Below are 56,509 nucleotides of genomic sequence, written 5' to 3'. Positions count from 1 at the left end.
CAGCTGCAAGGCGGAGGAGGGCGTCGACGCGATGGGGGTCCCCCCTGCTCGAGCGAAGCCGAGAGCTTGGGGGAGTCGGCAACCGACGACAACGCGGCAGATGCGCGTGCCAGGCCCCGCGTCTGCGACCTGATCGAAACGACAGGCCCCAGGGGCCGGGCTCAGCCGAGAACGTGGGCGAGTTCCGTTGTCAGGGGCTCGCGCAGGTCCGGTGTGTCGACCCGTTCCACGCGAACGTCCGTGCAGTCCACCCAGGTCGCCGCCTCCGCCAGGGCCTGGGCGACGGCCGGGACCGCCTTCGGGCCGTCGAGCGTGACCTGCTTGGCCACCAGGGTGCGGCCCTCGCGGGCCGGGTCCACACGGCCGACGAGCTGCCCGCCGGCCAGCACCGGCATCGCGAAGTAGCCGTACACGCGCTTCTGTTTGGGGACGTAGGCCTCCAGGCGGTGCGTGAAGCCGAAGATCCGCTCCGCGCGCGCCCGTTCCCAGATCAGGGAGTCGAAGGGCGACAGGAGCGTGGTGCGGTGGCGGCCGCGCGGGGGCGTCTCCAGGGCCGTGGGGTCGGCCCAGGCCGGCTTGCCCCAGCCCTCGACCGAGACCGGGACCAGGCCCGAGTCGGCGATCACCGCGTCGACCTGCTCGCCCTTGAGACGGTGGTAGTCGGCGATGTCCGCGCGGGTACCGACGCCGAGGGAGCGGCCCGCCAGGCGGACCAGGCGGCGCAGGCACTCGGTGTCGTCCAGCTCGTCGTGCAGCAGCTCCTCGGGGACGGCGCGCTCGGCGAGGTCGTAGACGCGCTTCCAGCCGCGGCGCTCCACGCAGACCACCTCGCCGTACATCAGGGCGCGTTCGACGGCGACCTTGGAGCCGGACCAGTCCCACCAGTCGTTCGTCTTCTTCGCACCGCCCAACTCCGTGGCGGTGAGGGGGCCTTCGGAGCGGAGCTGCTTGATGACCCGGTTGTAGGCGTCGTCGGGGAGTTCGTGGTTCCAGTGCGGCCGGTTGCGGTAGGCGCGGCGGCGGAAGGCGAAGTGGGGCCACTCCTCGATGGGGAGGATGCAGGCGGCGTGGGACCAGTACTCGAAGGAGTGCGTGTCCTGCCAGTAGGCGTCCTCGACTGTCTTTCGACCCACCGCGCCCAGGCGGGCGTACGGGACCAGTTCATGGGAGCGGGCCAGGACCGAGATGGTGTCGAGCTGTATCGCGCCCAGGTGGCGGAGGACGCCACGGACGCCGGAGCGGCGGTCGGGCGCGCCGAGGAAGCCTTGGGCACGGAGCGCGATTCTGCGGGCCTCGTCTGCGGAGAGGTCTGCGGTGGGGCGCGGGGTGGTCATGGGCGCAGAGTAGGGGGTGGGACTGACAACGGGGTGTGACCTGCGAGTTTGCGAGGGCGGCCGAGCCGGTCAGCGTGCCGGCAGATACGGGGCCGTGGACGGCAGGCCCATGTCCGAGGGGAGCAGGGAGCCCACCCAGGTGTCCTGGCGTACTCCCTTGTTGTTCGTCGCGGAGCGCAGCGTGCCCTCGATCGTGAAGCCCGCTCGTTCCGCCACCGCGCGGGAAGCCCGATTGCCCACCTCCGCGCGCCATTCGACGCGGTCGAGCGCGGCGTGGGTGAAGGACCAGCGGCATGCGGTGAGGGTGGCCTCGGTGATGTAGCCGTTGGCGCGGTGCTGCTTCGCGGCCCAGAAGCCGATCTCGCCCATGCCCAGCGCGCGCATCGTGATGCCGAGCATGCCCGCCAGTTCTCCGGAGTGCAGGAAGACGCCGAAGGTGAACATGGAGCCGTCCGCCCAGCCGTCCGGGACCAGTTGTTCCGTGAAGCTCCGGGCGTGCTCGCGCAGGTAGGGCGAGGGGATCGTGGACCATCGCTGGATGTCGGGGTCCTGGCAGGTGTCGTACACCGCGTCGGTGTCCTGGGGGCCCACCGCGCGCAGCAGGAGGCGGTCCGTGGTGAGGGTGACGGGGTCCATCGGCCGATTCTGCTCGGAGGCCGACCGCGACACCATCGGTTTGCCATCAGTGAGGGGGCGATCACGCTTTGTGCATTTCGGTGGAGAGACGCGGCACTATCCGAGAGGGCCGCACGTTGTCCTCTGTGGAGCAGACGTGAATCAGAATTGAAGCAGCGGACGGTCGCCGTCACGGCAGGCCCTCCCGGCGCGGTGGTGTCCTCGCATACGATGGCCGTTGCTCAGTAAGTCAAGTGGTAACCGACCGTCCCAGGCCCGACCGGCAAGGAGACCAACCCCCGTGTCCGTCCTCTCGAAGATCATGCGTGCCGGCGAAGGCAAGATCCTGCGCAGGCTGCACCGCATCGCGGACCAGGTCAAGTCCATCGAGGAGGACTTCGTCGACCTCTCCGACGCCGAGCTGCGGGCCCTCACCGATGAGTACAAGCAGCGCTACGCCGACGGCGAGACCCTGGACGACCTGCTGCCCGAGGCGTTCGCCACCGTCCGCGAGGCCGCCAAGCGCGTCCTCGGCCAGCGTCACTACGACGTGCAGATGATGGGCGGCGCCGCCCTGCACATGGGCTATGTGGCGGAGATGAAGACCGGTGAGGGCAAGACCCTCGTCGGCACGCTGCCGGCGTACCTGAACGCCCTGTCCGGCAAGGGCGTCCACATCATCACGGTCAACGACTACCTGGCCGAGCGCGACTCCGAGATGATGGGCCGCGTCCACCGGTTCCTGGGCCTGGAGGTCGGCTGCATCCTCGCCAACATGACGCCGGCTCAGCGCCGCGAGCAGTACGCCTGTGACATCACGTACGGCACGAACAACGAGTTCGGCTTCGACTACCTGCGCGACAACATGGCGTGGTCCCAGGACGAGCTCGTCCAGCGCGGCCACAACTTCGCCATCGTCGACGAGGTCGACTCCATCCTCATCGACGAGGCCCGTACGCCGCTGATCATCTCCGGCCCGGCCGACCAGGCCACCAAGTGGTACGGCGACTTCGCCAAGCTGGTCAGGCGCCTCAAGCGCGGCGAGGCCGGCCAACCCCTCAAGGGCATCGAGGAGACCGGCGACTACGACGTCGACGAGAAGAAGCGCACGGTCGCCATCCACGAGTCCGGCGTCAGCAAGGTCGAGGACTGGCTGGGCATCGACAACCTCTACGAGTCGGTGAACACCCCGCTTGTGGGCTACCTGAACAACGCCATCAAGGCCAAGGAGCTCTTCAAGAAGGACAAGGACTACGTCATCATCGACGACGAGGTCATGATCGTCGACGAGCACACCGGACGTATCCTCGCCGGCCGTCGCTACAACGAGGGCATGCACCAGGCGATCGAGGCGAAGGAAGGGGTGCCGATCAAGGACGAGAACCAGACCCTTGCCACGATCACCCTCCAGAACTTCTTCCGCCTCTACAAGCGCCACGACCACAACGGCAAGGAACAGCCCGGCCTGTGCGGCATGACCGGTACGGCGATGACCGAGGCCGCCGAGTTCCACCAGATCTACAAGCTCGGCGTGGTGCCGATCCCGACCAACCGGCCGATGGTCCGCGCCGACCAGTCGGACCTGATCTACCGGACCGAGGTCGCCAAGTTCGAGGCGGTCGTCGACGACATCGAGGAGAAGCACCGCAAGGGCCAGCCGATCCTCGTGGGCACCACCTCGGTCGAGAAGTCCGAGTACCTCTCGCAGCAGCTCAGCAAGCGCGGCATCCAGCACGAGGTGCTGAACGCCAAGCAGCACGACCGGGAGGCGACGATCGTCGCCCAGGCCGGCCGCAAGGGCGCCGTCACGGTGGCCACCAACATGGCCGGCCGTGGCACGGACATCAAGCTCGGCGGCAACCCCGAGGACCTCGCCGAGGCGGAGTTGCGCCAGCGCGGCCTCGACCCCGAGGAGCACATCGAGGAGTGGGCGCACGCCCTGCCCGAGGCGCTCAAGCGGGCCGAGAAGGCCGTCCAGGCCGAGAAGGACGAGGTCGAGAAGCTCGGCGGGCTCTACGTGCTGGGCACCGAGCGTCACGAGTCGCGGCGCATCGACAACCAGCTGCGCGGTCGTTCCGGCCGTCAGGGCGACCCGGGCGAGTCCCGCTTCTACCTCTCCCTCGGTGACGACCTGATGCGGCTGTTCAAGGCCCAGATGGTCGAGCGCGTGATGTCGATGGCGAACGTCCCGGACGACGTGCCGATCGAGAACAAGATGGTCACGCGCGCGATCGCCTCCGCCCAGTCGCAGGTCGAGCAGCAGAACTTCGAGACGCGTAAGAACGTCCTGAAGTACGACGAGGTTCTCAACCGCCAGCGCGAGGTCATCTACGGCGAGCGGCGCCGCGTCCTGGAGGGCGAGGACCTGCACGAGCAGGTGCAGCACTTCATGGACGACACCATCGACGCCTATGTCCAGGCCGAGACCGCCGAGGGCTTCCCGGAGGACTGGGACCTCGACCGGCTGTGGGGTGCCTTCAAGCAGCTCTACCCGTGCAACGTCACGATCGAGGAGCTGGAGGAGGCGGCCGGCGACCGGGCCGGGCTGACCGCCGAGTTCATCGGCGACTCCATCAAGGACGACATCCACGATCAGTACCAGGCGCGCGAGAACCAGCTCGGCTCCGAGATCATGCGTGAGCTGGAGCGCCGCGTCGTGCTGTCGGTCCTCGACCGCAAGTGGCGCGAGCACCTCTACGAGATGGACTACCTCCAGGAGGGCATCGGCCTGCGCGCCATGGCGCAGAAGGACCCGCTGGTCGAGTACCAGCGCGAGGGCTTCGACATGTTCACCGCCATGATGGAGGGCATCAAGGAGGAGTCCGTCGGCTACCTGTTCAACCTGGAGGTCCAGGTCGAGCAGCAGGTCGAGGAGGTCCCGGTCGAGGACACCAAGCCGGTGGCCGACCTCGAGAAGCAGGACGCGGTGCCGGCGCAGGCGGGCTCCCGGCCGGAGATCCGCGCCAAGGGGCTCGACGTCCCGCAGCGGCGCAACCTGCACTTCTCCGCGCCGACGGTCGACGGCGAGGGCGGCACCATCGAGGGCGACTTCAACGAGGACGGCGAGCCGGTGCGCTCCGAGTCCGACGGTCTGACGCGCGCGGAGCGGCGCAAGCAGGCGCGGGGCCGGGGGCGCCGCAAGAAGTGACGGTTGCCGAGGCGCCGTAGCGGCTGGAGGGGCCGGACACCTGAGGGTGCCCGGCCCCTCCTCCTGTTGGGCCGTGGTCGACGTCAGTCGGCCTCCGGGCGGGGCGGGCGGGGGCCGCCGAGTTCCACCGCTGTGCAGCGCCAGCGGCGGTCCTGGCCGAGTTCCAGGCGGAAGGCCATGGCGCGCAGCCGCTCACCGGCGCCGATGCGGGCGAAGGCCTCGATGGCGCCCGGGCGGGGTTCGAAGTAGCCGATGTCGCGGACGACGGGACGGACGCCGCGGGTGCGCAGAGGGCCACGTTCGGCCAGCCAGGCCAGTTCGTCGTAGGCGCGGCCGCGGGTGTGACGGAGCATCGAGTGGACGGGCCGGTGGCCGCTCAGGACGGCGACGAGGAGGTCGGCGAAGACGTCGGTGGGGAGGGGCTGAGGGATCGCCGCGTGGCGGGAGCCCTGGGCCGGGACGCGTGGGGTGGCTTCGGTGGAGGCCGGGGCGGCGGCGTCCGTGCGCGCCGGGGCGGTGGTCGCTTCCGTGGCCCTGCGGGGGGCTGTACGGGTCGCGGAGAGGGTCGGTGGGCGTGTGTCCGCCGGGCGGGTGCGAGAGGTCCTGGTGCGCGCGGAGGCCGGTGGGCGGCCGCCCGTAGCCGGGGGCCGGGCCCGACCGTTGCCGGGCGAACGTGGGGGCGCGGCGCCGGCGGGGGCGGGGGGTGTGGCTCCGGAGCCGGTGGGGGTGCGGGGTGTGGTGCCGGGGGTGCCGGGTGCGGTGCTTACGGGAGGGCGGGGTGTGGTGCTGCCGGGGGCGCGTGGAGGAGTGCTCGTCGGGGTGTGTGGTGCGGTGCTCGCGGGGATGCCGGATGCGGTGCCGGCGGGGGTGCCGGGCGGGGTGCTCATGAGAGAGCGGGGTGCTGTGCTGTCGGGGGCGCGGCGCGCGGTGGCGGCGGGAGTGCGGGGCGTGGTGCCCGCGGGTGCGCTGGGTGCTGTGCCTGGCTCGGGGCCGGCGGGAGTACCCGGCGCGGTGCTGCCAGGGCCGCGCGGCGTGCTGCTCACAGCAGGGCGGGGTGCCGTCGGTGGCGCGGGGCGGTGTGCGTCCCGGCGGGTCGGTGGGTGGGTGGTCGGGCGGTGCTGGGTCCTGGTCATGACCTTGCGCATGGGGGTCCCCGTTTCGTGGGCCCGGTGGATACCGGGGAGTAACTTCGGGTTGGTGATCTTGTACGGGGTCGGCGGGGGCGGCGGCAAGGAAGCGGGATTCGGGTCGCGGGCGCCGGAATGTTCACCTATCCGGGTGACGTCGGGGGCGTGGAGCCCGAGGGCACGGGGATGCGCCGGGTGAATTCCGGGCCCCGGGTGGACGCGTCCGGCGTCACGGGGCGGGACTCGAAAGGGGACGCCCCGCACGTATCCTGAAGGCCCTCCGGAGCCCTCCGACCACGACCACGAAAGCGGCCAGCCATGCGTGTCTACGTGCCCCTGACCCTCCCCGGTCTCGCCGAGGCGTACCGGACGTGTGAGCTGGGAGATGGGCCGTTCGTCGCCTACGCCGTGACGCCCGGGCTGCGCGAGTGGTACGTCTCCGACGACATCGAGGAACTGGAGTACGCGGCGCTCGGCCGGGCGGCGCTGGCCTCGCTGCGCCTGCTGGCGGCCGAGCCCGGGGCGCCGCGGCGCCGGGTCGTGATCGCCGTCGACGTGGCCGACCGGGCCGCGAGTGCCGATCCGGGCCGGGGGCTCGATCCGGCGGCGCCGGGGGAGGTGCGGGTCGCGGGCCCGGTGCCGCTGGGCAAGGCCGCGTCGGTGCACGTCGACGCGGCGGAGGCGGAGGCCGGTGTGACGGCGGCCGCCGCGGCGCTGCCGGCGGCGGACGGCGGCGACGAGGACGCGCAGCACGTCGTGGACGGGGCGGAGGATCACGAGCTGCTGTGGTTCGCCACGCAGGAGATCGCCAACCTGGTGGGACGCGGGGACTGAACCGGCCGCAGGGGGCGCGTCGAGGTGCCGTTCTCTTGATTGTCAGTGGGGGCGGGTACGTTTTTGGGCATGGGGACGAAGACGGGCGCGCACATTGTCTGGGACTGGAACGGGACGCTGTTCCACGACATCGACGCGATCATCGGGGCGACGAACGCGGCCTTCGCCGAGCTGGGGCTGGAGGCGCTGACGCTGGAGAAGTACCGGGAGCTGTACTGCGTACCGGTGCCGAAGTTCTATGAGCGGCTGATGGGGCGGCTGCCGACCGAGGCCGAGTGGGAGGCCATGGACGACATCTTCCACCGGTACTACGCCGAGCACCGGACGGCGTGCGGGCTGACGGTGGGGGCCGCGGAGCTGCTGGCCGGGTGGCGGTCGGCCGGGCGCAGCCAGTCGATGCTGAGCATGTACGTGCACGAGGAGCTCGTTCCGCTGGTGCGTGGGTTCGGTATCGAGCCGCACTTCATACGGGTGGACGGGCGGACCGGGCCGTCGGGTGGCAGCAAGGCCGAGCACATGGTGCGGCACCTGGCGTCGCTGAGCGGGGTGGCGCCGGAGCGGACCGTGGTGATCGGGGATGCGGCGGATGACGCGGTGGCCGCTCTGCATGTGGGGGCCCGGGCCGTGCTGTACACCGGCGGGTCGCACAGCCGGGTGAGTCTGGAAGCCGTCGGGGTTCCTGTCGTGGACACGCTGGAGGAAGCGGTTGCGGAGGCGGAGCGGCTCGCGGCCTGACCGAATCGCGTAGCGGCACTGTGCAGAACGTCAAACTTCCAGGGCTGGTTTTGTACACATACGGCTCATGACGGAGCCCCTGTGAGGAGCGATAGCCTTGGTGGCGTGATCAGCGCGATAGTTCGCGGGGACGTCGTCGTCCCTGCCTTGCGCCCGGAGAGCACGGACGACATCCGTGACCGGGCGGCGGTCGCTGGTCTTCGCGGGCGGGATGTGCCATCGAGGACTCCCGGGACGCCGAACATCACCACGACACGGGCGTCGCGGAGAGCAGCATCACACCGGTGCAGCAGCTCAAGAATGGCTCAGACACCCCCGCTCATCTCACCTTGCGGCATAGCGTCGGATCAGACCGGATACCCCGTGTCACGACGTGAGGTCGTAAGCGCAGAGGCCGTACTTCCTTCTACGTCACGCAACGGCGCGCGACAGGAGCCAGAGGACAATGCAGACCAAGCTGGACGAAGCCAAGGCCGAGTTGCTCGAGAGGGCCGCCCGGGTTGCTGAGAACAGTCCGGTCGGGGGGCACCTACCGACCGGGTCGACGGGCGAGGAGACCCCACACGCCCAGGAAGCCCCGGACCGCGAGACCCTCCTCACGTTCCTCCAGCGTTACTACCTGCACACGGCCCCGGAGGACCTCACCGACCGCGACCCGGTCGACGCCTTCGGAGCTGCCGTATCGCACTACCGGCTGGCCGAGAACCGCCCCCAGGGCACGGCCAACGTGCGGGTGCACACCCCCACGGTGGAAGAGAACGGGTGGACCTGCAGCCACTCCGTGGTCGAGGTCGTCACCGACGACATGCCCTTCCTCGTCGACTCCGTCACCAATGAGCTGACGCGTCAGGGGCGTGGGATCCACGTCGTCATCCACCCCCAGTTCGTGGTGCGGCGCGATGTCACCGGCAAGCTGATCGAGGTCCTGTCGACCCCGGCGACCGGAGACCTTCCGCACGACGCGCACGTCGAGTCCTGGATCCACGTGGAGATCGACCGGGAGACCGACCGGGCCGATCTGAAGCAGATCACCGCCGACCTGCTGCGCGTGCTGTCCGACGCCCGTGAGGCCGTCGAGGACTGGGGCAAGATGCGGGATGCGGCGATCCGGCTGGCGGAGGGGCTGCCGGACGAGCCCATCCCCGGTGACCTGCCCGGACCCCAGGTCGAGGAGGCTCGCGAGCTGCTGCGCTGGCTCGCCGACGACCACTTCACCTTCCTCGGCTACCGCGAGTACCAACTGCGCGACGACGACTCGCTGGCCGCCGTGCCCGGCACCGGGCTCGGCATACTGCGCGCGGACCCGCACCACGCCGCCGAGGAGAGCCACCCGGTCAGCCCGTCGTTCGAGCGGCTGCCCGCCGACGCCCGGGCCAAGGCACGCGAGCACAAGCTGCTCGTGCTGACCAAGGCGAACAGCCGGGCGACCGTGCACCGGCCGTCGTACCTGGACTACATCGGCGTCAAGAAGTTCGACGCCGACGGCAACGTCATCGGTGAGCGGCGCTTCCTCGGGCTGTTCTCCTCCGCCGCCTACACCGAGTCCGTGCGCCGGGTGCCGGTCATCCGGCGCAAGGTCGAGGAGGTCCTGGAGCGCGCCGGGTTCTCGCCCAACAGCCACGACGGCCGCGACCTGACGCAGATCCTGGAGACGTACCCGCGCGACGAGCTCTTCCAGACCCCGGTCGACGAGCTGCGGTCCATCGTCACCTCCGTCCTCTACCTCCAGGAGCGCAGGCGCCTCAGGCTCTACCTGCGCCAGGACGAGTACGGGCGCTACTACAGCGCCCTCGTCTACCTCCCGCGCGACCGCTACACCACGGCCGTACGCCTGAGGATCATCGAGATCCTGAAGGAGGAACTGGGCGGCATCAGCGTCGACTTCACGGCCTGGAACACCGAGTCGATCCTGTCCCGGCTGCACTTCGTGGTCCGGGTCCCGCAGGGCACCGAGCTGCCGGAGCTGTCCGAATCCGACAAGGAGCGCATCGAGGCCCGGCTGGTGGAGGCCGCCCGCTCCTGGGAGGACGCCTTCGCCGAGGCGCTCAACGCCGAGCTCGGCGAGGAGCACGCGGCCGCAGCGCTGCGCCGCTACGCGCACGCCTTCCCCGAGGGCTACAAGGCCGACCACAACCCGCGCGCCGCGGTCGCCGACCTCGTCCACCTGGAGCAGCTGAACGCCGAGGCGGACAAGGACTTCTCGCTCAGCCTGTACGAGCCGGTGGGCGCCGCCCCCGAGGAGCGCCGCTTCAAGATCTACCGCACGGGCGACGCGATCTCCCTCTCGGCCGTCCTGCCGGTCCTCAACCGGCTCGGTGTCGAGGTCGTCGACGAGCGGCCGTACGAGCTGCGCTGCTCGGACCGCAGCGTGGCCTGGATCTACGACTTCGGCCTGCGCATGCCCCGCGCGAACGGCGGGGACTACTTCGGCGACGACGCCCGTGAGCGCTTCCAGGACGCCTTCTCCGCCACCTGGACCGGCAAGGCGGAGAACGACGGCTTCAACGCCCTCGTGCTGAGCGCCGGGCTGACCTGGCGCCAGGCGGTGGTGCTGCGGGCGTACGCCAAGTACCTGCGCCAGGCGGCGTCGACGTTCAGCCAGGACTACATGGAGGACACCCTCCGCAACAACGTCCACACCACCCGCCTGCTCGTCTCCCTGTTCGAGGCGCGGATGTCGCCCGACCGACAGCGCGCTGGGCACGAGATCGTGGACGCGCTGCTGGAGGAGGTCGACGCGGCCCTCGACCAGGTGGCCTCGCTCGACGAGGACCGGATCCTCAGGTCCTTCCTGACGGTCATCAAGGCGACGCTGCGGACCAACTTCTTCCAGGAGGCGGCGGGCGGCAAGCCGCACGACTACGTCTCCATGAAGTTCGACCCGCAGGCCATCCCGGACCTGCCGGCGCCGCGCCCGGCGTTCGAGATCTGGGTGTACTCGCCGCGCGTCGAGGGCGTGCACCTGCGCTTCGGCAAGGTCGCACGCGGTGGCCTGCGCTGGTCCGACCGGCGTGAGGACTTCCGGACCGAGATCCTCGGCCTGGTCAAGGCGCAGATGGTGAAGAACACCGTCATCGTGCCGGTCGGCGCCAAGGGCGGCTTCGTCGCCAAGCAGCTGCCCGACCCGTCCGTGGACCGGGACGCGTGGCTCGCCGAGGGTGTCGCCAGCTACAAGACGTTCATCTCGGCGCTGCTCGACATCACCGACAACATGGTCGCGGGCGAGGTCGTGCCCCCTGCGGACGTCGTCCGGCACGACGAGGACGACACCTACCTCGTCGTCGCCGCCGACAAGGGCACCGCGACCTTCTCCGACATCGCCAACGGGGTCGCCGAGAACTACAACTTCTGGCTCGGTGACGCCTTCGCCTCCGGCGGCTCCGCCGGCTACGACCACAAGGGCATGGGCATCACCGCCCGCGGCGCCTGGGAGTCCGTCAAGCGGCACTTCCGCGACATGGGTGTGGACTCCCAGACCGAGGACTTCACGGTCGTCGGCATCGGCGACATGTCCGGTGACGTGTTCGGCAACGGCATGCTGCTCTCCGAGCACATCCGCCTGGTCGCGGCCTTCGACCACCGGCACATCTTCATCGACCCGAACCCGGACGCCGCCACCTCCTACGCCGAGCGCCGCCGCCTGTTCGAGCTGCCCCGCTCCAGCTGGGAGGACTACGACAAGGAGCTGCTGTCGGCCGGCGGCGGCATCTTCCCGCGCACGGCCAAGGCGATCCCGGTCAACGCGCACATCCGCGAGGCCCTCGGCATCGAGGCCAAGGTCACCAAGCTGACCCCGGCCGACCTGATGAAGGCGATCCTCCACGCGCCGGTGGACCTGCTGTGGAACGGCGGCATCGGCACGTACGTCAAGTCCTCGGTCGAGTCCAACGCGGACGTCGGCGACAAGGCCAACGACGCCATCCGCGTCGACGGCAGCGACCTGCGCGTCAAGGTCGTCGGCGAGGGCGGCAACCTCGGCCTCACCCAGCTCGGCCGGATCGAGTTCGCGCTGCACGGCGGCCGGATCAACACCGACGCCATCGACAACAGCGCGGGCGTGGACACCTCCGACCACGAGGTGAACATCAAGATCCTGCTCAACGGCCTGGTCCGGGACGGCGACATGACCGTCAAGCAGCGCAACAAGCTGCTCGCCGAGATGACCGACGAGGTCGGCCGCCTGGTACTGCGCAACAACTACGCGCAGAACACGGCGATCGGCAACGCCCTCGCCCAGTCCAGCGCCATGCTCCACGCCCAGCAGCGCTTCATGAAGCACCTGGTCAGGGAGGGGCACCTCGACCGGGCGCTGGAGTTCCTGCCCACCGACCGGCAGATCCGCGAGCGGCTCGCCCAGGGCCAGGGCCTGACCGGCCCGGAGACGGCCGTACTGCTGGCGTACACGAAGATCACGGTCGCCGAGGAGCTGCTGCACACCTCGCTGCCGGACGACCCGTACCTGAAGGGTCTGCTGCACGCGTACTTCCCGACCGAGCTGCGCGAGCAGTTCCCCGACCGGCTCGACGGCCACCCTCTGCGCCGCGAGATCACCACGACCGTCCTGGTCAACGACACGGTCAACACCGGCGGTACGACGTATCTGCACCGTCTGCGCGAGGAGACCGGCGCGTCGCTGGAGGAGATCGTGCGGGCGCAGACCGCGGCCCGGGCGATCTTCCGCCAGTCCCCGGTGTGGGACGGGGTCGAGGCGCTCGACAACAAGGTCGAGGCCGAGGTCCAGACCCGCATCCGGCTGCATGCGCGCCGCCTGGTGGAGCGCGGCACGCGCTGGCTGCTCAACAACCGGCCGCAGCCGCTGGAGCTCGCCGGGACCGTCGACTTCTTCGCCGAACGGGTCGAGCAGGTCTGGGGGCAGCTGCCGAAGCTGCTGCGCGGCGCTGACCTGGAGTGGTACCAGAAGATCTACGACGAGCTGACGGGCGTCGGCGTCCCGGACGAACTCGCCACCCGGGTGGCGGGCTTCTCCTCGGCCTTCCCGACGCTCGACATCGTCTCGGTCGCCGATCGCATGGGCCGGGAGCCGCTGGACGTCGCCGAGGTCTACTACGACCTCGCCGACCGGCTGCGCATCACCCAGCTCATGGACCGCATCATCGAGCTGCCCCGCGCCGACCGCTGGCAGTCCATGGCCCGCGCGGCGATCCGCGAGGACCTGTACGCGGCGCACGCGGCGCTGACCGCCGACGTCCTGGCGGTGGGCAACGGCACCTCGACGCCCGAGCAGCGCTACAAGGCCTGGGAGCAGAAGAACGCGGCGATCCTCGGCCGGGCCCGCAGCACCCTGGAGGAGATCCAGAGCTCCGACGCGTTCGACCTCGCCAACCTGTCGGTGGCGATGCGCACGATGAGGACGCTGCTGCGGACGCATTCGTAGGGCGTACGGCGTGACAGGCGCCCCGGGCCGATTCCGGCCCGGGGCACCTTTTCGCAGCCGGGTGGCTACTTCAATGCGCTTGCCACCAAGCGCACCGCCCTCTTCACCCTCGGGCGGGCCACCCTGTGCACCGCCGGGCGGATCACCTTCGCCGTCACTCCCACCGGTTCCCAGCGGACCTGCAGGCGGCCCGGGCCGTGGCCCTCCGGTTCCACCGTCAGGTGGTGGGACAGGACGCGGGTCGTCAGCGTCGGGAAGGCCAGGGGGGCCAGCAGCAGGCCCGTGTGGGACAGGCCCTGGTGCTGGAGGCGGAGCAACGGGTGGCGGATGCCCGCGAAGCCCTGGAGGGGGAGCGGCGCCGCCGCGAGGTCCAGGTGGGCGTGGCCCTCGAAGAGGCCGGGGCGGACGGGGGAGAGGCGGAAGTGGACGCGGAGGCGGCGGCCGCCCGGGGCGATGAGGAGCGCCGCGCGCTGGGGGCCGACGGGGAGGCGCAGTGCCGGGTCGTAGGTGCGGATCGTGAGGTCGATCGAAGCCCCCGGGCCTCGGGTGATCTCCTTGATCTCGTGGCGGAACTGGGCGCTAGGGAAGGGGCGCGTCTCCAACTCCAGGTCGGAGATGTCCAGTTCGCGGCGGGACCACTCCGACTCGGGCACTCGGTCCCCCCAGTAGGTGCGGCCTTCCGCGTCGGCGGCCACGCGCCTCGGTGCCACCCCGTGCCCCAGGCCCCGGGCCGCCAGGCGGGCCTCCGGCAGGCGGCGGTCGCGGATCAGCTGGATGACGACGCGCTCGGCGCGCGGGAGGCGGGCGAACGCGCCCGGGGTGAGCGTGTCGAGGTAGGGGGTGACGATGTCCGCGAAGGACGTCAGCCAGGCGTCGTTCCGGTAGGGCAGGTCACCGGCGTACATCCGGAGGTCGTGCTTGAGGAACTTGTGGTCCTTGTCCTCGCGCAGCGACTCGTGCCCGCTCTCGGCCAGGAACCCGTCGATCAGGTGCTGGACATGGACCCGGTCCCGGACGTTGGCGAGCCTGTGCCGCTGGTTCGATATCGAGGCCGCCTCCGACGCCGCGAAGGGCGCCACGTACCAGCGGTAGACCGGCTCCGGGATGATCGTGAAGCTCTTGGCCAGGCAGTACGCCTGCGCCGAGAACAACTGGTCCTCGTAGTGGATGCCCTCGGGGAAGCGCAGGTCGTGCCGGTCGAGGAAGGCGCGGGCGTACATCTTGCTCGTCGACAGGTGCTCGAAGAGCAGGCGCGGGTCGGCCTCGATGCCGTCGAGGGTGCGGCGCTCGGCGACCAGGTGCGGCATCCACGTCGAGCGGCGGCCGTTGTCCACCCGGACCCGCTGCACCGCGCCCATCGCGAAGTCGATCTCGCGTTCGCGGTGCGCGGCCAGCAGCAGTTCGACGGCGTTGCCGGGGAGTTCGTCGTCGCTGTCGAGGAACATCAGGAACGGCGCCCGCGCGAGCTCCAGGGCGCGGTTGCGCGGGGCGCTGCAACCGCCGCTGTTCCGCTCCAGGCGGAGGTGGCGGATCCGGGGGTCCTGGGCCGCCAGCCGCTGTGCCACCGCCGGGGTCGCGTCCGTGGAGTGGTCGTCGCTGATGACGATCTCGAGGTTCGCGTGGGTCTGGCGGCGGACCGAGTCGACCGCGCGGGTGAGACGTTCGGCGTCGTTGTAGACGATGACCGTCACGGTGACGTCGGGCCTGCTCATGCGGTCGCCTCCTGCGGGGTCGGGGCCGGGGTGCGTTCCTCGATCGGCAGCACGGGCGGCAGGGAGCTTTCGTCCTGGCCGAGGAAGACCCGGCGGACCACGCGTTCGGCGGCGCGTCCGTCGTCGTACTCGCAGAACCGGCGGCGGAAGACGGCCCGGGTCTTCGCCGCGCCCTCGTCGCGCCAGGCCTCGGTGGTGAGGATCTCCGTCAGCTCCTGCTGGGTGCGCGCGACCGGGCCCGGTGCCTCCGCCGGCAGGTCGAAGTACACACCGCGGGTCGTGCGGTACGTCTCCCAGTCGTCGGCGTAGATCACGATCGGCCGGTCGAGGTTGGCGTAGTCGAACATGATCGAGGAGTAGTCCGTGACCAGGGCGTCCGCCGCCAGGCACAGGTCCTCGACCGGCTCGTAGGAGGAGACGTCGATGATCCGGCCCGTGCGGCGCAGGTTCGTGAGCGGGGAGGCGGCGCCGCCGTAGAAGTAGTGGCCGCGCACGAGCAGGACCGTGTCCTCGCCCAGACGGTCGGCGAGGGCGGCGAGGTCCAGGCGCGGGGTCCAGCCGGCCTCGTAGTCGCGGTGGGTGGGCGCGTAGAGGACGGCGCGGCGGCCCGGGGCGATGCCGAGGCGGTCGCGGACCGCGCGGATGTCGCCGGCCGTGGCCGTGTAGTAGACGTCGTTGCGCGGATAGCCGTGGTCGAGGGAGACGTAGTGCGAGGGGTACGCGCGCTCCCACATGCGGGTGGTGTGGCTGTTGGCGGAGACGCTGAAGTCCCACTTGTCGATGCGCTCCAGCAGGGCCTTGAAGTCCAGGCCCTGCGCGGCGGCCGGGAACGCCATCTGGTCGATGCCCATGCGCTTGAGGGGGGTGCCGTGGTGGGTCTGGACGTGGATCGCGTCCGGGCGTTTGACCACCGCGTTCGGGAAGTTGACGTTGTTGACGAGGTACTTGGCGGTGGCCAGCATCTCCCAGTAGCGGCGGCTGCCGGGCACGACGTGGTCGGTGCCGGGCGGCAGGAGGGCCGCGTTCTCCTCGGTGACCACCCACACCGCGTGGATCTGCGGGGCCAGTGCGGCGAGCTCGGCGGCGATCGCGGCGGGGTTGCAGGCGACGCCGCGGTTCCAGTACGCCGCGAACACCGCGAGATGCGGGTTGACGGGACGGCCGAGCGCCCTGCGGTACTGGTGGTCGCGGAGCTTGGCGCCGGCCTGGCGCTTACGGGCCCGTACGACCGACTTGGCGGTACGCCGGGTGCGGTTGACGGACTGGAAGGCGCGGTACTTCGCGTAGGCGCCCTCCTCCAGCAGGGAGTGGCGGACGCCTTCGAGCCCGGCCGGGCGGCGGTGGCCCTCGGGGCGGCGGCGCAGGGCGGCGAGGGACGCCCGGCGGAAGAACTCCCGCGCGACCTCCTCCGGCATGCCGCCGCGCGCGAAGGTGCGCAGGCAGTCGCGGACCATGAGGTCGTAGAGCACGGTGTGGGCGGCGCGGCGGTCGCGGGTGAGGTCGAGGAGGGACTCGTAGCGCTCGACGAGGCCGTAGCGCTGCTCGGGTGTGACCGGGGGCAGGCTCGCGGGGCGCAGCCGGCGGTCCTCGTAGGCGACGTGCGGCAGGCAGGCGACGCGGTCGGCGAGCAGCAGGGCGGCCAGGGCGGCGTACGGCTCGTCGTCGGTGGTGAGCCGGGGCTCGTGCGCTCGCCAGAAGTCCGCGCGCAGGACGCGGGGGCCGAGCAGCGGGGTCAGTCGCAGCAGGGGAGCGCAGTCGTCGAGGGCGACGTCGGCGCGGCCCGCCCGGGCGAGGAGCGAGCCGTCCGGGGAGGGCATGCCGGAGGTGTGCCAGGTGCTGCGGACGTGGTCCAGAAGCAGGACGTCGACCTCGCCGGGGAGCTCGGCCACCCGCTCGGCGACCGTGCGCGGGGTGCCGGCGGGCAGGCCGTCCTTGGCGTGGACGAAGTGCAGCCAGCGGCCGGAGGCCCGGGCCGCGCCCGCCGCCCGGGCCGCCGCGTCGCCCGTGCCGTCCGGCAGCGGCACGATCTGGAGGTCCGGGGTGTGCCGCTCGGCGGTCTCCCGGGCCCAGTCGCCGACCGCTGCCACGATCACCTCGGCGTCCGGCAGGGGGTGGGCGGCGAGGGAGTCGAGGAGTTCCGTCAGATGGTCCTGAACGTTCGGCCCGTGGACGACGACACTGAGCTCGGCCATCACGGGGACCCCCTCTCGCAGCTGCACCGTATGCGGTCATGCTGCCATCAATGAGACAAAAGGGCCGACCGTATGGGCCTCACGAGGGAACGGCGGCCTTCGGCTTGGGCTTCGGCTTCGGCGCCTTGTCACCGGTGAACGCCTCGTACTCCTTGAGGACGTCCTCCGTCGGCCCGTCCATGCGCAGCTCCCCGCGCTCCAGCCACAGCACCCGGTCGCAGGTGTCGCGGATCGACTTGTTGTTGTGGCTGACCAGGAACACCGTGCCCGCGTGCTTGCGCAGCTCGCGGATGCGCGCCTCGGAGCGCTTCTGGAAGGAGCGGTCGCCGGTGGCCAGCGCCTCGTCGATCAGCAGGACGTCGTGGTCCTTGGCGGCGGCGATGGAGAACCGCAGCCGCGCGGCCATGCCGGAGGAGTACGTCCGCATCGGCAGCGTGATGAAGTCGCCCTTCTCGTTGATGCCGGAGAAGTCGACGATCTCCTGGTAGCGGTCCTTGACCTGCTCGCGGGACATGCCCATGGCCAGGCCGCCGAGATGCACGTTGCGCTCGCCGGTCAGGTCGTTCATCAGGGCGGCGTTGACGCCGAGCAGGGAGGGCTGGCCGTCGGTGTAGATATGGCCGTTCTCCACGGGCAGGAGCCCGGCGACGGCCTTCAGCAGGGTCGACTTGCCGGAGCCGTTGGTGCCGATCAGGCCGATCGCCTCGCCGCGGTAGGCGACGAAGGACACGTTCCGCACGGCGTGCACCCGACGCACGCCCGACGCCTTCTCGGTCTGCTTGCGGCGCACGATGCGGTTGAGGGCGGCGGTCGCGGAGCCGCGTCCGGCGCCGGTGCCGTTGACGCGGTAGACGATGTCGACGCCGTCGGCGACGACGGTGGGGATCTTCTCGTTCGGGTGCTCAGCCACGGCCGTACGTCTCCTCAGCCTTCCAGAAGTAGATGAAGCCGCCGACACCGGCGACCAGCGCCCAGCCGACGGCGAGCGGCCACACGTGGTGCGGCAGCTGCTCGGCGTGGAAGCTGTCGATCAGGGCGAAGCGCATCAGGTCGATGTAGATCGCGGCCGGGTTGGCCTCCAGTGCCACCTTGACGACATGTGGCAGATGGTCGTTCTGGGCCAGCTTGTCGAGGCTCCACATCACGCCCGAGACGTACATCCAGGTGCGCAGCACGAACGGCATCAGCTGCGCGATGTCCGGGGTCTTGGCGCCCCATCTGGCCATGATCATCGAGACGCCGGCGTTGAAGGTGAACTGCAGCGCGAGGGCCGGGAGGGCCAGCAGCCAGGAGGCGGAGACCGGCACGCCGAAGCAGAGCAGGATGACGACCAGCGCGGCCATCGAGAACAGCAGCTGCTGGAGCTGCTGGAGGCAGAAGGAGATCGGCAGCGCGGCGCGCGGGAAGTGCAGGGCGCGCACCAGGCCGAGGTTGCCGGAGATGGCGCGGGTGCCCGCCATGATCGAGCTCTGCGTGAACGTCCAGATGAACACGCCCGTGACCAGGAACGGGACGTAGTCCGGCACACCGTGCTTGGTGCCGAGCAGCACGCCGAAGATGAAGTAGTAGACCGCCGCGTTCAGCAGCGGGGTCATCACCTGCCAGACCTGGCCGAGCTTCGCCTGGCTGTACTGGGCGGTGAGCTTGGCGGTGGCGAACGCGGTGATGAAGTGGCGGCGGGCCCACAGCCGGCGGACGTACTCGGGCAGGGAGGGCCGGGCGCCGCTGACCGAGAGGCCGTGGCTGACGGCGAGGGCCGCGAGGTCGTCGCCGGCCGGGGCCGGGGCCGGGGTCTGGGGCGGTGTGTGGAGGACCGTACTCACATCCGCTGCTTTCGCTCGGGGGTTGGGGGAGGCCCGGAAGGAGGCGATTTTTACCGGACTCTTCCCGAATTCTTACGTCGGGACGGGACCGTATCGTCGTAACGGGAGCGTACGTCGGTCGAACGTCGGAACGCAACCGTTTCGTCGTGACGCCCTATGCTGTCGGCATGACGACGAAGCCCGACGAGCCCCAGCAGCCCCCGCGCCGCCGGGCCCCCGCGGGGGCGGCCGTACTGCGCCAGGACGTGACGGAAGCGATCCGGGCCGCCGTCTTCGAGGAACTCGCTGCCGTCGGCTACGCGCGGATGTCCATCGAGGGGATCGCCCGCCGGGCGGGGGTCGGGAAGACGGCGGTGTACCGCCGCTGGCGCTCGAAGCTGCACCTGGTCCTCGACATCGTCTCGGCGCTCGCCGTGCAGGGGCTGCCCGCGCCGGACACCGGCTCCCTGGAGGGCGACCTGCGGCTCCTCTACGAGGTGACGTCCCGCGCGCTGCGCCACCCGGTCGCCTCGCAGGTCATCCCGGACCTCCAGGCCGAGGCGGCTCGCAACCCCGACATCGCCGAGGCCCTGCAGAAGGCCCTGCGCGAGGGGCAGGACGGCGTCGCCACCGGCATCGTGACGGCGGCGGAACGCCGTGGCGAGCTCCGGCCGGGCATCGACCACGACCTCGCCCTCGACCTGATCTCCGGCCCGCTGTACTGGCGCTCGGTGGTGATCCGCAACCCGAAGCTGCCGAAGGGGTATCTCGGCTCCCTGGCCAGGGCCACGGCGGAGGGGTTGCGGGCGCTGTAGGGGTCGGGGCGAGTCCTCCGGGCCGACCCGTACCGCCTCAGCCCCTCCGGGCCTCCGGGTGCAGCCGCACCCACCCCTCCCAGGCGGACGTGATCATGTCCTGCACGTCGAGCCGGGCCTTCCAGCCCAGTTCCGTGGCCGCGCGGTCGGCGGAGGCGACGACGCGGGCCGGGTCGCCCGCGCGACGGGGGGCGACCGCGGGCGGCCGGTCGTGACCGGTGACCGCGTTGATGCGGTCGATCATCTCCCGGACGGAGACGCCCTCGCCCCGGCCGATGTTGAGCGTGAGGTCGCGTCCTGGGGAGGAGCGCAGGACCCGGGCCGCCGCGACATGGGCCTCGGCCAGGTCGACGACGTGGATGTAGTCGCGCACGCAGGTGCCGTCCGGGGTCGGGTAGTCGTCGCCGAAGATGCGCGGCGGCGCGTCCTGCGTGAGCTTCTCGAAGACCATGGGCACGAGGTTGAAGACGCCGGCGTCCGCGACCTCCGGGTCCGCCGCGCCCGCCACGTTGAAGTAGCGCAGGGACGCCGTCGACAGCCCGGTGGCCCGGCCCGTCGCGCGGACCAGCCACTCACCGGCCAGCTTGGTCTCGCCGTACGGCGACATGGGCACGCACGGCGTCTCCTCCGTGACCAGGTCCACGTCCGGCATGCCGTACACCGCCGCCGAGGAGGAGAAGACGAAGGACGGCACCTTCGCCGCCGTCACGGTGTCCAGCAGGATCCGCAGGCCTTCGACGTTCTCCCGGTAGTAGTGCAGCGGCCGTTCGACGGACTCGCCCACCTGCTTCTTCGCCGCCAGGTGGACGACGCCGGTGACCGAGTGGTCCCCGAGGGTGCGGGCCAGCCGCTCGGCGTCCAGGGTCGAGCCCACCACCAGCGGCACCCCGTCGGGCACGCGCTCGGCGACGCCGGTGGACAGGTCGTCGTACACCACCGCCTGTTCGCCGGCCGCGGTCATCGCCCGTACGACGTGCGCGCCGATGTAGCCGGCGCCGCCGGTGATCAACCAGGTCATGTGCGGCCGTCCCCTCGTCAGTTGACCCGTCGTGGTGGTGCTGTGCGCTGATCCGTCGTCTCGTCGTGCCTTCAGTGAAGCAGGCGGCGCAGTCGTGCGCGTACGACCGACAGCACACCGCGCACGCCGGGGGCCACCCGCAGCGCCAGCGAGCCGGAGTGGGTGGTGTACGGCTGTACGAGTACCACGCCGTGCCGGGCGCTCGGGACGGCGCTGCGGCGCAGCAGACCGGCGCCCGTGAGCGCGTGCGCCGTGACGTCGCGGCCGGTGCCGTCGCGGAAGCGGATACGAAGGCGCAGGTCCCAGGTGCCCGCACCGGGCGCGGCCAGTGCGGAGAGGTCGACGACCGTCTCCGCCGACCAGGCGCAGACGGAACCGGCGGAACCGGCGGTCCCGGTGGTTCCGGCGGTCCCGGTGGTTCCGGCGGTCCCGGTGGTTCCGGCAGTCCTGGCGGCCCCGGTGGTTCCGGCGGCCCCGATGGTTCCGGCAGCCTCGGCGGCCCCGATGGTCCCGACAGCCCCGACAGCCCCGACAGCCCCGACAGCCCCGGCAGCCCCCGCGCACGGCACGAGTGCCACGCTCGCGCCCCGGACCACCACGTCCCCGTCGTCCCGGTGCCGCCACTCCACGTCCACCGCCTCCGGACCCGCCTGCGCCACCCGCCCGTACAGCTCGTGCAGGCGCAGCCGCAGCCGCGTGCCGCGCGCGCCCGGCCGCAGTTCCGCGTCGACGGCGAGGGGCAGCGCGCGCACCGGCCGGGCCTGGAGCGGCTCCAGGGAGACCTGCGCCAGGTGGTCCGACCAGATGGGCGTGCCGTCCGCGGCGCGGGCGTACGGCGGGTACAGGCGGGCCGGGCGAGCCGCGAGCTCCCGCAGCCGGGGCAGGTCGCGCGGCTCCGGGGAGGCCAGGACGACCCGCCCGGCCAGCCGGCCGGGAGCGGCCGGGTTGCGCGCCCAGTCGTCGGCGTCGTACTCCGCGAGGTGCGCCCGCGTGAGCTCCCACCACGCGCGCCGGTAGGCGGCGTCGCGCAACCCCAGTTCGCGCAGGTACATCCGCAGGTCGTGGTCGAGGAACTTGGCGCGCGTGGCCCGCGCGAGGCCCTTCTGCCCGGCGCCCAGCAGCACCTCGTACGCCTGGCGGCACGCCTCCGTGCGGGCCCGCCAGTTCTCGACGCCACACCGGTCCAGGGAGATCGACAGCCGCTCGGCCGACCGGCGCACGTGCCAGACGTACACCCGGTCCGGGATCAGGGCGATGCGCGGAGCGGCGGCCAGCACGCGCGCGGTGAAGACGACGTCCTCGTACGGGAAGCGGCCCTCGGGGAAGCGGATGCCGTGCGCGCGCAGGAAGCCGGTGCGGTAGAGCTTGTTGACGCAGAGCGTGTCGTGGACCAGACGCGGTCGCCGGGCGGGGTGCGGCACCGCGGCGTGCAGCGCGTAGAGGCGCGGCTGCCAGGGGACTTCGCGCCCCGACGGCAGCTCCCGGCGTACGCACAGGCCACTCGCGACCTCAGCGTGCGCCCCCTCGGCCGCTGCGAGCAGCGCGTCGACCGCGCCCGGCGGCAGGACGTCGTCGCTGTCCAGGAACATCACATACGGCGAGGTCACGGCGTTGAGCCCGGTGTTGCGCGGGGTGCCGCAGCCGCCGCTGTTGACCCGCCGGCGGATCACCTTCAGGCGTGGCTCCGAGGCGGCGAGCCGGTCCAGCAGGCCGGCGCTGCCGTCCGTGGAGCAGTCGTCGACGGCCACCACCTCGCGCACGGCCGGTCCCTGGGCGAGCGCCGAGCGCACGGCGTCCGTCACGTGCGCGGCGTCGTCGTAACCGATCACCACGACGGCGACCGAGGCAGGCGGCCTGCCGGTGTCCCTCTCGGTCTCACTCTCGGCATTCATCACGGCGGATCGTAAGCCGGGCGAATGACATGAAAGTGATAACACACCATCAAAAACCCACGAAGCCTCTGAATCGGCACAGAATCGGGCCGTGAAGAGCGGACAGTCGAGGGGGAGCGGCCGGTTCGGGGTGGCGCCGGTGGCCGCCGGGGTGGCGCCCGTGGCGGTGCCCATGGCGGTGATGCTCGCGATCGGGCTGTGGGGCCTGGACCGCGGCGGCATGTGGGGCGACGAGAGCGTCACGTTCCAGGTCGCGCAGCGCACGGTCCCGCAGATCTGGCGGCTGCTGCACGACGTGGACGCGGTGCACGGCCTGTACTACCTGTTCATGCACGCCGTCCTCACCGTCCACCCCGGCGAGGTCGTGCTGCGCCTGCCGTCGGTCTGCGCGGCGACGGCGACCGCCGGCCTGGTCGCGGCCCTGGGCGTCCGGCTGGCCGGGCCCCGGGCCGGCCTGTGGGCCGGTGTCCTCTACGCGATCACGCCGATGACCGGCCACTATGCCCAGGAGGGACGGTCGTACGCGCTCGTCGCGGCGGGCGTGGCGGGGGCGACGCTGCTGCTCCTGAGGGCCGTGGACGGGGTGGGTGCCCGGGCTTGGTGGCCGTACGGGACGGTCGTGGCGCTGACCTGTGTGCTGCACGAACTGGCGGTGCCGGTGCTGGCCGCGCACGTGGTGACGCTGGCCCTGCTGCGGGTGCCGAGGAGGGTGTGGTCCGGCTGGGGGCGTGCGGCGGGGGTGGTGGCGCTGCTTCTGCTGCCGCTGGTGTGGGTGTCGCAGGGGCAGTCCGGGCAGGTGGCGTGGCTGGTGTCGCCGGGGTGGGACCGGGTCGGGAAGCTGGCCCGGAACTTCTCGCCCGGCCCGGCGGGGCCGGTGTTCTGGGGGGCGCTGCTGCTGATGGCCGCAGGACTCCGGGAGCGGCGGACGGCCGCGGTCGCGCTTCCGCTGCTGCTGGTGCCGCCGGGGATCCTGATGACCGTGTCGCAGGTCCGGCCGCTCTACCACGACCGGTACGTGCTCTACGCGCTGGCGGGCGCGTCCCTGCTGGTCGCGGCCGGGGCCGGGCGGGTGGCCCACGTGCTGGGGCGGGTGCGGTTCGACGGGCGGCGGCTGCGGGTGGGCGGCCGGCGGGTACGGGCCGTCGTGGGCGTCACCGGCGTCCTCGCCCTCACCGGCACCTTCCTGCATCAGCTCCCGGTGCATCGCCAGGACCGTTCCGCCGCCCACCGCCCGGACAACCTCGCCGTGGTCTCCGCGCTCGCCGTCCGTCAGATGCGCCCCGGCGACCCGGTGCTGTTCGTGCCGTCCGTCGGCAGGCTCGCCGCGCTGGCCTATCCGAAGGGGTTCCGGCGGGTGCGGGACATCGCGCTGCGGGAGTCCGCGCCCCGCTCCGGGACGCTGTGGGGGCTGGAGGCGACCCCAGGGGAGCTGCGGCAGCGGCTCGCCCCGGTGGAGCGCGTCTGGGTGATCGCCGAGCGGTATGCGCTGGACCCGCGCTGGTCTCCGCCCGACCCGGTCGAACGCACCAAGCTCGCCGTCCTGGACAAGGAGTTCACCGTCCGTGAGGAACACGTCAGGGACGACGTGGTGCTCCGCCTCCACGTCCGACGGGAGCCGGCCGAGGTGCCGCCGGGCGTGTCCGAGGTGCCGCCCGGCGCCGCTACGACCGCTCGTCTGCCGCCGGGCCGCCCTGCGGCTCCGCGAGCGCGGCCGCGTCCAGCGCGGTGGTGAGCTCGTCCAGGCGGGCGCGCAGGGCGCGGACCTCCTCGGGGCCGAACCCGGTCGAGGAGGCGATCCGGCGCGGCACCTGAAGCGCCCGCCCGCGCAGCGCGACGCCCTCCCCGGTCAGCCGCACCTCCACCGACCGCTCGTCGCGCGCACTGCGCTCCCGGCGCACCAGACCGGCCGCTTCCAGCCGCTTGAGCAGGGGAGACAGCGTGCCGGAGTCGAGCCGCAGGTGCTCGCCGAGCTTCTTCACGGGCAGCTCGTCGTGCTCCCACAGCACCAGCATCACCAGGTACTGCGGGTAGGTGAGCCCGAGGTCCTTGAGGATCCCGCGGTAGACGCCGTTGAAGGCGCGGGAGGCCGCGTGCAGGGAGAAGCAGATCTGCTGGTCCAGGCGGAGCCAGTCGTCGTCCGGCGTGTTCATGCGTCCAGGATAGCTCGCACCCGCCATTCAATTGCACACAACTAAATTGTGTGCTCTAATTCTGGGTGTCAGGCGGCCCGGAAGCGGGCCGCCGAACGTTGACGTGAGAGGGAAGGTTTTCCATGGACGCGCTCTACACCGCTGTCGCCACCGCCACCCACGGCCGCGAGGGCCGCGCCGTCAGCTCCGACGGTGTGCTGGACCTCCCGCTGGGCGTGCCCCAGGCGATGGGCGGCAACGGCCAGGGCACCAACCCCGAGCAGCTCTTCGCCGCCGGTTACGCCGCCTGCTTCGGCAGCGCCCTCGGCCTCGTCGGCCGCCAGGCCAAGGTCGACGTCAGCGACGCCGCCGTGACCGCCGAGGTCTCCATAGGCAAGCAGGGCGAGGGCTTCGGGCTCGCCGTCACCCTCCGTGTGGAGCTGCCCGACAGCGTGGACGAGGCGACCGGCCGCAAGCTGGTCGAGCAGGCCCACCAGGTCTGCCCGTACTCCAACGCCACCCGCGGCAACATCGAGGTGGACCTCGTCATCGAGTAGCCCTTCGAGGTCACCCCCCGACCCGCGCCAGCACCTCCCCCGTCCGGCTGCTCCACGCCACCACCACGGCCTCCTCGGGCACCGGGTGCCAGCGCGTCAGCAGCAGCCAGCGCACGTGGTAGCGGCGGACGACGGCGGACCGCTCGGCGCGGGTCGAGCCGGGGGCGAGATAGGCGCGGACGTCGGCCGCCCGGCGCTCGCGCCGCCGCTCGTCCAGGGCGGGGTCGGGCCAGATGGGCGCGGCGAGGTTCGGCCCGTACCCGGCGATGGCGTGACTGGCGAAGTACCCGTCGGTGATCACCACCTCCCCGGGCCCGATGTGCCGCGCCGCCCAGTCGTACGACGGCCAGCGCGTCGGCTGCGGGAACCCCACCGGGTCGGCCGAGCGCGGCACGACCGCCCCGGCGTGCACGGTGACGAACCCGACGCACACCCCGACCGCCGCCGCCCCGCCCAGCAGTCGCCGGGCCCACTGCCAGGGCCGGGGCGCCGCCAGCTCCACCGCCAGGGCGAACTGCAACGGCACCAGCGCGGCCCACAGGGCCCGGGCGTACGTGTAGTGCCCGCTGACCCAGCCGTACACCACCAGCAGGCACGTCAGCAGGAACATCAGCACCAGCGGATCACGCGCCGACCTGCGGGCCCGCGCCCAGAGCGCGGGCAGGCCGAGCAGCGCCAGCCAGGAGTTGGCGAGCATCCGCTCGTACAGCTGCCGGTGCATCGCGTCCATGCCGGTGTCGCCCACCAGCGTCAGGACGTCGTAGTACGGCCAGGTCAGGGCCACCGTCGCCAAGGCCGCCCCGGTGAGCGCCCAGCGCGCCACGACCGGCCGGCGCCAGCCGCGCTGCCGGGATGCCACGATCGCCACCGCCCCGGTGAGCGCCGAGGCCGCCGTGACGGGATGGGTGAGCAGGATCAGCCCGTACAGGGCGCCGATCCCGGCGTACCCCCACCAGCCGCCGAGCCCGCTCGGGCCGACGAACCGCACGGCGGGGGCGTCGTCCCGGGCACGCGTGCCCGTCCAGGCCCACGCCCAGAACGTCAAGCCGATCGCGAGCGCGGACGGGTAGCCCAGGTTCGTCGTCATCGGCATCAGCCCGAGGTAGCCGCTCCACAGGATCCGCGCGGTGCCCCACAGCAGCGTCATGAACAGCAGGGCCCACACCGGCGCCCAAGGCCGGGCGGTGAGGGTCCTGACGAAACGGCCGAGCCCCGTCAGCAGCACCAGCAGATGCACCGGCCCGGCGAGCTTCACGACCTCCCAGCCGGACAGCCCCGTCAGCCGCGCCAGCACACCCTGGGCGACGGCGTACGGGCCGTAGTACGGGCTGCCCTCGCCCGGCAGGTCCGCCATGGTGTGGGCCGGGTGCAGCAGATCGGCCTTGAGGCGCTCGACGACCGCCGCGTGCTGTCCGGCGTCGCAGCACAGCGGGATCCGCCAGTACGCCAGCGTCATCACCAGCCAGAACAGGGCGCCGTAGAACTGGTACGGGGTGAGCCGCCCGGCACGGCCGCCGCGCAGTGCCGTCGCGCCGCGCACGGCCCGCCGGACGAGGACCGGGGCGCTCACAGGAGGGTGGAGGGGATCTGGGGCATGCGCCGAATGTTCCCGCGCCTACGCATGCCCTGACCCCGGATCACTTCATCGGGTGAGCCACCTGCGCCCACCTGCCGAGCTAGCGCTTGGGCACCTCGCACAGCGCCTGCTGTGCCGCCGCCGGCCAGCGCGCGAAGCGGAACCGGGTCCGCTCGACCGCCCCGGTGAGGTTCTGCCAGAACCGCTCGGCGGTGAGCGGTGCGCGCACCGACTCCCGCAGCTCGGCGAGTTCACCGCAACCCAGCGCGGCCCGGGCCGTCTCGACCGCCTCCCGCGAGGCCCCGGCGCGCAGCAGGTCGCGCTGCGGCGGGTGCTCGACGGCCCACTCCGCGAAGACCCAGTGGTTGCGCAGGAACTTCTCGTGCCCGGGCCAGCTCCACCGCTCCAGTGCCAGATGCGCGCCGACGGGACTGGCCAGCCCCCAGGCGTCGTTGACGTAGGCGCTCAGCGGCGCCGCCGCTCCCGTCACGCCGAGATGACGTCCCACGATCACCACCTGGTACGGGGAGTCCGCCCGCATCGGCGTGGCGTGCAGCCGCCGCTCGGCGTCGAAGTAGAGCAGCGTCGGCCCGGGCGCGCGCTCGGCCCGGGCCAGCATGGCGCGCCCCTCCGGCAGGGCGGGCCAGTTGTCCACCCAGGTGGCGGTGCGCACCGGGTTGTGGTCGCCGAGGCCCTCCACGTCGGAGCTGCGCACGTTGAACGACCCGGGTGTGCTGCGCACGTCGAAGGGTGCCCGCAGCGGACTGACCGTCGCGCACAGCCACACCGCCAGCAGCGCGCTCGCGACGCCCGTGAACCTGGTCGCGGGCACGACCAGCACCGGCAGGAGCAGCAGCAGGAGTGCGGGAAGGATCATGCGGGCGTGCATGTAGTCGCCGCCGACACGCACGACGTACCCGGCCAGCAGCAGGCCGGCCGCGAGCGGCGCCAGCAGCACCGCGAGCGAGGCCCGCCCCGGGACGCGGTCCTGCCGCTGTGTGTGCGTGCGCCGCACCAGCAGGACGGCCAGCGCGCCGAGCACCGGGACGGCGGGCCACAGCCAGTAGGGCCCGAGCGTCTCCTGCACGTACCCGGCGCCCCGGCTCCAGTCGCTGGCGCTCGCCTCCTTGGCGATGGCGGGCAGCGGCACCAGGATCCCGTAGTACCCGGCCCGGAAGACCTCGTACGCCAGCGGCACCGCGCCCGCCGAGGCCAGCATCGCCGCCGTACCCCTCCGGGAGGGACGCAGCACCCACCACTGGGCCGCCAGGAAGCACGCCGTGACCACCGCGAGATCGGGCCGGACCAGCGGACCCAGCCCGAACACGAAAGCGGCCGTGCACGTCTGACGGGCCTCCTGACCGTGCCGGGTCCGCGTCAGCAGCCACCACGACAGGCCGGTCCAGAAGGCGCCGAGGCCGCTCTCCAGACCCGAGGTCATGTACGACCAGAACGGCGGCACGGCCAGCAGCACGAACACGCCCGCCGGGAGCAGCAGCCCGGCACCCCGGTGCAGCCGGCACGTCGCGAGCAGGGCGAACGCGAACCCGGCGGTGCTCAAGCCCAGACCGAGCCCGACCGCGAGGAACGCCGGGTCCTCGCCGGTGACCCAGGTGGTGAGCGCGAGCAGCCACTGCCACAGGGTGCCGGTCGAACTCTCCGCCCGCTCCCCGACGTTGAAGACGGGTCCGTTGCCCGCCAGGATCTGCCGGACCGGGCGCAGGTAGATGAGCCCGTCGTCGCAGATCCAGCGGCGACGGTAGCCCAGCACGAACAGGGCGGCGGTGGGCACGGCGACCAGGGCGGCGTGCCACCGGTGCACCGGCCGCAGCGGCTCGGCGGCGGCCGGCGGCCGGGCCGAGGAGGCCCGCTGGCCGGGCAGGGAGGGGGCGGCCTCTGGGGTCGCGGGAGTTCTCATCTCTCGATCAGCGCCTCGGGTCGGGTGCGGGCGCCCTCGGTCCGGCGGGCCGCGGGCAGCAGCGCACCGCCCCGCTCGCCCAGCATCAGCAGGCGGACGACCCGCTCGGCGGCCCGCCCGTCCTCGAACTCGCAGTACCGCTCCCGGAAGCCCGCCCGCAGCCGCGCCGCCTCCGCGTCCTGCCAGGTGCCGGACGCGAACAGCCAGGCCAGCTCGCGGTACGAGCGCGACACATGGCCCGGCGCGTCGGCCGTGATGTCGAAGTAGGCGCCCCGGCTCGCCGCGAACGCGCCCCAGTCGTCGGCGTGGACCACGATCGGCCGGTCCAGGAGCGCGTAGTCGAACATCAGGGCGGAGTAGTCGGTGACCAGCACGTCGGAGGCGAGCATCACGTCCTCGACGTGCGGCTCGTCGGTGGCGTCCACCAGCACGCCCCGCCGGTGCAGGTCGGCCAGGCCGAGACCCCGCGCGACACCCGCCGCCAGTGACGGGTGCAGCCGGACGACCAGCGTGTGCCCGGGGCCCAGGTCCGCGGCGAACCGTGCCAGGTCGAACCGGTCGACATGGCCGCCGCGCCGGTAGTCGCGACGGGTCGGCGCGTACAGCACGACCGTGTCACCGGCCGGGATCCCGAGCCGTTCGCGCACCTCCCGGCCCCGCTCCGGACCGGCGCCGAGCAGCACGTCGTTGCGCGGGCTGCCGGTGCGCAGCGAGGTGAAGTGGCACGGGTACGCCCGCTCCCAGGCCCGCTCCGCGTGCCGCCCCGCGACCAGGCTGTAGTCCCAGCGGTCGGCGCGGCGCAGCATCTGCGGCACGTCGAAGCCGTGCCGGGCGCCCGGCTTGGTCAGCAGGTCGGCGCCCATGTACTTGAGCGGGGTGCCCTGATGGGTGTGGATGTGGACGCTGCCGGGCCGCTTGGCCAGGGTGCCGGGCCAGTTGACGTTGTTCACCCAGTACGTGGCCCGCGCCATGACCTCGTGGTAGCGCCGCGAGCCGGGCGTCACGTGGTCGATGCCGGGCGGCAGCGCGTCCACGGCGTCCTCCCGGACCACCCACACGCCCCGGATGTGCGGTGCGATCTCCAGGGCCTTGGCGTGGATCGCGGCCGGGTCGCCCGTCACGCCCCGGTGGTGGGTCGCCGAGTAGACGGCGAGGTGCGGATCGAGGGGGCGCTGCGAGTGGGCCGCGTACCAGCCGCGCAGGGCCGTCTCCGACGCCCTCTTCGCCACCCGCCGCCGTCCGCCCAGGGCGGCCGCGCGCAGATCCCGCAGCCCGCGTGCCGCCGCGTACGACGCGTAGGGCGCCGAGGCCAGCAGCCGCATCTCGGCCCCGCGCCAGCCGTCCGGCAGCGGGAAACCGCCCTCGGGGAGGTGACGGCGGTGGAAGGAGCGGATCTCGCGGTAGAAGTCGCCCCGGTCCGCGGGCCGCACCCGGTCCTCGCGGGCCAGCACGAACAGCATGTGGTCCAGCGCCCGCTCCAGCAGCAGCGGCCGCGCCCAGTCGAGGCCGGTGTGCTGCTCCAGGAACGTGAACAGGCCCTCGTACTGCGCGAAGATCTCGAAGTGCCGGCGCCCGGGCGTCTTGGTGATCGCGCCCTGCCGGCGCTGCCGGTACTCCACGCCGATCCGGTCCAGGCAGGCGATGCGGTCGGCCAGCACCATCGACCGGTAGGTGACCGGCGCGTCCTCGTACAGCCCCGGCGCGTACCGAAGGCCGTGCTCCTCGAAGAACGACCGGCGGTAGGCCTTGTTCCAGGCGACCAGGAACAGGTTCAGATACCGCGGGCTCTCCCGGATGCGGAACGTCTCCAGGCCCGCCGCGGCCAGCAGGTCCGCCGCCTCGCTGCGCCCGCCCCGGCCCCACCAGTGGGTGCGCACATGGTCGAAGACCAGGATGTCCGGGTCGTCGGTCGCCGCCAGGCGGGCGGCGACGGCGGCCAGCAGGCCGGGCGTGTAGTGGTCGTCGCTGTCCAGGAACAGGACGTAGTCGCCGGCCGCCTGCGCGAGACCGGCGTTGCGGGCCCGGCCGAGGCCCACGTTCTCGGGCAGGTGCAGCACCCGCACCCGGGCGTCACGGGCGGCGTACTCGTCGAGGATCGCGCCGCTGCCGTCGGGCGAGCGGTCGTCCACGGCGATCACCTCGAAGTCGCCGTAGGACTGGCCGAGCACCGAGTCGAGACACTCGCGCAGGAAGCCCTGCACCTTGTAGACGGGGACGATGATGCTGAAGCGGGGCACTTCTTCGGTCAGCTCCTCACGAGGGTGGCGGCGGGGGCCGGGACGCGCTCCGCGAGCGGGATCACGGGCGGGATCGACTCGGGCGGCTCCCCCAGCAGCACCCGGCGCACGACGCGTTCGGCGGCACGCCCGTCGTCGAACTGGCAGAAGCGCTCCCGGAACGCGCCCCGCAGGGACGTGGCGGACTCGTCCGCCCAGGAGCCGTCGCGGAAGACGGCCGCCAGTTCCTCGGGTGTGCGGGCGACCCGGCCGGGCGGGAGTTCCATCAGGTCGAAGTAGACGCCCCGGGTCTCCCGGTAGACGTCCCAGTCGTCGGCGTACACGACGATCGGCCGGTCCAGGTTGGCGTAGTCGAACATGATCGACGAGTAGTCGGTGATCAGCGCGTCCGCGGCCAGGCACACGTCCTCCGACGAGCGGTGCCCGGTGACGTCGATGATCCGGCCGCCGCTCCTGCTCGCCCCCTGGTCGTAGAAGTAGTGGGCGCGCAGCAGCACCACGTAGTCGTCGCCGATCGCCTCGCAGAACTCCGCCAGGTCCAGGCCGGACTCGAAGCCGGTGGCGTAGTCGCGGTGTGTGGGCGCGTAGAGCAGGGCCTTCTTGCCGTCGGGGACGCCCAGTTCCTTGCGGACGCGGGCGACGTCCTCGGCGGACGCCGTGCAGTAGACGTCGTTGCGCGGATAGCCGTACTCGAGGGTCTCGTGCGTGCTGGGGAAGGCCCGCTCCCACATCTCGGTGGAGTGCCGGTTTGAGGTGAGGTTGTAGTCCCAGCGGTCCACGCGGGCCAGCAGCTTGGCGAAGCTGCCCGTCGCCGCGGCCACCACGGGGTACGTCGCCTGGTCGGCGCCCATCGTCTTCAGCGGGGTGCCGTGCTGGGTCTGGAGGTGCACGCTGCCGGGGCGCTTGACCACGGCGTCCGCGAAGTTGGCGTTGTTGACCAGGTACGCGGCGCGGGCCAGCACGTCCCAGTACTTCCGGCTGCCGATCACGGCGTACTCCACGTCCGGTGGCACACTGCCCACCGCGTCCGGCTCGACCAGGAACACCGCGCGCAGGTGCGGCGCGAGTTCGCGGGCCTTGGCGTGGATCGCGGCCGGGTTGCAGGCGTAGCCGCGGCCCCAGTACGCGCAGTACACGACGAGGTTCCTGTCGAGCGGGAGGCGCAGACCCGCCGCGTAGCGCAGCCGGGTGCGCAGCCCCCGGGGGCGGGGGAGCAGCGCGGCGGTCCGCAGCGCCGTCCGGTTGGCGGCGCGCAGGGCGCGGAACGCCGCGTACGACCCGGAGGCGAGCAGCCGGTGCTGGACGCGGAGGCTGCCGCCGGGCGCCCGGTAGCCGGCGGGGCGGTGCCGCCGGTACAGCGCGCTCGCCCGCCGGAAGAACGCCCGGCGTCCGGACGTCAGCCGCCCGGGATGGGCGGCCGTCTTCAGTACGGCCGCGAAGAGCTGCTCGAACAGCGGCTTCAGCCGCTCCGGCGCCAGCCCCTGCTCCGCGGCACGGGTCAGCACCAGCTCGGTCTGGTCGAGCAGTTCGGCGTGGTGTGCGCCGGGGAGGCCAAGCCGGTTGCCCTGCCGGCGCAGCAGATGCCGGACGACGACCGCGCGCAGGGCCGCCACCCGCTCCGCCCGCAGGGCGACCAGCCCGCCGAAGCCGACGTCCGTGAAGTGGTCCCCGGGGAAGGCGAGGTCCTGTTCGGTGAGGAAGGCCCGGCGGTAGACCGCACTCCAGGCCGGCAGCGCCACGCCCGTCAGCTGCGGGGCCCGGCCGGGGGAGAAGGCCCCGTCCGGCGTCCGGGCCAGCAGCGGCGCGGCCGGGTTGGTCGGCTCGCCCTCCCACCAGGGGGTGCGCTCGTGCTCGAAGTACAGGACATCCACCGGTGCGTCCGCGTCACCGGCCCCGGCCAGCCGGGCGTCCAGCGCCGCCAGCGCCCCCGGGACCAGGACGTCGTCGCCGTCGAGGAACAGCACATGGCCGCCGACGGCCGCCCGCAGCCCGGTGTTGCGCGCCCCGGCCAGACCGGCCGACGGCGGGGAGTGCACCGGCGTCACCCGGGAGTCCCGCTCGGCGTACCCGGCGACGACGTCCGCCGCCGGTGCGTCGGGCGCGTCGCACACCGGGATCAGCTCGAAGTCGCCGAACGACTGGGCGAGGACCGAGTCCAGCGCCTGGGACAGCCGGCCCGCGACCCCATGGGACGGGACGACGATGCTGAAGCGGGGCATTCTGCTCTTTCTGTCGGGAGGCGGGTCTGCTGGGGGCGGGTCTGCCGGGGTCGGGCCGGCTCAGGCGGCGCGCGGGCGTCCCGGCCGCCCGGACGGGCGCCAGGAGGGCGGCCGGCTGGGTGTCGGCCGCGACGGACTGGAGGGCATGCGGACTCCCCGGAGTGAGAACCGTGGTCAGAGGCTGTCGGTGACGGCGTGGGGGCCGGCCGGCAGCGGCACCGTGGTGAGCGGCTCACGCGTCAGCGCGGCCGCCGCCGAGGGCACCGGGCGGCGCTCGCCGAGCGGCACCACCGGCGGCAGCTCCGACTCCCCGAGGACGACCCGGCGCACGACCCGCTCGGCGGCCCGGCCGTCGTCGTAGGTGCAGAACCGCTCGCGGAACGCCGCCCGCAGCTGGGCCGAGCGGGAGCCCCGCCAGTGGCCGGTGGCGAAGATGTCGATCAGCTCGTCCTCGCCGCGGGCGACCGCGCCCGGCGGGATGTCGCGCAGGTCGAAGTAGGTGCCGCGGGCCGCGTCGTACGCCTCCCAGTCGTCGGCGTGGACCACGATCGGCCGGTCCAGGTTGGCGTAGTCGAACATCAGTGACGAGTAGTCCGTGACCAGGGCGTCCGAGGCCAGGCAGAGCGACTCCACGCTCGGGTGCTCGGAGACGTCGACCACCCGGCCGCAGGTGCGGGTCAGCGGGGCGTCGTAGGCGTGGTGGGCGCGGGCCAGGACGACGAAGCGCGGGCCGAGGCGGCGCACGATCCGCTGGAGGTCGAGGGGGTGGCGCTGGGAGCGGCGGTAGTCGCGGTGGGTCGGCGCGTACAGGATCGCCACCGCGCCCCGCGGGATGCCGAGCGAGGCGCGCAGCCGGGCCACGTCCGCCGGGGTCGCCGTCCGGAACACGTCGTTGCGGGGGTAGCCGTACTCCAGCGTGGTGTAGCGGCCGGGGTGGACGCGCTCGTGGGTCAGTGTGGTGTGGCGGTTGGCGGACAGCACGTAGTCCCACTGGTCGACGTCCTTCAGCAGCCGCGCGAAGTCCCGGCCGCGGGCCGCCGCGGGGCGCTCCTGGAGGTCGAGGCCGATGTGACCCAGCGGGGTGCCGTGCCCGGTCTGGATCAGGACCTGGCCCCGGCGCTTGGCCAGGCGGTCGTCGAAGCCGGTGTTGCTGACCAGGTAGCGGGAGCGGGCGAGCGCCGTCCAGTAGGCGGCCGTCCCGGGGACGAGGCGGCGCGGGCCGGGCGGGACGGTGTGGTGGTGCTCGCGGCGGGCGATCCACGCGGTGCGGATGTGCGGCGCGAGGTCGCGGAACGCGGTCTCCAGCGCGCCCGGGTTGCAGCCGTGGCCGCGGCCGTCATAGGCGGCGAAGACGGCGCGGTCGGCGCGCAGCCGCAGGCAGCGCTGGACGCGGTAGTGGCCGATGAGGGCGGCCGACCGCAGGCCCCGCAGCAGCTTGCCGGTGGCCCGGGCGGCGGCGCGGTGCAGGGCCGAGGCCAGCTGGAGGGTGCGATAGGTGCGGTGCAGGCCGAAGCGGATCAGGACGTGGTGGATCCGGCAGCGCAGGGGGACGGGGACGCCGGGTGTGCGGTAGCGGCGGTAGTGGGCCCGGGCCCGGCGCAGGAAGTCCGCCCGCGAACCGCGGGGCAGCCGGTCCCGCCGGGAGTACACGATCGCCAGATGGTGCACCATGCGGCGGAACAACACCGGCCGCCACTGGGCCAGTTCGGGGCGCTCGTCGAGATACGCGAAGACCCGCTCGTACTGCTCGAAGACGTCGAAGTGCCGCTCGCTGGTGGTGCGCAGGATGCTGCCCTGCCGCCGCTGCCGGTAGTGCACGCAGACCCGGTCGAGGGTCGCGATCGACTCGGCGGTCATCAGCACCGGGTACGTCCACGGCGTGTCCTCGTAGACACCGGGCGGGAAGACGAACCCCTCCCGCTCGACGAACTCCCGGCGGTAGGCCTTGTTCCAGGCGACCATCAGCAGCCGCAGCAGCCCCGGCCGGTCCTCCAGGCGGAACGGCGCCGGGCCCTGCTCGGTGAGCTGGAGGGCCGCCTGGTTGCGGATCGCCTCCCCCGTCCAATAGGTGCGCGCGTAGTCGAAGACCAGCACGTCCGGCTCGCCCGTCTCCTTCAGCCGGTCGGCGATCGCCCGCAGCGCGTCGGGCGTGAGGGTGTCGTCGCTGTCGAGGAACAGCAGGTAGTCGCCGCTCGCGTGCGCCACGCCCGCGTTTCTCGCGCGGCCCAGGCCCACGTTCTCCGGCAGATGGACGGGACGTACGCGCGTGTCGCGGGCGGCGAACTCGTCGATGATCGCGCCGCACGCGTCCGGCGAGCAGTCGTCGACGACGATCAGCTCCAGATCGGGACAGGACTGGGAGAGCACCGATTCGAGGCACTCGTGCAGGTACGCCTGAACCTGGTACGCGGGGACAATGACACTGAACCTGGGCAAGAGGCCATCCATCGGTCGGCGCGGGCGTTCGGCCCGGGAACGGCCGATGGGCCGACTTGGTTACGGTGGCTACGGCATCCGGGGGAACGCGGAAGGGGCGGACCGCCCCGGCCCGCCCCTCCAACTGCCTTGCGCTGAACGCTACTTGACCGCGCCCGCCATCACGCCGGACACGAACTGCCGCTGGAACGCGAAGAAGACGGCCAGCGGGACCACCATCGAGATGAACGCGCCGGGCGCCAGCACGTCGATGTTGTTGCCGAACTGCCGTACCTGAGTCTGCAGTGCGACCGTGATCGGCTGGCTCCCGGAGTCCGAGAAGATCAGCGCGACCAGCATGTCGTTCCACACCCACAGGAACTGGAAGATGCCGAGGGCGGCGATCGCCGGGCCGCCGAGCGGCAGCACGACGCGGAAGAACAGCCGCAGTTCACCGGCCCCGTCCAGGCGCGCCGCCTCCAGCAGCTCGCGCGGGATCTCCGCGAAGAAGTTCCGCAGCAGGAACACCGCGAACGGCAGACCGAAGCCGACGTGGAAGAGCACCACGCCGAGCACCGAGCCGAAGAGGCCGATCTTGCCGAAGAGTTCGGCGATCGGGATCAGCGCGACCTGCACGGGGACGACCAGCAGGCCGACCACGCCCAGGAACCACCAGTCCCGGCCCGGGAACTCCATCCAGGCGAAGGCGTAGCCCGCCAGCGAGCCGATGATCACCACCAGCAGGGTCGCCGGGACGGTGATCCACACGGTGTTCAGCAGGCTGCTGGTGATGTCCTCGTTCTGCAGCAGCTTCGAGTAGCTGTCGAAGGTGATCTGGGACGGCTCGGTGAACACCTTCCACCAGCCGCTCGCCGCGATGTCCTCCGGCGAGCGGAGACTGGCCAGCAGCAGACCGATCGTCGGCACCAGCCAGAACAGGCCGACCACGATGAGGAACACCCGCACCAGCCCGCCGCTGACCCCTTCGGCGAGCCGCGACCCCAGCGACTGTCTGGCCTTCATCGCCGCACCTCCCGCCGCAGCCTGCGTACGTTGAACCACATCACCGGGATCACGAGCAGCAGCAGGAACACCGAGATGGCGCTGGCGATGCCCGGCTGGTCCTCGGAGAAGCCCTTGCGGTACAGCTCCAGGGCCAGGACGTTCGCGTCGTCCTGGGAGGAGCCGGGAGCGATGATGAAGACCAGGTCGAAGATCTTCAGCACGTTGATCATCAGGGTGACGGCGACGACCGCGAGGACCGGCGCCAGCAACGGCACCGTGACCCGTCTGAACACCTGCCACTCGCTCGCGCCGTCGACCCGGGCCGCCTCCAGCAGCTCCCGGGGCACCCCCGCGAGCCCGGCCGCGATCAGCACCATCGCGAAGCCCGCCCACATCCAGATGTACGAGCCGATGATGGCCGGGGTGACCAGGGACGGGCCGAGCCAGTCCAGGCCGTTGTACGGCTCTTTGAAGTTGCTCGCCGGGAGCCGGAGTTGGGCTCCGTCGGCCGAGGCGGGCAGCGTGAAGGTGCCGTCGCCGGCGGCCGTCGCCGACGCCACCACCCTGCCGTCCTTCACGGCCTCGATCTTCATGCCGGCATAGCCCAGCTCGGCCGTGTCGACACTGTTGAGCGTGCCGACGCCCTTGCCGCGCGTGAAGTCCTGCCAGGTCGTCCCCGAGACCTTGTCCGGCTCCGGCTTCGGCGCCGCGGCCGCCTTCGCGCCGTCCGGCATCATGTCGGGTGCCACCCCCACCAGGGGCAGCGAGACCGTCTCGCCGGTGCGGACGGGCGACGTGGTGATGAACGCGCCGCCGCCGGCCGGCTCCAGCGGCGACTCCCGGCCCGGGTGGGCCTTCGGGAACGCCGACGCCTGGGAGAACGTGTCGTGCACGCCCACCCACACCGCGTTCGCCACGCCCTTGTCCGGGTCCTGGTCGTACACCAGGCGGAAGATGATGCCCGCCGCCAGCATCGAGATCGCCATCGGCATGAAGACGACCAGCTTGAACGCCGTGCCCCAGCGCACCCGTTCGGTCAGCACCGCGAAGATCAGACCGAGGGCCGTCGCGACCGTCGGCGCGAACACCACCCAGATGATGTTGTTCTTCAGGGCGGTGCGGATGCCGTCGTCGGTGAAAAGGGCCTTGAAGTTGTCTATTCCGGCGAAGCCGTCACCGGACTGGTCGTAGAAACTGCGCACGACCGAGTACCCGATCGGGTACACCACGAGCGCGCCGAGCAGGACGAGCGCGGGCAGCAGGAACAGCGCCGCGACGGTCCTGCGGGTGCCGGTCACACTCTTGCGCGACTTGGGAGCGGCAGGGGGCTCGGTGCCCCCTGCCGCCGGAACCGGCGGCATGACGTCAGTTCCCGTACGCCGCGGCCGCTTCGGCCTCCAGCTTCGCCTGGGTACCCGCGATGTCCTTCGGGTTCTTCAGGAAGTCCTGGAGGATCTTCCACTCGCCCTTGCCGGGCGTACCGCCGAAGGCCTGCGGGGCCTGGTCGGACATGTCGAAGCGGAAGTCGTCACCGGCGTCGATGAGCGCCTTGGCGATCTTCTGCTGCACCGCGTTCGGGTACGCGGAGTTCGGCACGTTCTTGTTCGGCGAGAGGTAGCCGCCCAGCTTGGCCTGGATCTGAGCCGCGTCGGGCGACGCGAGCCAGGTGGCCAGGGCCTGCGATCCCTTCGAGTCCTCCAGGATCACGGCCGCGTCGCCGCCCGAGACCACCGGTCCGTTGTCACCGACCGCCGGGAACGGGAACACCTTCGCGTCCGTGCCGATCTTCATGCTGGAGGGGATGTTGACCTGCGCGAAGTCACCCGCGGCCACCATGGCGGCCTTGGGCTGGTCCCCGCCGGTGAAGACCTGGGTGACGGACGCCGGGAAGTCGGTCTGCAACGCCCCGTTCGCCCCGCCCGCGATGTAGTCCGGCTTGCCCCAGACCTGCGCGAGCTTGGTCAGCGCGTCCTTCACGGACGGGTCCGTCCACTTGATCTTGTGCTGGGCCAGCTCGTCGTACTTCTCCGGGCCGGCCTGCGAGAGGTACACGTTCTCGAACCAGTCGGTCAGCGTCCAGCCCTCGGCGCCGCCGACGGAGAACGGGGTGACGCCGGAGTCGAAGACCGTCTGCGCGGTGTTGAGCAGATCCGGCCAGGTCTCGGGCTCACTCGCCCCGGCGTTCTCGAAGACCTGGTTGTTGTACCAGATCAGGGACTTGTTGGCGGCCTTGTAGTAGACGCCGTACTGCTTGCCGCCCACCTTGCCGATGTCCTGCCAGCCCTGCGAGTAGTTCTCGCCGAGCTCCTTGAGGGCGTCGGAGCCGAGCGGCTTGGCCCAGCCCTTGTCGACGGCCTGCTTGATGGCGCCGGGCTGCGGCAGCATCGCGATGTCCGGCGGCTGCCCGCCGGCCACCTTGGAGCCGATGAAGTTGATGATCGGGTCCTGCGCGGGCACGAACGTGACCTTGGCGCCCGTGCGCTTCTCGAACTCCGCCAGGACCTTCTTGAAGTTGGCCTGTTCTGTGCCGGTCCACACGGCGGCGATCTCCAGGCTCGTCCCGTCCAGCTTGGGAAGAGTGACGCTGCCGGCGGTCTCCTCGCTGTCGCCCGTGCTTCCTCCACCGCTGTCGCCGTCGCTGCCTCCGCAGCCGGTGAGCGAGAGCGCGAGCGCTCCCGCGGCGACGGTGGCCGCGACCTTGGCGGCTCTGCGGTGCTGGGGGGTCGCCGTGTCCCGCTTGGGCGACCAGCGTGTCCGGATGGTGCTGCTCGTCATGCGCATGACTGCCCCGTTCTTCGTTCCTCGTCGAACGTCGAGCGCGCTCCCGTGCGATCTGGTCTACGCCCGGGTGTGCGGGGGCGGCAAGATGGCGTCGGCTGTCAAGCGGGGGATCGTGACTCCCTCGTGACCAGGGACGCGGCCCCACGACGCCGGACGGGGCCGGCGGCCGTCCCCGGTCACAGGAGCGACGGCACCTTCGCCGCCGCGACCTCCCGCGCCGCCCTTTCGAGCGCGCTGGCCAACAGTGCCAGGTCGGTCGGGCCGTTTCCGAGCTCCCGCACCGGACGCCGGGCCGGAGGGTCACCCATGCGGTGCCATTCCAGGGGGACGACCGTGGGGCGCAGCGTCGCCGTCCGGGGGATCCGGCCGGTGACCCGCCCGCCCTGGAACGGCGTGACCCGCCCGTCCGCACCGGTCACCCGTCCCCGGCCGGGAGCGGGCTCTCCCCCAAGTTCTCGGCTTCGCTCGAACAGGGAGGTGCCCCCACGGCCCGGGACCGGGGCCGGGGCGTCGAGCGTGACGCGCAGGGTGGCCCGGCGCGCCGGTTCCGTCTCCGCCGTACGGGCGCACGGGCCGGTGGCCGCCACCAGATGGATTCCGAGCCGCTCGCCCTCCCGGGCCACGGCCTCCAGCGCGCGCATCACCGACCCGGCCGCGGGCCGCCCGGTCGAGCCGAGCGCCGGGGAGACCAGCGCGTCCAGATCGTCGACGACCACGACGAGCCGGGGGAGCGGGGGCGCGGCCGCCTCCGTCCGCCGCCGGGCCGCTCCGGGCCGCAGCCGCAGGGTGGAACTGGACGGCGAGTCGAGGTCGCCTGCCCCGCCCGCGGCGGCCGCCTCGGCCTGGGCACCGCCCCGTTCCGTCGCCGTGCGCTGGGCGACCATACGGCCCGACAGCTCGCGCCCGGTGTGCCACTCGGCGAAGTCGGACCGCCCGAGCAGCTCGGCACGCCGCTTCAGCTCGGCGCTCAGGGACTGCGCGAACTCCCGCATCCGGACCGGGTCGTGGGCCATGAGCAGCGTGGTGACATGCGGTACGTCCGTACACACCTGCAGGCCCTCGCCGTGGCCGCCGCCCGCGCCCGGGCCGCCCCGGCCGTCGACCAGCACGATGCCGAGGCGGTCCGGCCGCTCGGCGGCGGCCAGGGACGCGACGATCGACCGCAGCAGCTCCGTACGGCCGCTGCCGGGCGGGCCCTCGATCAGCAGATGCGGTCCCTGGACCGCGAGGTCCACGCAGACCGGGCCGCGCGGCCCGGCGCCCAGCACCGCGCGCACACGGCCGCCCAGCGCCTCGGTGTCGTCGGCCGCGTCCGCCCAGCGTGCCATCAGCGACGCCGGGGTCGCCCGGGCCAGACCCAGCTCGTCCAGCAGCCGGGCCGCCTGCGGCAGCGGTGCGGAGACGCGCGGCTGGCGCTCGCTCGCCTGGCCGTCCGTCCGCAGCGGCGCCAGCGCCCGCGCGAACCGCTCGGCCCAGGCCGCGGAGACGGCGTCGACGGTGGCGACCGTGCCGTGCCCGACGGGCCCGGCCGGTGAGCCGTCACCGCCGGCCCGGGCCACGCGCAGCAGCCGCAGGGCCGTCGCCACATCACCGCTGAGCAGCGCGACCGCGCCGCACTGCCGGAAGGTCGGTGTCGTCGAGCAGGCCGCCTCGTAGGTCTCCGTCACGGGCGAGGCCGGGGAGGCGGCGGCCGTCTCGGCCAGGCAGACGACGTGGATCCCGGCCCGGGGGCCCTCCAGCGCCAGCCGCGCGACGGCTTTGCGCAGATCGGCGCCGCCGGGGTCGCCGTCCACGACCACGACCGTGTACGGGCCGGGGAAACCGGCCGTCTCGTCGGTGCCGGTGTCGTCACCCCGGGCCCAGGACGGGCGGCGGGGGGCCGGGACGGAGTGGTGCGGGGACGGGTCGGCACCGGTGGGCGGCTGCGAGCCGCCGATCCCCTCGGGGCCGCCGCCCGGGCCCGCCTCCGCGAGCTGGTCCTCCAAGCGGCGGGTGAGTTCGTCGGTGCGGGCGGCGGCCTGCTCGCGGTCGTGGGCCAGGAGCAGCCGGCAGTCCTGCCCGTGCCCAGGGCGGACGTGCGGCAGCCAGCCCAGCCAGGACCACTCGGCGGTGCGCTCCTCGAGGGGACGGGAGCGGTCCGCGGCGATCAGGACGATCTCCAGCGTGTCGGGGGAGTGCAGCGCGGTGAGCTGGGCCAGCACGGCACGGGCCAGCCCGGCCAGCCGTGCCCGCGGCCCCGCCAGCCCCAGGGCGCCGACCTCGCGCAGCCCGGCCGTCACGGGTACGGCGGGCAGCAGACCCGAGCCGTCCGGTGCCGCCCGGTCGGCCGTACCGAGGCGCACGGCGAGCGCCTCCGGGTGGCCGGGGCCGCGCTCCCACAGCCGCGGCCCGGGCCCCAGGGCCGTGAGCAGCAGCGTGGCCGGGTCCGGCCAGGTCTCCGGCGCGGCCGGCACGACGACCGGGTGGTGCTCCGTCACCCGTGCGGCCGAGTCGTCCTCGTATGCCTCGCGCGGTTCCTCGGCCTGCTCGCCACGGCCTCCGGCCAGCCGCCGGGCCCACGCCCCGAGCCCGCCACGCCTGCGGGTGCCCGGGGGCACGTCGGTGCCGCGGAGCGGAGTGCCCTTGCGCCCACGACCGGCACGCTGCTCCGCGAGGGCCGGGTCGCCGGCACCGGCCGGCCCGTCCGGGCCCCAGGGGTGAGGACCGGTGCCGTGCGCGGCGCCGGCCTCGGACGCCGGCGCGGGCCGGACGGGGGCCGCTTCGCCGAACGCCCCGGCCCCGGAACGACCCGCATGGGTGTCTCCGGCGCCGCTTCCGGGCCGGACCCCGTCGCGCTGCCGCGCGGTGTCGGCCGGGGCGCCGGGAGAGGCCAGGGGCGGCGAACCCTGAGCGGTGGCGTGCTGCGCGGTCTGTGCTCCGTGAGTCCCGAAGGCGGCCTGCGTGGCCCCGGCGGTCCCTGACCGCGATCCACCGCGCGCCTCACCCCCAGTGCCGGCGATCGGCGCCCCGCTCCGGTTGTTGCTTCCCCGGGCCGTGCGCCCGGCGCCCCGGGGCGGCACCTCGCTGTGGTTGCCTGCCGAGCGGGCCGCGTCCGTGGTGCCTCGCGAGGGCGCTTCTCCCTGGGCGTCTCCCGCGCGGGCCGTGCGCCCGGCGCCCGGGGGCGGCATCTCGCTTCGGTTGCCTCCCGAGCGGGCCTCGCCGCCGCTGCCCGCCAGGCGGGTCCAGCCCCCCTGGTCCCGTCCCCGCGGCGCTTCCGACCCCGCGCCTCCGTTCTCGATCCTCGGCGCCCCACCCTGCCCCGGCACTACGGCCGGATCGGCGGAGCCGTGCCCCGAAGCGCCCGGCGCGCCCCAGGCCGCCGAGCCGTAGGCGTGGTGCGTGGGGCCGAGGGGCCCGGCCGGTCCCGGGTCGGCCACGCGCGCGGGAGATGCGGGGGACTCCGCCCCGCCCCCGGCGGGCTCGGCCACGCGCACGTGCCCCTCCCCGTCCGGAGTCGTCTCCACCCGGCCCCCGGGCCCCCCGGCGGGAGCCAGCCGCAGGGCCGACTCGCCGATCCGCAGCAGCGCACCCGGCGCGAAAGCGACCGCCCGGCCGCCCACCCGCGTGCCGTTCACCGTCGTGCCGTTCGTGGAGTCCAGGTCGGCGACCGCGACGCGGCCGTCCGCGCTCACCGTCACCGCGCAGTGCAGCCGGGAGACGTCCGGGTCGTCAAGGGGCACGTCGGCGTCCGCGGAGCGGCCGATGCGGATCTCGCCGCCGTGCAGCAGGTGGACGCCGCCCGCGTCGGGGCCGGCGACGACCTGGAGCTGGGCCGGGGCGTCGTCCAGCTCGGGGTGCGGCTCGGGCTCTCCGGGCGCGCCCACGGACAGCACGGCACCGTCGGTCAGCGGGGGCTCGCCGAGCGTGCAGCGCTGGGCGTCCAGCCGCTGCTCCCCGGCGTACAGCACGGGCGAGCCCGAGCCGTCACCGCCGGAGACCACCTGGGCGAGCGCCGAGGCCACCGCAGCGAGCGCCGTACCGGCGGGTGCCGTGACCAGCACGTCGCTGCGCGGGGCGCGGTCCCGCGCCGGCGCCGACGGGTCCAGCGGATCTACGACGGTCAGCCGGATCTGCATCGCCGTCAGCGGTCCCTTCTGCCCGGGCGCGGAGTCCCCCACCCCGCCCCAGCACGTCGGCCAGTACTGCCAGCATCCTCGCACCTGCCACTGACAGTGCGCCCGTCTCTCCGAAAAAGGTGATCTTGATTGGTCGGCTCTGCCCGCAAAAGTGCCTGAGAGATGACCCACAGGCGATCGCTTGAGATCGGTCACGTCCGTTACCGGCAACCACAAGACCGAGGTGAGCGTCTTTCCTTCGAACGGCTGTGAGGGCCGCTACGTAAGACCCACAGAAAGACGACACTCCGGTCCTCGGCCGCCCGGCACTACAGTGTGTCGGACAGGCCAGCAGGCAAGGCAAGCACCAGGGAGCGCATGACGTGCGGCCGGTAGGCAGCAAGTACTTGCTCGAGGAGCCGCTCGGACGCGGCGCCACGGGCACCGTCTGGCGAGCCCGCCAGCGCGAGACCGCGGGCGCCGAGGCGGCCGTGCCGGGGCAGCCCGGCGAGACCGTCGCGATCAAGGTCCTCAAGGAGGAGCTGGCCAGCGACGCGGACATCGTCATGCGGTTCCTCCGGGAGCGCTCCGTCCTGCTCCGGCTGACCCACCCCAACATCGTCCGGGTCCGTGACCTGGTCGTCGAGGGCGAGCTGCTGGCGCTGGTCATGGACCTCGTCGAGGGCCCCGACCTGCACCGCTACCTGCGCGAGAACGGGCCGTTCACCCCGGTCGCCGCGGCCCTGCTCACCGCCCAGATCGCCGACGCGCTCGCCGCCAGCCACGCCGACGGCGTCGTCCACCGCGACCTCAAGCCCGCCAACGTCCTGCTCCAGCAGTACGACGGGCGGATGCACCCGCTGCTGACCGACTTCGGCATCGCCCGCCTGGCCGACTCCCCGGGACTGACCCGCACCCAGGAGTTCGTCGGCACGCCCGCGTACGTCGCGCCCGAGTCCGCCGAGGGCCGCCCGCAGACCTCCGCCGTCGACATCTACGGCGCCGGCATCCTGCTGTACGAGCTGGTCACCGGCCGCCCGCCGTTCTCCGGCGGTTCCGCCCTGGAAGTGCTGCACCAGCACCTGAGCGCCGAACCGCGCCGCCCGTCCACCGTCCCCGACCCGCTGTGGACGGTCATCGAGCGCTGCCTGCGCAAGAACCCGGACGAGCGGCCCAGCGCCGAGAACCTCGCCCGCGGCCTGCGCGTCGTCGCCGAGGGCATCGGGGTGCACGCGAACTCCGCGCAGATCGCCGCCGCCGAGGGCGTCGGCATGCTCCTCGTGCCCGACCCGGCCCCCGCGCCGGTGCCGGACATGTCCGGCGACGCCGACCCGACCCAGGTCCTCCCGCAGGGCGCCGGTTCGTACGACCCGAACGCGGCGACCAGCGTCATGCCGCACACCGGCGGCCCGGGCGGCGCCGCCGACCCCACCGCCGTCCTGCCGGGACGGGGCGCGGCCGACCCGACCGCCGTCATGCCGCCCGTCCCGCCGGGCTCGCCCGGCCACCCCGGCCAGCAGGGCGGCCCCGAGGACCCGCACCCCTGGCAGAACCAGCTGCGAGCGGCCCGCGACCGCAACGAGCAGACGCAGGTCCAGTACCTCGACCCGAACGAGGACCCGCTGCGCCGCCGCCCCCAGCGCCAGGTCGCCCGGCCGCAGCAGCAGCCCCCGCGCCGCCAGGCACCCCCGCCCGGGCCCGGCTACGGTCACCCGCAGCAGCAGCCCCAGCAGTACGCCCCGCAGCCCCAGCGGCCCCAGCCGCCGCAGCGCTACGCCCCGCCCGCGCCGCCGGCCCAGCCCCAGCAGCCGCAGCGACCCCAGCGCGAGCCCCGGCAGCCGCGGCAGCGCAGCGCCAACCCGATGCGGATCCCCGGGCTCGGCTGCCTGAAGGGCTGCCTCTTCACGATCCTCATCCTGTTCGTCGCGGGCTGGCTGATCTGGGAGCTGAGCCCGCTCCAGGAGTGGATCGGCACCACCAAGGGCTACTGGGACCAGCTCACCGACTGGTTCAACACCGTGACCGGCTGGTTCGAGAAGCTCGGCGGGAGCGGTTCCGGCACGAACTGACCGGAACCGCCCTGCGGGGTTGGTGATTTGTCGACACCCGGCGGGTGATTTCCGCCTCTACGGTGAAGGTTGGCTCTCCGGACGCGTAGTTTTAGCGACAACACGCGTCGGTAGGAGCAGCCTTGGCACGGAAGATCGGCAGCCGGTACACCGCCCACCAGATCCTCGGGCGGGGCAGCGCCGGCACGGTGTGGCTGGGCGAGGGGCCCGAAGGCCCCGTCGCCATCAAGCTGCTGCGCGAGGACCTCGCGTCCGACGAGGAGCTCGTCGGACGCTTCGTCCAGGAGCGCACGGCGCTGCTCGGCCTGGAGCACCCGCATGTGGTGTCGGTGCGGGACCTGGTCGTCGACGGCAACGACCTGGCGCTCGTCATGGACCTCGTCCGCGGCACGGACCTGCGCACCCGGCTGGACCGGGACCGGCGCATGGCCCCCGAGGCGGCCGTCGCGATCGCGGCCGACATCGCCGACGGACTGGCCGCCGCGCACGCCGCGGGCGTCGTGCACCGGGACGTCAAGCCGGAGAACGTCCTCCTGGACATGCAGGGCCCGCTCGGCCCCGGTGGCTCCCACCGCGCGCTGCTGACCGACTTCGGCGTGGCCAAACTCATCGACACCCCGCGCCGGACCAAGGCCACGAAGATCATCGGCACGCCGGACTACCTCGCCCCGGAGATCGTCGAGGGCCTGCCCCCGCGCGCGTCCGTCGACATCTACGCGCTCGCCACGGTCCTCTACGAGCTGCTGGCGGGCTTCACCCCCTTCGGCGGCGGCCACCCGGGCGCGGTCCTGCGCCGGCACGTCACGGAGACGGTCGTCCCGCTGCCCGGCATCCCGGACGAGCTGTGGCAGCTGCTGGTGCAGTGCCTGGCCAAGGCTCCGGCCTCACGGCTGCGGGCCTCGGAGCTCGGCGCCCGGCTGCGGGAGCTGCTGCCGATGCTGGCGGGCATGCCCCCACTGGAGGTGGACGAGCCGGACACCGAGTCCGCGGAGGAGGCCGAGCGCGAGGAGCAGCCCACCGGCCCGGCCCCGGCCGGGGAGCGGGTCCGGCGGCGGGGCGCGGTCCCCCTGGTGCCGGGCGCCAAGCCGGCCGATTCCAACCGTGACACCCACACCTCGATGCGCGTCCCCGCCCCCGACGAGCTGGCCGGCGGCGCCCACGGCACCGCCCGGGCCCCGCGCACCGCGGGCACCCCCCGACCCGGCTCGGCCCGCAACCGCGCCGCGGCCCGGCGCCGCCGGGTGGCCCTGGGAGCGGGCGCGGTCGCCCTCGTGGCGGCGATCGGTGTCGGAGCCTGGCTGACCACGTCGGACGACGACGGCGGCGCACCTCCCCAGGACACGAAGAACTCCGCCCCGCAGACCCCCTGAGCAGCCGGCTCCGGCCGCCCGGCGATGGCCGCCGGGCGGAGCCGTTACGCTGGAGGGCGTGGCAGTCGTCGACGTATCCGAAGAGCTCAAGTCCCTCTCCTCGACCATGGAGTCGATCGAGGCCGTTCTGGACCTCGAGAAGCTGAGGGCAGACATCGCCGTGCTCGAGGAGCAGGCGGCCGCGCCGTCCCTCTGGGACAACCCCGATGAGGCGCAGAAGATCACCAGCAAGCTGTCCCACCTCCAGGCCGAGGTGCGCAAGGCCGAGGCCCTGCGCGGTCGCATCGACGACCTGGGCGTCCTCTTCGAGATGGCCGAGGAGGAGGACGACCCGGACACCCGCGCCGAGGCCGAGTCCGAGCTCGCCGCCGTGAAGAAGGCGCTGGACGAGATGGAGGTCCGCACCCTCCTCTCCGGTGAGTACGACTCCCGTGAGGCGCTGGTGAACATCCGTGCCGAGGCCGGCGGCGTCGACGCCGCCGACTTCGCCGAGAAGCTCCAGCGCATGTACCTGCGGTGGGCCGAGCAGCGCGGCTACAAGACCGAGATCTACGAGACGTCGTACGCGGAAGAGGCCGGCATCAAGTCGACCACCTTCGCCGTCCAGGCGCCCTACGCGTACGGCACCCTCTCCGTCGAGCAGGGCACGCACCGGCTCGTGCGCATCTCGCCCTTCGACAACCAGGGCCGGCGGCAGACCTCCTTCGCGGGCGTGGAGATCCTGCCCGTGGTGGAGCAGACCGACCACATCGAGATCGACGAGTCCGAACTGCGCGTGGACGTGTACCGCTCGTCGGGGCCCGGCGGGCAGGGCGTCAACACCACCGACTCCGCGGTGCGGCTGACCCACCTCCCCACCGGCATCGTCGTCTCCTGTCAGAACGAGCGGTCGCAGATCCAGAACAAGGCGACCGCCATGAACGTTCTCCAGGCGAAGCTGCTGGAGCGGCAGCGCCAGGAGGAGCGGGCCAAGATGGACGCCCTCAAGGACGGCGGGAGTTCCTGGGGCAACCAGATGCGTTCTTACGTCCTGCACCCGTACCAGATGGTCAAGGACCTGCGCACCGAGTTCGAGGTCGGCAACCCCGAGGCTGTGTTCAACGGCGAGATCGACGGCTTCATCGAGGCCGGAATTCGCTGGCGCAAGCAGCAGGAGAAGTAAGTTTGTCGACAAGGCAACTGCCGCCGTCGGGGCGGCAGTTGCCTTTTCTGTGCCCCCATGTCTGGGTTTTACATCACACTCACAGGCTCAGACTCCCGGCATAGCCCCCGTAGTTGGACATGGCGGCTGCAAACGGCCTTGACGTGTTCTTGAAAAATGGGAAGGGTAAAGCGCGGCATGCGTGTCTCTGGGGCGCATGTGAACCGGGGAGTCTTTCACCGCAGCTGTCCCCGTCGAGCACAGCCCCGAGCGCTGCCTAATGACGATGAGCTACTGGGGGTAGCAACCATATGACGAAGAAGACGCGGATCCGTGTCGCGCGGATAGCGGCCGGTGCCGTGATCGCCGCCGGTGCCTCGCTGACCGCCGCCGGTGCGGCATCCGCTCTCGACCTGGGCGTGAACGTCGGTCTCGGTGACACCAGTGTCGGTGTTGGCGTGGGCGTCGGTGAAGAGAACCCGGGTGAGCCGGGTGAGCCGGGTGAACCGGGTGAGCCGTCGGAACCCGGTATCCCGACGGCGCCGAACCCGACCCAGCCGGGGACCCCGACGGAGCCGGGCACGCCCACCGAGCCGGGGACCCCGACGGAGCCGGGCACGCCCACCGAGCCGGGCACGCCGACCGAGCCCACCGAGGAGCCGACGGAGCCCACCGAGGACCCGACGGACGGTGGCAACAACAGCGGGGGTGGCAACAACGGCGGCGGCAACAACGCCGACCCCGACGGCGGCACCTCGCCGCAGGGGGAGGGCTCCTCCTCCCTCACCGAGATCGGCTCGGACTCCACCCCGGCCCCGCAGGCCCAGGGCAATGGCGAAGAGCTCGCCGAGACGGGCGCCGCGCAGACCACCTTCCTGGTGATCGGCGCCGCCACGATGATCGCCGGCGGTGTCGGCTTCCGTCTGCTGCCGCGCCTCGTGGGTGATCGCGGCGGGGCTGCCGCCTGACGGTAGCCGCGTCCGTACGGACCAGAGGCACAGCGCAACACCGAGGGCCCGGAGTGAAACACTCCGGGCCCTCGGCCATGTCCGGGGGCTGCCCGCCGCCCTACACGGTCTGGTGCGCCAGCAGGGCCACCGCCGCGATCAGCACGGTCAGCAGTGCGATCAGGGTCATCGGATTCAGGCCCGCGAGGAAGTTCTCCTGCTGCAGCCGTTCGCGGTTCGCGCGGCACACAGGGCAGCGGCCCTCGTTCACGGGGGACGCGCAGTTCGCGCACACCAGCCGGTCGTACGTCATGCGCTTGCCCTCCTTGCGCCGGTTCCACGTGTCCAACGTCCGTGGGGGTGGGAATGTTCCCCCCTCCACTTTGCCAGGTTCCGTCGGCCGTCGCGCGGCTGCGCATCTTCTGTGGTGGTACGCACAGTCCCCCCGCGCCCCTCGGGGCTCGGTATAAAACGCCACATCCGCGGCGCAACCACGGTCGGTGACTGCGGTGCCCTACCCGGTTCGCGTATGGTCACGCTCATCTACCCCCGGCGACCCGTGGTGCATCCGTGATCCGATTCGACAATGTCTCCAAGGTCTACCCCAAGCAGACCCGCCCCGCCCTCAGGGATGTATCCCTGGAGGTCGAGAAGGGCGAGTTCGTGTTCCTCGTGGGGTCCTCCGGCTCCGGAAAGTCCACCTTCCTGCGGCTGATCCTCCGCGAGGAGCGGTGCAGTCACGGGCAGGTGCACGTTCTGGGCAAGGACCTCGCCCGCCTCTCCAACTGGAAGGTGCCGCAGATGCGGCGCCAGCTGGGGACGGTGTTCCAGGACTTCCGGCTGCTGCCGAACAAGACGGTCGGTGAGAACGTCGCCTTCGCGCAGGAGGTCATCGGCAAGTCGCGCGGCGAGATCCGCAAGTCCGTGCCCCAGGTGCTCGACCTGGTCGGGCTCGGCGGCAAGGAGGACCGGATGCCCGGCGAGCTGTCCGGCGGTGAACAGCAGCGTGTCGCCATCGCGCGGGCCTTCGTCAACCGGCCGAAGCTGCTCATCGCCGACGAGCCCACCGGCAACCTCGACCCGCAGACCTCCGTCGGCATCATGAAGCTGCTCGACCGCATCAACCGGACGGGCACGACCGTGGTGATGGCCACGCACGACCAGAACATCGTCGACCAGATGCGCAAGCGCGTCATCGAACTGGAGAAGGGCCGCCTCGTCCGCGACCAGGCCCGCGGTGTCTACGGCTACCAGCACTGATACCGCACCCGAGATCCACGGAAAGGCATAACCAGTCGCCATGCGCGCCCAGTTCGTCCTGTCGGAGATCGGTGTCGGTCTCCGCCGCAACCTGACGATGACCTTCGCCGTCGTCGTCTCCGTCGCCCTGTCGCTCGCCCTGTTCGGCGGGTCGCTCCTGATGAGCGACCAGGTCAACACCATGAAGGGCTACTGGTACGACAAGGTCAACGTCTCGATCTTCCTCTGCAACAAGAGTGACGCCGAGTCCGACCCCAACTGCGCCAAGGGCGCGGTGACCGACGACCAGAAGAAGCAGGTCAAGGCCGACCTCGCCAAGATGGATGTCGTCCAGGCGGTCACGTACGAGTCGCAGGACCAGGCGTACAAGCACTACAAGGAACAGTTCGGCGACTCCCCGCTCGCCAGCTCCCTCACGCCGGACCAGATGCAGGAGTCGTACCGCATCAAGCTGAAGGACCCGGAGAAGTACCAGGTCATCGCCACCGCCTTCAACGGCCGGGACGGCGTGCAGTCCGTGCAGGACCAGAAGGGCATCCTGGACAACCTCTTCAAGCTGCTGAACGGCATGAACTGGGCCGCCCGCGCGGTCATGGCGCTGATGCTGGTCGTCGCGCTGATGCTGATCGTCAACACCGTGCGCGTCTCGGCGTTCAGCCGCCGGCGTGAGACCGGCATCATGCGGCTGGTCGGCGCCTCCGGCTTCTACATCCAGGCGCCGTTCATCATGGAGGCCGCGGTCGCCGGACTCATCGGCGGCACCCTCGCGTGCGGCTTCCTGCTGGTCGCCCGGTACTTCCTCATCGACCACGGACTGGCGCTGGCCGACCAGCTGACACTGATCAACTTCATCGGCTGGGACGCCGTTCTCACGAAGCTGCCGCTCATCCTCGCGACGAGCCTTCTGATGCCCGCGTTGGCCGCGTTCTTCGCGCTGCGCAAGTACTTGAAGGTGTGACGCATGCCAAGAGGGCCGTACGGTCAACCGGCCGTACGGCCCTTCCGCTTGTCCTAGACTCACCGGCATGTCAGGTCGTGACCCGTTCTGTCAGCCCCGCCGCATCCGTCGCGGGGCCGCCCTGACGTTGGTGTTCGCGAGCGTGCTCGTCGCCGGTGCGGCCACGGGGGCGTTGCCGCAGGGCGTGGGGAAGTCCGCGCCGGACGAGGCCCGTTCCGCCGGTGCGGCCGGGCACCACGCCGACGTCGCCCGGGCGGCCGAGGAGGCCATGGCCGACGGCAAGTCCCCGATCCAGGCCGCGAAGCGCGCCGTCAGCCGCAGCGGGGACCGCTGGGGCGCCGTCTACTCCCGGGGCGAGTACGAGGAGTTCGAGGAGTCCCTCGACGGCCGGTACACCGGCGTCGGCCTGTGGGCGCGCAGCGAACGGGACGGCCGTATCGAGGTGACCAAGGTGCGCGCCGGGTCGCCCGCGGCCACCGCCGGGATCCGCCCCGGAGACCTGCTGCGCAGCGTCGACGGCGAGAAGACCGACGGCCGCCCCGTCACCGAGGTCGTCTCCTTACTGCGCGGCAACGCCACCGACGCCCCCGCCGGCACCGCCGTCCGCCTCGGCCTGGAGCGCGGCACCCGCGCGTGGACCGAAACCCTGCGCCGCGCCCAGCTGTCCACGGACTCGGTCACCGTCCGGGAACTCGCCGGACGGGTCACCGTCATCAGGGTCGCCACCTTCACCAAGGGCTCCGGCCGTCAGGTCCGGAAAGCCGTCCGGCAGTCCCCGCCCGGCGCCGGGATCGTCCTCGACCTGCGCGGCAACTCCGGCGGCCTGGTCAGCGAGGCCGTGACCACCGCCTCCGCCTTCCTCGACGGCGGCCTGGTCGCCACCTACGACGTCGACGGCGAGCAGCGCGTCCTGCACGCCGAGTCCGGCGGGGAGACCACGAGACCCCTGGTCGCCCTCGTCGACGGCGGGACGATGAGCGCGGCCGAGCTCCTCACAGGCGCCGTGCAGGACCGCGGGAGGGCGCTCGTCGTGGGCTCCCGCACCTTCGGCAAGGGCTCGGTCCAGATGCCGAGCCGGCTGCCGGACGGCTCCGTCGCGGAGCTGACCGTCGGGCACTACCGCACCCCCTCCGGCCGCGGGGTCGACGGCCGGGGCATCACGCCCGACCTGGAGACCGACGAGGATGCCCTCCAGCGGGCCCAGGCCGTACTGCGCGGCCTCGCGAGCCCCTCGTAATCCACTTTTCGCGGAGCCCCTCGGTAGTGCGAAAATGGTCGGCACTATGGCTAAGGAAAAAGGGCGCAAGCTGATCGCGCAGAACAAGAAGGCGCGGCACGACTACCTCATCATCGACACCTACGAGGCCGGCCTGGTCCTCACCGGGACCGAGGTGAAGTCCCTGCGCCAGGGACGGGCGTCGCTGGTCGACGGCTTCGTTCAGCTGGACGGGAACGAGGCGTGGCTGCACAACGTGCACGTGCCGGAGTACAGCCAGGGCACGTGGACCAACCACAGCGCCCGGCGCAAGCGGAAGCTGCTGCTGCACCGCGCCGAGATCGACAAGCTGGAGTCGAAGACGGGGGAGACGGGCCACACCATCGTGCCCCTCGCGCTGTACTTCAAGGACGGCCGGGCCAAGGTCGAGATCGCGCTGGCGAAGGGCAAGAAGGAGTACGACAAGCGTCAGGCACTGCGGGAGAAGCAGGACCGCCGCGAGACCGACCGCGCGATCGCGGCGGTGAAGCGGAGGCAGCGCGGGGCGTAGGGAATACGCTGGCACCGACCTGCGTTGGTCACGTACGATGGTGTCTGCACCCCACGGCGGGTGCGTGCTCCTCTCCGGAGGGGATTGTCAACACAACATGGGGATGATCGGTTTCGACAGCGGCTGTCGAAGCAGGGGAAGCGTGTCGAGGAAGCGGCAATGATCTCGTAAACCATATGTCGCAAAAAATAATCGCCAATACCAAGCGCGATTCCCAGTCCTTCGCCCTCGCTGCCTGATAAGCAGTGACTGAAGGACCCTAAATGGGTGTCAGCCCGGGAGCGTTCCCGGCCCGGATCCTGGCATAAGCTAGGGAACTAAACCATCGAGCCCGGTCACGGGGTTCGATGGGAAATCAAACAGTGACTGGGCCCGTCGGCGACTTGTTCGCGTGATCGCCGGGGCCGAGAAAATCGCAGCGAACTGCACACGGAGAAGCCCTGATTCTGCACCGTTGGACGCGGGTTCGATTCCCGCCATCTCCACTCATCCCATGTGGGCGAAGGCCCCGCCGCTTCCGAGCGGCGGGGCCTTTGTCATGCGTGGCGCGTACTCGACCGTTCCGTCAGTCGTGGCGGCAGGAGGGTCTTCTCCGCGACCGGGACGCCGTGCAGCTTCCGGATCAGCAGTTCCACCGCGCGGGTGCCCAGCTCATCGGCGGGCAGGGACACGGACGTGACCGGGACGCGGGGCGTCGCCGCCAGGTCGTCGGGGCAGACGGCCGTGACGGAGAGGTCGGCGGGGACGCGCAGGCCGAGGTGTTCGAAGGCGGCGATCAAGGGGACCAGGAGAGGTTCGTTGTGGACGACCACGGCGGTGAGGGCGGGGTGCTCCCGGAGCAACCGCTCGGCGAGCCGCGGGGCCGTGGTGGGGTCGGCGTCGCCCGGGTGGACGGACGTGGTCAGGCCGTGACGGGTGGCGGCCGTGGTGAAGCCCTGCATGAGGTGGTGGGCGTAGGCCGTCCTGCGGAGGTAGACCTCCGGAGGTGAGCCGACCAGGGCGACCGTCCGGTGGCCCAGCTCCGCCAGGTGGTTCACGCACGTCTCGCCCGCCGCCCTGAAGTCGAGGTCGACGCAGGTCAGACTGTGCGGGTTCGCCGGGACACCGATCAGGACCGACGGGCGGCCCAGGGAGCGGAGCCGGGGGAGGCGGGGGTCGTGGAGTTCGACGTCCGTCAGCAGCAGCCCGTCCACCGCGGCCGTGCCCATGGCCCGGCTCAGGCCCTCCTCGGCCTCCTCCTGGGTGAGCAGCAGGACGTCGTGGTCGTGCGCGCGGGCCGTCGTCACCACCGACACCGCCAACCGCATCAGGACCGGGACATGCACGCCGGGGCGGAGCGGCGCCGCCAGGGCCAGGAGGTTCGGCTTGCCGCCGGGCAGGGCGTGGCCGCCGGCGTGGGGGCGGTAGCCCAGGTCGCGGGCGGCCGCCTCGACGCGCCGCCGGGTCGCGTCGGAGATCGGGCGCTTGCCGCTCAGCGCGTAGGAAACGGTGCTGGGGGAGACCCCGGCCCGTCGCGCCACGTCCGTGATCTTGGCCATCAGCCGAGCTCCAGCGTGAGGGAGCCCGTACCGGGCGGGGCCTGGACCTCGCGTTCGCCGGCGGCCAGGCTCCAGGCGGCTGCCGGGGCGGCGCACGTCGCCCGCAGGGTGTTCCCCTCGCGGACGACCGTGAAGGTCACGTCCCCGACCGGCACCGTCACCTCGTCGCCGGGCCGCAGGCCGTACGCCCGCAGCGTCACCCCGTCGGCATGGTCGTAGTCGGGGCGGTCGTCCCGCGCGCCGACCGGGATCACCGCGCCGGGCCGGACCAGCAGCGGCGCGCTCAGGAAGCCGTGGCGCTCACGCACCCAGCGCGGGCCGGTCACCGGCTCGCCGGTCGGGAAGCGCGTCCAGGTGCCCTCGGGGACGTAGTACGTGACGTCGCCCTCGTCGCTGAACACCGGGGCGACCAGCAGATCCGGGCCGAGCATGTACTGCCGTTCCAGGTGCGCGCACCCCGGGTCGTCCGGGAACTCCAGCACCATGGCCCGCATCACGGGCAGGCCCTCGGTGTGGGCGGTGCGGGCCGTCTCGTACAGGTAGGGCATGAGGCGCAGCTTCAGCCGGGTGAAATGGCGGGCCACGTCCACCGACTCCTCGTCGAACTGCCAGGGGACCCGGTAGGAGTTGCTGCCGTGCAGGCGGCTGTGCGAGGAGAGCAGGCCGAAGGCCAGCCAGCGCTTGAACAGGGCCGGGGTCGGGGTGCCCTCGAAGCCGCCGATGTCATGGCTCCAGAAGCCGAAGCCCGACAGGCCGAGGGACAGGCCGCCGCGCAGCGACTCGGCCATCGACTCGTACGTCGCCTCGCAGTCGCCGCCCCAGTGCACGGGGAACTGCTGGCTCCCCGCCGTCGCCGACCGTGCGAAGAGAACGGCCTCCTGCTCGCCGCGGTGCTTGCGCAGCACCTCGAAGACCGTGCGGTTGTACAGGTACGTGTAGTAGTTGTGCATCCGCTCCGGGTCCGAGCCGTCGGACCAGACCACGTCGAGGGGCACCCGTTCGCCGAAGTCGGTCTTGAAGCAGTCGACGCCCTGCGCGAGCAGCGCCTCCAGCTTGGCGGCGTACCAGTCGCGGGCGGCCGGTGAGGTGAAGTCGACCAGGGCCATGCCGGGTTGCCACATGTCCCACTGCCAGACGCCGCCGTCCGGGCGCTTCAGCAGATGCCCGAGCGCCTTGCCCTCGGCGAACAGCGGGGAGCGCTGGGCGATGTACGGGTTGATCCAGACGGAGACGCGCAGGCCGCGGGCCTTCAGCCGGGCCAGCATGCCCTCCGGGTCGGGGAAGACGCGGGGATCCCACCGGAAGTCGCACCAGTTGAACTCGCGCATCCAGAAGCAGTCGAAGTGGAAGACGGAGAGCGGCAGTTCACGCTCCTCCATGCCCTCGATGAAGGACGTCACCGTCTCCTCGTCGTACGAGGTGGTGAAGGACGTCGACAGCCACAGGCCGAACGACCAGGCGGGCGGCAGGGCCGGGCGGCCGGTCAGGGCCGTGTACCTGCGCAGGATGTCCTTCGGGGTGGGGCCGTGGACGACGTAGTACGTCAGCTCCTGCGTCTCCGCGCTGAACTGCACCCGGGAGACGACCTCCGAGGCGACCTCGAAGGACACCTTGCCCGGGTGGTCGACGAAGACGCCGTAGCCCGCGTCCGTGAGGTAGAACGGCACGTTCTTGTAGGCCTGTTCGCTGCACGTGCCGCCGTCGGCCTGCCAGATGTCGACGACCTGCCCGTTCTTCACCAGCGGGCCGAAGCGCTCACCGAGGCCGTAGACCGACGTGCCGACGGTCAGCACCAGCTGCTCGCGCAGGTGGTGCGCGCCGGAGGCGTCCCGCATGATGCCCGCGTTCCGGTGGCCGCTGCTGGTGAGCGTACGGCCGTGTGCGAGGAACTCGACGTGCCAGGGGCCGCC

At 72.2% G+C, this 56,509-nt stretch carries 37 protein-coding genes and 1 other RNA gene (1 of these 38 only partly in view); 16 read left to right on the top strand and 22 right to left on the bottom strand.

All coding sequences use genetic code 11. From position 1 onward, the window contains the following. Positions 1 to 161: 161 nt before the first annotated feature. Together G3I77_RS27210 and G3I77_RS27205 are read right to left on the bottom strand one after the other, a co-directional pair. Positions 162 to 1,334, bottom strand: coding sequence for a winged helix-turn-helix domain-containing protein (locus G3I77_RS27210; RefSeq protein ID WP_248507946.1), 1,173 nt, complete (start codon positions 1,332 to 1,334; stop codon positions 162 to 164). Positions 1,335 to 1,403: 69 nt separating this feature from the next. Then, complete coding sequence (locus G3I77_RS27205) at positions 1,404 to 1,970, bottom strand: GNAT family N-acetyltransferase (RefSeq protein WP_248507945.1); 567 nt, start codon at positions 1,968 to 1,970, stop codon at positions 1,404 to 1,406. Between the two features lie 280 nt (positions 1,971 to 2,250). Here G3I77_RS27205 and secA point away from each other — a divergent pair, with 280 nt between their 5' ends. Further along, positions 2,251 to 5,097 (top strand): preprotein translocase subunit SecA, encoded by a 2,847-nt coding sequence (secA, locus tag G3I77_RS27200; protein ID WP_248507944.1) that lies wholly within the window; start codon positions 2,251 to 2,253, stop codon positions 5,095 to 5,097. A gap of 83 nt (positions 5,098 to 5,180) precedes the next feature. Here the strand turns inward: secA and G3I77_RS27195 are convergent, their stop codons facing one another. Next, positions 5,181 to 5,984 (bottom strand): Rv3235 family protein, encoded by an 804-nt coding sequence (locus tag G3I77_RS27195; protein WP_248507943.1) that lies wholly within the window; start codon positions 5,982 to 5,984, stop codon positions 5,181 to 5,183. A gap of 558 nt (positions 5,985 to 6,542) precedes the next feature. On the opposite strand from G3I77_RS27195, the gene G3I77_RS27190 reads away from it, so the two are divergent. The 3 genes from G3I77_RS27190 (at position 6,543) to G3I77_RS27180 (ending at position 13,188) form a co-directional block, all read left to right on the top strand. Further along, positions 6,543 to 7,058 carry a hypothetical protein gene (locus tag G3I77_RS27190; RefSeq protein WP_248507942.1) on the top strand — a complete coding sequence of 172 codons (516 nt, stop codon included), beginning with the start codon at positions 6,543 to 6,545 and terminating at the stop codon, positions 7,056 to 7,058. A 69-nt stretch (positions 7,059 to 7,127) separates the two neighbouring features. Further along, positions 7,128 to 7,793 (top strand): HAD family hydrolase, encoded by a 666-nt coding sequence (locus G3I77_RS27185; RefSeq protein ID WP_248507941.1) that lies wholly within the window; start codon positions 7,128 to 7,130, stop codon positions 7,791 to 7,793. A gap of 445 nt (positions 7,794 to 8,238) precedes the next feature. Further along, positions 8,239 to 13,188: an NAD-glutamate dehydrogenase gene (locus G3I77_RS27180; protein ID WP_248507940.1), complete on the top strand. Its 4,950-nt coding sequence runs from the start codon at positions 8,239 to 8,241 to the stop codon at positions 13,186 to 13,188. Positions 13,189 to 13,253: 65 nt separating this feature from the next. Here the strand turns inward: G3I77_RS27180 and G3I77_RS27175 are convergent, their stop codons facing one another. The 4 genes from G3I77_RS27175 to G3I77_RS27160 all read right to left on the bottom strand — a co-directional run bounded on the left by G3I77_RS27175 (position 13,254) and on the right by G3I77_RS27160 (position 18,915). Further along, complete coding sequence (locus tag G3I77_RS27175; RefSeq protein ID WP_248507939.1) at positions 13,254 to 14,900, bottom strand: glycosyltransferase family 2 protein; 1,647 nt, start codon at positions 14,898 to 14,900, stop codon at positions 13,254 to 13,256. Next, positions 14,897 to 17,092: a CDP-glycerol glycerophosphotransferase family protein gene (locus tag G3I77_RS27170; protein ID WP_248507938.1), complete on the bottom strand. Its 2,196-nt coding sequence runs from the start codon at positions 17,090 to 17,092 to the stop codon at positions 14,897 to 14,899. The genes G3I77_RS27175 and G3I77_RS27170 overlap by 4 nt, the downstream gene beginning before the upstream one ends. A 79-nt stretch (positions 17,093 to 17,171) precedes the next feature. Further along, on the bottom strand, positions 17,172 to 18,002 hold the full coding sequence (locus G3I77_RS27165; RefSeq protein WP_248507937.1) for an ABC transporter ATP-binding protein: 831 nt from the start codon (positions 18,000 to 18,002) through the stop codon (positions 17,172 to 17,174). Continuing rightward, complete coding sequence (locus G3I77_RS27160) at positions 17,995 to 18,915, bottom strand: ABC transporter permease (RefSeq protein ID WP_248507936.1); 921 nt, start codon at positions 18,913 to 18,915, stop codon at positions 17,995 to 17,997. Before G3I77_RS27160 ends, G3I77_RS27165 begins: the two co-directional genes overlap by 8 nt. Positions 18,916 to 19,082: 167 nt before the next feature. Here G3I77_RS27160 and G3I77_RS27155 point away from each other — a divergent pair, with 167 nt between their 5' ends. After that, positions 19,083 to 19,709, top strand: coding sequence for a TetR/AcrR family transcriptional regulator (locus G3I77_RS27155; RefSeq protein ID WP_248507935.1), 627 nt, complete (start codon positions 19,083 to 19,085; stop codon positions 19,707 to 19,709). Positions 19,710 to 19,746: 37 nt separating this feature from the next. Here G3I77_RS27155 and galE read toward each other — a convergent pair whose 3' ends face one another. After that, positions 19,747 to 20,727 carry a UDP-glucose 4-epimerase GalE gene (galE, locus tag G3I77_RS27150; protein WP_248507934.1) on the bottom strand — a complete coding sequence of 327 codons (981 nt, stop codon included), beginning with the start codon at positions 20,725 to 20,727 and terminating at the stop codon, positions 19,747 to 19,749. Between the two features lie 71 nt (positions 20,728 to 20,798). Beyond that, entirely contained in the window at positions 20,799 to 22,619 is a 1,821-nt protein-coding gene (locus G3I77_RS27145; RefSeq protein WP_248507933.1) for a glycosyltransferase family 2 protein, read from the bottom strand. A gap of 172 nt (positions 22,620 to 22,791) precedes the next feature. Between G3I77_RS27145 and G3I77_RS27140 the strand changes: the two genes are divergently transcribed. Beyond that, a complete protein-coding gene (locus tag G3I77_RS27140) occupies positions 22,792 to 24,351 on the top strand; it encodes a glycosyltransferase family 39 protein (RefSeq protein ID WP_248507960.1) in 1,560 nt (519 codons plus the stop codon). On the opposite strand, the gene G3I77_RS27135 is transcribed toward G3I77_RS27140, so the two are convergent. Continuing rightward, positions 24,281 to 24,796 carry a MarR family winged helix-turn-helix transcriptional regulator gene (locus G3I77_RS27135; protein WP_374386890.1) on the bottom strand — a complete coding sequence of 172 codons (516 nt, stop codon included), beginning with the start codon at positions 24,794 to 24,796 and terminating at the stop codon, positions 24,281 to 24,283. The genes G3I77_RS27140 and G3I77_RS27135 overlap by 71 nt on opposite strands. A gap of 95 nt (positions 24,797 to 24,891) precedes the next feature. On the opposite strand from G3I77_RS27135, the gene G3I77_RS27130 reads away from it, so the two are divergent. After that, positions 24,892 to 25,305 (top strand): organic hydroperoxide resistance protein, encoded by a 414-nt coding sequence (locus G3I77_RS27130; protein ID WP_248507931.1) that lies wholly within the window; start codon positions 24,892 to 24,894, stop codon positions 25,303 to 25,305. A gap of 10 nt (positions 25,306 to 25,315) precedes the next feature. Here the strand turns inward: G3I77_RS27130 and G3I77_RS27125 are convergent, their stop codons facing one another. From G3I77_RS27125 to G3I77_RS27085, 9 genes are all read right to left on the bottom strand, one after another. Next, a complete protein-coding gene (locus G3I77_RS27125; RefSeq protein ID WP_248507930.1) occupies positions 25,316 to 26,875 on the bottom strand; it encodes a hypothetical protein in 1,560 nt (519 codons plus the stop codon). A gap of 106 nt (positions 26,876 to 26,981) precedes the next feature. Continuing rightward, a complete protein-coding gene (locus G3I77_RS27120; protein ID WP_248507929.1) occupies positions 26,982 to 28,799 on the bottom strand; it encodes a hypothetical protein in 1,818 nt (605 codons plus the stop codon). Then, entirely contained in the window at positions 28,796 to 31,036 is a 2,241-nt protein-coding gene (locus tag G3I77_RS27115) for a bifunctional glycosyltransferase family 2 protein/CDP-glycerol:glycerophosphate glycerophosphotransferase (protein ID WP_248507928.1), read from the bottom strand. The genes G3I77_RS27120 and G3I77_RS27115 overlap by 4 nt, the downstream gene beginning before the upstream one ends. 8 nt (positions 31,037 to 31,044) lie before the next feature. After that, on the bottom strand, positions 31,045 to 33,255 hold the full coding sequence (locus G3I77_RS27110) for a CDP-glycerol glycerophosphotransferase family protein (RefSeq protein ID WP_248507927.1): 2,211 nt from the start codon (positions 33,253 to 33,255) through the stop codon (positions 31,045 to 31,047). A gap of 174 nt (positions 33,256 to 33,429) precedes the next feature. Beyond that, entirely contained in the window at positions 33,430 to 35,691 is a 2,262-nt protein-coding gene (locus G3I77_RS27105; RefSeq protein WP_248507926.1) for a bifunctional glycosyltransferase family 2 protein/CDP-glycerol:glycerophosphate glycerophosphotransferase, read from the bottom strand. Positions 35,692 to 35,832: 141 nt separating this feature from the next. Further along, on the bottom strand, positions 35,833 to 36,693 hold the full coding sequence (locus G3I77_RS27100) for a carbohydrate ABC transporter permease (protein WP_248507925.1): 861 nt from the start codon (positions 36,691 to 36,693) through the stop codon (positions 35,833 to 35,835). Continuing rightward, positions 36,690 to 38,036, bottom strand: a complete 1,347-nt coding sequence (locus G3I77_RS27095; RefSeq protein WP_248507924.1) for a carbohydrate ABC transporter permease — start codon at positions 38,034 to 38,036, stop codon at positions 36,690 to 36,692. The genes G3I77_RS27100 and G3I77_RS27095 overlap by 4 nt, the downstream gene beginning before the upstream one ends. Before the next feature lie 4 nt (positions 38,037 to 38,040). Further along, entirely contained in the window at positions 38,041 to 39,456 is a 1,416-nt protein-coding gene (locus G3I77_RS27090) for an ABC transporter substrate-binding protein (protein WP_248507923.1), read from the bottom strand. 176 nt (positions 39,457 to 39,632) lie between these two features. Beyond that, positions 39,633 to 43,571, bottom strand: a complete 3,939-nt coding sequence (locus G3I77_RS27085) for an FHA domain-containing protein (RefSeq protein WP_248507922.1) — start codon at positions 43,569 to 43,571, stop codon at positions 39,633 to 39,635. Between the two features lie 362 nt (positions 43,572 to 43,933). On the opposite strand from G3I77_RS27085, the gene G3I77_RS27080 reads away from it, so the two are divergent. From G3I77_RS27080 to G3I77_RS27065, 4 genes are all read left to right on the top strand, one after another. Further along, positions 43,934 to 45,619, top strand: a complete 1,686-nt coding sequence (locus G3I77_RS27080; RefSeq protein ID WP_248507921.1) for a serine/threonine-protein kinase — start codon at positions 43,934 to 43,936, stop codon at positions 45,617 to 45,619. Between the two features lie 122 nt (positions 45,620 to 45,741). After that, entirely contained in the window at positions 45,742 to 46,989 is a 1,248-nt protein-coding gene (locus G3I77_RS27075) for a serine/threonine-protein kinase (RefSeq protein ID WP_248507920.1), read from the top strand. A gap of 58 nt (positions 46,990 to 47,047) precedes the next feature. Further along, positions 47,048 to 48,151 carry a peptide chain release factor 2 gene (prfB, locus tag G3I77_RS27070; protein WP_248507919.1) on the top strand — a complete coding sequence of 368 codons (1,104 nt, stop codon included), beginning with the start codon at positions 47,048 to 47,050 and terminating at the stop codon, positions 48,149 to 48,151. A 290-nt stretch (positions 48,152 to 48,441) separates the two neighbouring features. Next, positions 48,442 to 49,098: a hypothetical protein gene (locus G3I77_RS27065; RefSeq protein ID WP_248507918.1), complete on the top strand. Its 657-nt coding sequence runs from the start codon at positions 48,442 to 48,444 to the stop codon at positions 49,096 to 49,098. 100 nt (positions 49,099 to 49,198) lie between these two features. Here G3I77_RS27065 and G3I77_RS27060 read toward each other — a convergent pair whose 3' ends face one another. Further along, a complete protein-coding gene (locus G3I77_RS27060; RefSeq protein ID WP_221759658.1) occupies positions 49,199 to 49,390 on the bottom strand; it encodes a hypothetical protein in 192 nt (63 codons plus the stop codon). Between the two features lie 257 nt (positions 49,391 to 49,647). On the opposite strand from G3I77_RS27060, the gene ftsE reads away from it, so the two are divergent. The 5 genes from ftsE to ssrA all read left to right on the top strand — a co-directional run bounded on the left by ftsE (position 49,648) and on the right by ssrA (position 53,549). Next, positions 49,648 to 50,337 (top strand): cell division ATP-binding protein FtsE, encoded by a 690-nt coding sequence (gene ftsE, locus G3I77_RS27055; protein WP_003990615.1) that lies wholly within the window; start codon positions 49,648 to 49,650, stop codon positions 50,335 to 50,337. Positions 50,338 to 50,377: 40 nt separating this feature from the next. Then, positions 50,378 to 51,295, top strand: a complete 918-nt coding sequence (gene ftsX, locus G3I77_RS27050) for a permease-like cell division protein FtsX (RefSeq protein WP_248507917.1) — start codon at positions 50,378 to 50,380, stop codon at positions 51,293 to 51,295. 67 nt (positions 51,296 to 51,362) lie between these two features. After that, positions 51,363 to 52,532, top strand: a complete 1,170-nt coding sequence (locus G3I77_RS27045) for a S41 family peptidase (RefSeq protein ID WP_248507916.1) — start codon at positions 51,363 to 51,365, stop codon at positions 52,530 to 52,532. A gap of 46 nt (positions 52,533 to 52,578) precedes the next feature. After that, entirely contained in the window at positions 52,579 to 53,061 is a 483-nt protein-coding gene (smpB, locus tag G3I77_RS27040) for an SsrA-binding protein SmpB (protein ID WP_062927167.1), read from the top strand. A gap of 99 nt (positions 53,062 to 53,160) precedes the next feature. Further along, positions 53,161 to 53,549, top strand: a transfer-messenger RNA (tmRNA) gene (gene ssrA / locus G3I77_RS27035). 48 nt (positions 53,550 to 53,597) lie between these two features. On the opposite strand, the gene G3I77_RS27030 is transcribed toward ssrA, so the two are convergent. Together G3I77_RS27030 and yicI are read right to left on the bottom strand one after the other, a co-directional pair. Next, on the bottom strand, positions 53,598 to 54,599 hold the full coding sequence (locus tag G3I77_RS27030; protein WP_248507915.1) for a LacI family DNA-binding transcriptional regulator: 1,002 nt from the start codon (positions 54,597 to 54,599) through the stop codon (positions 53,598 to 53,600). Continuing rightward, positions 54,599 to 56,509 carry the 3' portion of an alpha-xylosidase gene (gene yicI, locus G3I77_RS27025; protein WP_248507914.1) on the bottom strand. 339 nt of this gene lie beyond the right edge of the window, so 1,911 of the gene's 2,250 nt are visible here — the last part of the coding sequence; the start codon falls outside the window, past its right edge; it ends in the stop codon at positions 54,599 to 54,601. The genes G3I77_RS27030 and yicI overlap by 1 nt, the downstream gene beginning before the upstream one ends.

The sequence above is a fragment of the Streptomyces sp. D2-8 genome (assembly GCF_023184515.1).
Classification (GTDB): Bacteria; Actinomycetota; Actinomycetes; order Streptomycetales; family Streptomycetaceae; genus Streptomyces.
Note: the sequence above shows the minus strand (reverse complement) of the source record. Positions and strands in the feature narration are given on the sequence as shown.

Bases quoted from the DNA above. Each gene is read 5' to 3' on its own strand.
- G3I77_RS27210 (WP_248507946.1), bottom strand. From the start codon at position 1,334: ATGACCACCCCGCGCCCCACCGCAGACCTCTCCGCAGACGAGGCCCGC.
- G3I77_RS27205 (WP_248507945.1), bottom strand. From the start codon at position 1,970: ATGGACCCCGTCACCCTCACCACGGACCGCCTCCTGCTGCGCGCGGTG.
- G3I77_RS27195 (WP_248507943.1), bottom strand. From the start codon at position 5,984: ATGAGCACCCCGCCCGGCACCCCCGCCGGCACCGCATCCGGCATCCCC.
- G3I77_RS27190 (WP_248507942.1), top strand. From the start codon at position 6,543: ATGCGTGTCTACGTGCCCCTGACCCTCCCCGGTCTCGCCGAGGCGTAC.
- G3I77_RS27185 (WP_248507941.1), top strand. From the start codon at position 7,128: ATGGGGACGAAGACGGGCGCGCACATTGTCTGGGACTGGAACGGGACG.
- G3I77_RS27180 (WP_248507940.1), top strand. From the start codon at position 8,239: ATGCAGACCAAGCTGGACGAAGCCAAGGCCGAGTTGCTCGAGAGGGCC.
- G3I77_RS27175 (WP_248507939.1), bottom strand. From the start codon at position 14,900: ATGAGCAGGCCCGACGTCACCGTGACGGTCATCGTCTACAACGACGCC.
- G3I77_RS27170 (WP_248507938.1), bottom strand. From the start codon at position 17,092: ATGGCCGAGCTCAGTGTCGTCGTCCACGGGCCGAACGTTCAGGACCAT.
- G3I77_RS27155 (WP_248507935.1), top strand. From the start codon at position 19,083: ATGACGACGAAGCCCGACGAGCCCCAGCAGCCCCCGCGCCGCCGGGCC.
- galE (WP_248507934.1), bottom strand. From the start codon at position 20,727: ATGACCTGGTTGATCACCGGCGGCGCCGGCTACATCGGCGCGCACGTC.
- G3I77_RS27145 (WP_248507933.1), bottom strand. From the start codon at position 22,619: ATGAATGCCGAGAGTGAGACCGAGAGGGACACCGGCAGGCCGCCTGCC.
- G3I77_RS27140 (WP_248507960.1), top strand. From the start codon at position 22,792: ATGGCGGTGATGCTCGCGATCGGGCTGTGGGGCCTGGACCGCGGCGGC.
- G3I77_RS27135 (WP_374386890.1), bottom strand. From the start codon at position 24,796: ATGGCGGGTGCGAGCTATCCTGGACGCATGAACACGCCGGACGACGAC.
- G3I77_RS27130 (WP_248507931.1), top strand. From the start codon at position 24,892: ATGGACGCGCTCTACACCGCTGTCGCCACCGCCACCCACGGCCGCGAG.
- G3I77_RS27120 (WP_248507929.1), bottom strand. From the start codon at position 28,799: ATGAGAACTCCCGCGACCCCAGAGGCCGCCCCCTCCCTGCCCGGCCAG.
- G3I77_RS27110 (WP_248507927.1), bottom strand. From the start codon at position 33,255: ATGCCCCGCTTCAGCATCGTCGTCCCGTCCCATGGGGTCGCGGGCCGG.
- G3I77_RS27100 (WP_248507925.1), bottom strand. From the start codon at position 36,693: ATGAAGGCCAGACAGTCGCTGGGGTCGCGGCTCGCCGAAGGGGTCAGC.
- G3I77_RS27095 (WP_248507924.1), bottom strand. From the start codon at position 38,036: ATGCCGCCGGTTCCGGCGGCAGGGGGCACCGAGCCCCCTGCCGCTCCC.
- G3I77_RS27090 (WP_248507923.1), bottom strand. From the start codon at position 39,456: ATGCGCATGACGAGCAGCACCATCCGGACACGCTGGTCGCCCAAGCGG.
- G3I77_RS27085 (WP_248507922.1), bottom strand. From the start codon at position 43,571: ATGCAGATCCGGCTGACCGTCGTAGATCCGCTGGACCCGTCGGCGCCG.
- G3I77_RS27065 (WP_248507918.1), top strand. From the start codon at position 48,442: ATGACGAAGAAGACGCGGATCCGTGTCGCGCGGATAGCGGCCGGTGCC.
- G3I77_RS27060 (WP_221759658.1), bottom strand. From the start codon at position 49,390: ATGACGTACGACCGGCTGGTGTGCGCGAACTGCGCGTCCCCCGTGAAC.
- ftsX (WP_248507917.1), top strand. From the start codon at position 50,378: ATGCGCGCCCAGTTCGTCCTGTCGGAGATCGGTGTCGGTCTCCGCCGC.
- G3I77_RS27045 (WP_248507916.1), top strand. From the start codon at position 51,363: ATGTCAGGTCGTGACCCGTTCTGTCAGCCCCGCCGCATCCGTCGCGGG.
- smpB (WP_062927167.1), top strand. From the start codon at position 52,579: ATGGCTAAGGAAAAAGGGCGCAAGCTGATCGCGCAGAACAAGAAGGCG.
- G3I77_RS27030 (WP_248507915.1), bottom strand. From the start codon at position 54,599: ATGGCCAAGATCACGGACGTGGCGCGACGGGCCGGGGTCTCCCCCAGC.